The organism is Oxynema mangrovii CENA135, from assembly GCF_016632315.1.
Classification (GTDB): Bacteria; Cyanobacteriota; Cyanobacteriia; order Cyanobacteriales; family Laspinemataceae; genus Oxynema; species Oxynema aestuarii.
In genome coordinates this window covers 250,451-308,121 of the sequence record NZ_JAEOXH010000003.1, presented here as the reverse complement: position 1 = coordinate 308,121, position 57,671 = coordinate 250,451, and the positions used below count along the sequence as shown (strand labels likewise).

Here is a 57,671-nt window from a genome sequence, read left to right as displayed (position 1 = left end):
GGGACTGAAGGCGACGGCCCAAACCGCATTGGTATAACTTTTGAGAGTTTGCAGGGGTTCGAGGCGCCGATCGCCCACCTCGGCGAGTTTGACCACTTGTTTGTCACTGGCGGCGATCGTGCTGCCGTCGCGACTCCACGCCACGGACCAGACTTGTCCCGAAAATTCGGATAAGTAGCGATCGCGCCGTCGGGTGTCGAGATCGAAGCAATCGACGCGATCGCCGTCGCCGACGAGCAGGCGGCGCCCGTTTCCCGGGGCAAAGGCGATCGACCAGACCAACTGCAAATCTCCTTCCCAGGTTTGAGTACACCGTCGGGTTTTGAGGTCCCAAACGCAAATCCGTTGGGCTTCGCAACTCGCCAAGCCACGACCGTCGGGAGTAAAACTCAAGCCGGAAATCTGGCTGGTATGTCCGCGTAGCACGCCAACGCACGTGTCACTCTGGCATTTCCAGAGGCGGATCGTGCGATCGGCGCCGCCACTGGCGAGCAGTTCGCCATCGGGAGAGAACGCCAAACAATCGACCAGATCCTCGTGTCCGCTTAAGGTCGCGCGGCATTCTCCACGGTCGAGATCCCAAAGTTTGACCGTGCGATCGCTGCTACAACTGGCGAGAGTGCGACCGTCCGGGCTGAAGGCGATCGCCCACACCCAATCCCGGTGACCTTGGAAGATCGCGATCGCCCGCGCTTCCGACCCGCGAACCTCCCAGAGGCGGATCGTCGAATCAAAACTACAAGTGGCCAACCGTCCCCCGTCGGGGGCAAACGCCACCCCCCACACCGTGCTGCTGTGACCGGGAGTACACAACAGGGGTTGACCGTCGCGGGTATTCCACAAACGGATCTCGCCATCCACATGTCCCGTGACCAACGTGCGCCCGTCGCCACTGAGGGCGATCCCGTAAACGTTGCCGAAGTTTTCGCTAAAGACAGATTTTGATAAATTGCTGTGGCTGAAATCGACCCCGCGCAAGTTGACCCCTTGGAAATCGGCTTGCCAGATCGTGAGGTGAGATAAATTATATCCCGTTAATTCGATCTTTAAATCGATCGAGAGATTGAGAATATTGCCAGCCAAATAGCCGCCAGAACTCGAAGCGTCTTCGCGCAAACAGGCGAGCAGTTGACGCAGAAGGGTAGATAAGGTGTCTTTCCCGCCAAAATGGGCGAGCAGTTGTTCGGCGATCGGTTTTAAAATTAAGTCGCGCTGGCATTGGCGCAAGGCATCCCGGGCTTCCGCCTGGATGAGGGGATGGGATTTAAACAGGTGGATCGAGTCGAGACAGCCCGATTCGCAGGCGATCGCCACTTCTTCCGTCACCGTTTCGATCAGGCGATCGCTGACATATTCCATCACCGCAGGTTGCAGGGTAAATTCCTGTCCGGCGGCGGTTCGGCGCATTTCGATCAGCGATCGCCACCCGATAAATTCCAACGCTTCGAGGATGCGACTCGATCGCACCGGAGGAACCAAATTGGCGCTCAATTGACCGACCCCCATCGGTTCGCGGGCGATCGCCAACCAGTAGAGAACCTGTTGTTCTAACGGCGAAAGTCGCTCGAATTGACGTTCTAATAAATTGCGAATCCCGTTAAAAACCGTCACCCCGCGATCGAGAAATTCGTCGAGATGTCCCGCAAATAATTCTTGAATCGAATTGGCGACAATTTTGAGAGCTAACGGATTACCTTGATAGGCGCGAATCAGTTCCCGCAACCGGGTTGGCGACCCTTGCAACCCTTTGAGGTGGAGAATTTGTTCCCCTTCGCGATCGCCCAACCCAGTCAAATACCACGATCGCACGGGTAAAAAATCCCCTTCCAACGCCGCAATCCCCTGGGGTTTTTCGCGACTGGTCAAAATCAAACAACTTTGACCGTCACTTTCCGCCAACCGCCCGAAAAACTCCCCATATTCCCGATATTCCTCCCGATAGCGTCCTGCAGGACTCCCGGTTTTTAAAATTGTTTCGAGATTGTCGAGAACCAATAAAGCGCGCTGCTGTCGCAACAGGGCGATCGCCTCAACCATCAGTCCGTCCTTGGTTTTCGGCAATTTGCCGCCGCGATGACCCCCCGGCGCCAGTAACTGCAACAGTTGAGTCAACCACTGCTCGATTGGCGGCGGATTGTGCAGCGATCGCCATAAAATCGCGTCAAAATGGGGTTGTAACCGTCGCGCTAACGTCGTCGCCAACGACGTTTTACCGATTCCTCCCATCCCCAAAATCACCACTAACCGACAGCGATCGTCGAGAATCCAGTCCTGTAGCGTCTTTAACTCCCGTTCGCGCCCGTAAAATTCCGAAATATCCACCGCTTCCCCCCAATCTTGTCGGGGTTCCCGCCGCGCCACCTCTCGCATCCCCGGTTGGGTATAGTCCTCGTGTTCGAGTTCGAGATCGAACACCTCAAACAGCAGTTTTAACGAACTTTCATCGACCCGACCTTTTCCCCGCAAAATCTTGCGTACCGTCGTTGCGTGCAACCCTTGCGACCCGATTAATTGAGTTCGTTCCGCAATTTTGGGCGCCGTATATTTAATCCCCGTTTCTGCTTCGAGTTCTGCAACCCGGTCTTTGAGCTTTTCCGCACCCATCGCCGTCAAAACATAACCGCGATCGCGTTTAGATCGCTTCGATGGTGAGGAGTGGGATGGGGTCGCAGAAGACATTGATGATTTTAAATTTTAGATTTTAGGTTTTTGATTGAGGGCGTCGATCCTTAGAAGTTAGCAGTTAAGCGGTGGTAAGGCATTCATGTCGATCGCCTCCGCATTTTTAATCCTGAGTCCTGACTGTTTAAAAGTCGTCATTTCTTTCTTCGTCCCACATATAAGTTTCTGGAATATCCTCTAAATCCCAACTCATTTCAGAACCACTTGAACCGCGATCGCATCGGCGCGCAAACGGACAAAACTGACAAACTTTTGAATCCTCAGCCACTTTCGGAAATGAGCTTTCCGATGAATAATTTTCCAACCATTCCGTCAACTCCGCCACCCGGCGATCGAGATCTTGACGAGTTTGTTCGTGTTGGCGGCGATCGTATTGAAAAAATAACTTTTGCGGCGTCATTTGGCGATCGCTTTTACGGTTCGACCACGCCACGGACTGCACGAACCAATAAGTCATCGAAATTTGTTCCGGTTGATAATCACTCGTCTCCGCTAAAACAAACGGATACAGCCGCGTTTGCCAATTATGTTGAAGGCGCGATCGATCTTTGGCTAAAGGATAAGTTTTCCAATCAAAAATTTGCGCCCGATCCTCCTGTTCGACCAACAAATCGTAAATCACCACAATTTCGCACCGATCCAAACTCAAAACTCGACTGTGTTCTGCTTCTCGAAACAGCGATCGCCCTTCCAGATTGTTACTCTTTAAAATATCTGGAACCGCATCGATTAACGCCTCGTAGCATTGTTTCATTTTGCGATCGCCCGCAAATAAAACCTCGACGGGCAACCCCAACTCGCGCTGTTGCATCAACAAGTGAAACCGACGCCCCCACTCCATTCGTTCTTTTTGCTTCGGAGGAATTGGCGAAGATAAATTATCGAGATAACTCAGTTTAAATTTACGCGCGCAAGTTTCCAGAACGTTGAGTTTTCCTTGAGACAATCTGATGTTTACTGGAGCAGAATAAATCATGTATGGCGATTTTAGATTTTAGCTTTTAGATTCTAGCTTTTAGATTGAGATAGTAATACTTCGGTCCAGTGTTTCTCAGCAGCGCTTCAAACACTCGCCCTGAAGACTCAAATCTTTTCACTTTTCACTCTTCACTAAAAGAGAGTCATTTCCCTATTCCTTCGTCAACACAAAAACACTCCCTTCATTCCCCCGGGCAATGCGTAAATCTTCATCGAGATAAGTAATATCGATCCAACCGCGACGAGTTTGGGAATTGATTTTAAAATCGAGGGCTAAAAACTTGCGATCGCCCTCAATTTCTTCAATCAAGCGATCGGGGGATTGATAACCGATCGCCCGTTGTAAACCGACAATCGAGCGTAAAAACTTGACCGCCACTCGGCGATCGGAAATGGCTTCAAATTCTGCAATTACAGCGATCGCCCCTTCCAGAAAAGGCAAACTGGCAACTTCGGCAATATTGTAAATTTTGCCGCGATCGATGCGAACACATTGATAAATTTCGCGCAAACTTGTTAACGGGAAGCGATCGATTCCTAAAAGCTCTTGGCTGGTCGTGTAGCGCAGACGCCAATTACCATCGAGTAAAACTTTCGCCGATTCTAAAGGACGCGGGTTCGGATTGCGGTCTTCCAATTGAGAAACCAACGCCAGAATGGCGAGATTGTCTGATTTCGTAGCGAGTAAACCGCGATTTTTAGCGGCGATCGCACTGAGTAAATCGAGTTTTCCGACAGTCATCAGTTTTGCCCTAACCCTGAGTCATACCGTATTGTTAAAAGTTTATCCCATTATTCCATTATCGATTGGCAATGCCGAGCGCCCGCCGAACGCCCAATCCAACTCGGAATCCCGTGCGATCGTCTTCCGGTCAACCCAGATCCCCCCTCGAACAGGTAAAATGACCGCGATCGTCGTTTTCCGTAAGAAAGTAGCGTTTTCCATCCTCAAACGATCTAATGTTCCCCAGCGCATTTGTGACGGTTTCGATTCCCGGTTCCCCGAACGCTTATCATAGAGTTGTCGATCCGACTCGCCGATTAGCCGTTGCCATTGATTGACAGCGAGCCATTTCTAGAGTTCCATTAGTTTTAATCTCAGGAGCGTTAGATGTACAACCCCTCTTTACGCGAAGAACCTCGCAACAAAACGGCGGATGTGATTCCCCTCAAACAAGAAGTTTCGATTTTAGATTGGTTGGAATCGACCGGACGGTTGATTGCTCGCGAAGAGACTGAAAAAGATTTTCTCGAAGAAGAAGAAGAAATCTCGGAGTTGATGTCGGGGGACGATAACTCTTACGACGACATGGACGACGACTCCAGCTCTGACGAAGACGACGTTTAAGCTCGTTCGGGGAAGGTCGATCGCCCCGTCGATCGATCTTCCCCACAATGGTAACTGTAATTGTAATTAACCCTCGGACTGACCGGAGATGCACGGAGCGTCTTTGGATCTAAATGGTGTGGAGTAGGAGTGAAAGCCCGTGGATGCAAAATTATTCTCCGTGAAATCGTTAACCCTCTCGGGAACTCGTTTATTTTGGCTGCTGGCGATCGCACTGACGGCGATCGCCTTTATTTTCGATGTTGACTTAAAAACCACCGTCCTCGGGGGGCGATCGTTATTACTCCCCCTGCTCTTATCTAGCGTCGCCACCGCCGCTTTGGGGTCTTGGGTGATTCCCATGCTCGTTCGCCTCAAAACGGGACAAGTCATCCGCGAAGACGGTCCCCAAGCACATTTAAAAAAAGCAGGCACCCCCACAATGGGCGGGGTCTTTTTTATCCCCGTCGCCGTCCTGATCGGGTCGATGTGGTCTGGTTTTAGCCCCGAAGCCCTGGCGGTCTGCGCCCTCACCGTCACCTATGGCTTTATCGGTTGGCTGGACGACTGGCAAATCTTGCGCCTGAAATCGAACAAAGGCATCTCGCCGAAAATGAAACTCGGGTTACAAGTTCTGTTCGGCGCCCTCTTCTGCCTCTGGTTGGCCTTGACGCAACCGTCAACGTTGAGCGCGATCGCCCTTCCCTTCGGCATCGTGTTACCCTTGGGATTCCTCTTTTGGCCGATCGCCGAATTCGTCCTCGTCGCCGAAAGCAACGCCACCAATTTAACCGACGGCGTAGACGGGTTGATGGGGGGAACCGGGGCGATCGCCTTTCTCGGATTAGCCGCATTAGTCGCCCCGACTCACCCAGATTTAGCCTTATTGTGCGCCTGTTTTAGTGGCAGTTGTCTCGGTTTTGTCGCCCACAACCGCAACCCCGCCCGCGTATTCATGGGCGATACGGGTTCCCTCGCCTTGGGAGGCGCCTTGGCGGCGATCGCCCTGACCACCAACACCCTTTGGGGATTGTTTCTCATCAGTGGTCTTTTCTTTGTCGAATCCCTCTCCGTCATCGCCCAAGTTTTATATTACAAAGCCACCAAAGGTCCCGATGGCATCGGCAAGCGCCTGTTAAAAATGGCGCCTTTGCACCATCATTTAGAGCTTTCCGGTTGGTCCGAGTTAGAAATTGTCGGCAGCTTTTACGGTATCAGTATGGTGGCGATCTTTTTAGCCTTACTCTTGCAGTGACATCCTCCCGACGCTGAATCAAAGATTACAGCGCGGGCTTCCCAACCTCACAATTGGGTGTTCGGGCCCCACGCCACTTATCTAGGTCATCGACCCCCGACAGACCGACTTGACAGGCGGTTTCCGTTCCCCAGAGTCCCTGGGTTACTACGTTTTCTTGTCCACGATGCAAAACCATCTCTGCTGCAGCACGGTCACGATGAGTCCGATACCCACACTCAGAACAATGATGCTCTCTGACTTCCAACCCTTTGCTCACCGTAGCAAAGCAGGATGGACAAGTTTGACTGGTGCCGTTGGGATTGACTTTAGCAAAGTAGACCCCAACGGCACCAGCACACCCATTCCGTCAGAGACAGAAATTGTCCGAAGGCAACATCTACACAATCTTTTCGCAACATCCCTCGCGTCAAGCCTTTGACGTTGAGGTCTTCTGCAAAGATGGTTTGTGCCCGGTTGCAAAGCTGATGAGCCGTCTTCAGATGGAAGTCTTTACGACGGTTCGCAATTCGATGGTGCATTCTAGCCACTTCGATTTGTGCTTTCTCCCAGTTTTGAGAACCCTTCTGTTTTCGAGCCGCTCTGCGTTGCAGCAATTTCAGCTTGCGTTGCATCGACTTGAAAAACTTAGGGCGCTCTTGGAAAGAGCGATCGGAAGCGGTCAAGAATCGCTCCAATCCCAGGTCAATCCCAATTGCCCGACCATGAACCGGAACATCGGGAACCGATATATCCGATTCAATGGTGACGACAACGTACCATTGCGTCCCCCGTACCTTGGACAGTACCCTTACCTGTATCCCCCCAACCCCCCTTTGAAAGGGGGGCGAAGGGGGGATGCAGGTCGATCGGCACTTCCCCAATCTTTGGCAACTTGATTATGAAGCCATTGATGGGATTGTTCTTGAACTGGGGAAACACAAAGGATTTGAATTGACCGAATTTTTTGAAACGCGGGAATCCATATCCCCGTTTCTGAAAGACTTCCCAGGTATCGTGCAGTCTACGAATCGTAGTCTGCAACACCTGAGAATGCACCTTACCCAAGTGCGGGAATTGCTTCTTTGCTTTGGGCAGGTTGTTCTGCTGACGATGGTAAGACGGGAATGGCTCATCGGCGCGAATGATGTATTCCTTTTCCAGCGAGCATCGGTCTACCTGACACTTACGAGAAGCAATCCAGTCTTTGAGTTCGCGTAAAGCGTAGTTATATACGCCTCGGCACGTCTCAAGCCACGACCGCAGTTCAGTCTGCTGTACGACATTTGGATAGATTCGGTAAGTGTAGTTCGTGGTCAGCATAGCCGGAGTTTACCAAAGGCTATAGCTGCCTGTAAATGCTGGTCTCATCCCCATCGTAGGGCTTGGCCCTTCCCGTAGGGTGGGGATGAGACTTTTCAAGGGGAGTCCATGGATCCCGACGCTGATGCTTCGCATACAGCGCGGGACTTATAGCTCCCCGAACCCCTCAAAAGTTAATTGCGAGTTCGACAAGTTTTCGATCGCGGGTTGCCACTGGCGACCCTTTTTTTTATTCTCAATCCCTCCATTCTTGTCCCAGTGATACGCCTCTGGCGTCGCTTTGCTAACGCGAAGTCTCTACCTTTACTCCCTTAACTTTCTCGTTAAAATAGAACTATCTAACTCCTAGAAAAATTTTCAAACTAGCAATGGTCAAACTCAGTTTGTGCGCGATCGTCAAAGATGAAGAAGCCTGTATCGGTCGATGTCTCGATAGCGTTAAAGAGGTCGTGGATCAAATCGTCATCCTCGATACCGGATCGCGCGATCGCACCGTCGAAATTGCCCGAGACTATGGCGCTCAAATCGAACATTACCAATGGAATGACGATTTTGCGGCGGCCCGTAATGCCGCCTTGCAATATGTTACCGGAGACTGGGTCTTAGTCCTCGATGCCGATGAGATTTTACATCCAGAAATTGTCCCGCAATTACAAGAAGCGATCGCCAGCGATCGGCATTTAGCCATCAATCTCGTCCGTCAAGAGATCGGCGCCAAACAATCGCCTTATTCTCTCGTTTCCCGGTTATTTCGACCTTTACCGGAAATCCGATTTAGTCGTCCTTACCATGCTTTAATTGACGATAGCGTTGCAGAGTTCATGGTGCAACAGCCCGATCGCTGGGAAATTGGATATTTAAGTTCGGTGGCGATCGTTCACGACGGGTATCGACCGGAGGCGATCGCCGCCCGCGATAAGTTATCTCGGATTCGTAAAGCAATGGAACGGTATTTATCCGAACATCCGGATGATGCCTACACTTGCAGCAAACTCGGCGCCTTATACGTTCAGAATGGAGAAATAGAAGCGGGCTTAAAGTTATTAAAAAAAGGATTAAAACAAGAAAAACATCTCGATCGCCTCTTACGTTACGAACTGCACTATCATGCGGGAATTGCTTTGAGCAAACAGCAAAGAATCGGCAAAGCAAAATCCCATTACGAAGTGGCGATCGCCCTCAACATTTTACCTGCTTTAAAAATTGGCGCTTATAATAACTTGGGCAATTTGTACATGCAAACGGGAGATTTAACCGGAGCGATCGCCGCTTACGAACGAGTGTGGCAAATCGATCCAAATTTACCGATCGCCCATTTTAATTTAGGCTTGGCTCTCAAAGAAAAAGGGAAAATCAACGAGGCGATCGCCGCTTACTATCACGCGATCGAACTCGACCCCACCTATGCGGAAACTTATCAAAATATCGCTGTAATTTTATTGAAAAACGGCAAAGTTTTCGAGAGTTTAGACCATTTTCGCAAAGCGATCGCCCTCTACGAACAGCGCGATTCCCCCGCCGGAAGCGAACTGCGAACTACCTTAAAAGAAATGGGATTTAAAATTTAAACCCTAATTTAACATCCCCGTTTTTACAACTCGCCATTTATTGCCAAGAGCGCCGAACGGTCCGACCATCTGGCAACTCAATCGCTCTCCAGTTAGGATAGGAACGATTCGCGATCGACGAGTCAAATTCCTATCCTTTTTTACTTTAAGGAAGATAAAAATCGTGGTCAATTCTTCATTTAATTTTAATAATTCTCCGGCGATCGCCCCCCTCAATACCGAGGAAATACCCCTCACCAATGAGGACTTTTTCGACTTGAGCGACGATCCCGAAAATCCCGACAATATCCAACTCAATCTCGACCAGATCGCCGCCTTTGTCGGCGGATTGCGTGCCTTCTCCGGTAACGATACCGTGCGCGGCGCCGACTCCGCAGAAATCATGAACGGCAATGCGGGACTCGATCTCCTCTTCGGCGGCGGCGGTAACGACCTCCTACGCGGCGGACGGGGCGGCGACGAAGTCTTCGGCGAACTCGGGAACGACGTTCTCAACGGCAATCGCGGCGACGATATCGTCGTCGGCGGCGAGGGAAACGATATCGTTCGCGGCGGACAAGATTTTGATTTACTCGTCGGCGAAGCCGGAAATGACGTATTAATCGGCGATTTCGGACAAGATGCTTTAGTGGGCGGCGGCGATCGCGATTTGTTCGTCCTGCGAACCGACACCACCGACCTCAATCCCTTCGGTACCGATATTATTATCGACTTCGACCCGACCCAAGACACGATCGGACTCACCGGAGGCATTTCCGCCGAAAACCTCCGGTTTCAGGCGATTTCCGTCAATCTTTCCAGCGAGATCGCCAGTCTCGACCCCGAATTACTGCAAAAATTGTTAACCGTCGCCGGAGTCAGCCAAGCGCAACTCGATCCCAACGGCGACGGAGTTCTCGAAGGCACCTTAATTCAAAGTCTCGATTCCGGAACCTTCTTAGGTGCCGTCTTAAATACCACCGCCGACGCCTTGACCGGGCATTTTGCCGCCGTGGACGAGAATATCTTACTGCAAGGGTAGCGGCGATCGCCCCTACCTCGCCGCGATCGCCAGGATTGTCGGATCCCAAAGCTGTCTTTTTAAGGCAGGGTTCCAAGCCGAAAACTTTCGTTGGCCTTGATAAACTGAGAGGGAACAAACCCGGTTACCTATTTTTGGGTGGCGATTTCTCAACATTGGATGTCGGAGTATAGCGGTTATGCCAGAAGGAATTCTCGAAGACGATCTCAACTGTCCCTGTCCGGAACGGGCACAGGATGATACCGTCGATTCCGGGTCTTCCGGTGGCGTCCCTCCAGGAGGGTTCGGCGAAGACGATTTTCTCGATTTAACCGACGACGCGACCGACCCCGACGATGAAGGTCTCGCCCCAGGAGAACTCAACGATCGCCCCGGTGGGGTGCGCGCCCTCGCGGGAGACGATACCGTTACCGGGTCGCGATCGGATGAAGTCATCAACGGCAATACCGGGAATGACCTTCTCCTCGGCGGATCCGGTAACGATACCTTGCGCGGCGGTCGCGATAACGACCTCATCGACGGGGAAGACGGCGACGACGACCTCAACGGCAATGTCGGCGACGATCGCGTATTTGGCAGCAATGGAGACGATATCATTCGCGGCGGTCAAGATGACGACCTCCTCGATGGCGGCGAGGGAAACGACACCCTCAGTGGGGATTTCGGACAAGATTTGTTAGTTGGCGGTCCGGGAGACGACCTTTATATCCTCAGGACCGAAACCTCGGGTAGCAGCCTCAGTAGTGTCGATATTCTCGTCGATTACAATCTCGATGGTATCGATGAAATTGGCTTGACAGGCGGCATTCAAGAAAATGACCTCCAATTCGAGCAAATCCAGTTAGACGGCACCGATCCACAGGTGGGCAGCAGTTCGGGCGTTCTCATCCGCGTCGAAGATACGGGGGAATTATTGGGCTTCGTTCCCGGGGCGACCGAAACGGATTTAGATTTTGTCGAAATTCCCGATAGTTTTATCAACCCCCCTGCCCCTGCACCGCCACCACCGCCGCCGGGTTCGCCCCCCGCGCCACCACCGCCGCCACCGCCGCCGGGTTCGCCCCCCGCGCCACCACCACCGCCGCCACCGCCGGGTTCGCCTCCCGCGCCGCCTCCGCCGCCGCCAGAAGAACCGGGATTTGACGATCCGAACTTTTTCGATTTGAGTAACGATCCGGAGAATGGGGATAATGTTACTCTCGGCGAGGGAGAGTTAGACGCGACCCCGGGAGGTTTGCGGGCTCTCAACGGAGACGATACCGTGGTCGGATCGGCGTCGAGCGAAAATATGAATGGCAATGTCGGTTCGGATGTTTTATTCGGCGGCGACGGAAACGATACCTTGCGCGGCGGTAGCGATAACGATCGCCTCTTCGGTCAACGCGACGACGATTTTATCCACGGTCACAAAGGCGACGATCGCCTGGTCGGCGGTTTGGGTAACGATTTCTTGCGCGGCGGTCAAGGCGGCGATTTGCTCGAAGGATCGGAAGGAAATGACACCTTATTGGGCGATCGCGGTCAAGACCTACTCGCAGGCGGTCCGGCGAACGATATCTTTGTTTTACAAACCGAATTCGCCGCAGGTTCTCTCGACGAAGCCGATATCATTCTCGATTTCAACCGCGCCGGGAATGACGCGATCGGTCTGACTCCGGGGGTGGTTCGCACGGAGTTAGTGTTAGAACCGATTACGGTTAACCTCAGTGGGTTTAATGTCGATGACCGCTTTGGGGGAGAAGGCGAAAGCGACATTCTCGCCGGACTGCTCCCCCAAAGTGTCGAGGGCGAATCCCAGGAGGTCAACGCCACCGTGATTAGAATTGGAGCAAGCGGCCCCTATTTAGGATTGGTCGTCGGTTCCGAACCGAGTCTGATCGGCTTTGTCGAGGTCGGGCCAGATGTTTTAATTCGCGGTTAGGATAGGGGGGAGGGCCAAGTATTTTCATCTGTGGTGCGGGCAACACGATCGCCTCTTTTAGGAGAGTAAGATGCCCGCTTTCACAGAAGTTTCCCACTCCCGAATCCCTCGATCTAAACTCTCAACTCTAAACTCTAAAATTGACGATCGCCCGATTGTTACTACTGTGTGTTTGCGTGTTGCTCGTGTCGGGATGTGGTGCAGTTCTCCATTCACCCCATCCCGAAAGTTCTCCTACGCCCGTGACGCAATCGGCGATCGCCAACCAAACTCCGGACGATCGCGCCCCCACCAGCGAACCCGAAACCGGGGATTCTCTTTCAAATTTGGCCTATCTTTCCGGAAAAATGAATAGTAATAAGGTGAAAGAACGCCTCATTTTACTATCGGTCAAATATGGAGTGGACACCGCAGTTATTGAAAAACTGTTAGAAACTTATTTATCAACTCACAACTCTTTTCGAGCGAATAGCAATTTTCAAAAAACTCTACTTGACTTAAGTAACACTCATCAAATCCCTCTAGAAAAAGTGGCGGGTTTAGTGATGGACTATCAAGATTGGCTCTCTTGTGGAAGGTGAACTACCCCAACCTGCGATCGCGAGGTTGGGGCTTCCTACCCATCAAACTGCGAAACGGTAGCGGTCTTGCGACCTCTACGATCTCGACTTACACTTGGGCGATAGGCGATCTCCCCCGTTCCAGAGGATATAATCCGCAGTCCTTCATCTCTGATATTTTTGGCCGCGTTGATGTCGCGATCGTGGTTCGTACCGCACTTTTCACACCGCCAACTCCTAAGATCGAGGGTCAGGCTTCTGACTTGATTTAGGCAGACATTACAAGTTTTAGAGCTAGGGAAAAAACGATCGACTTCTTGATATACTTTCCCTTCCCACTCACACTTGTATTTCAACAGGGTACAAAATTGACCCCAACCGACCTGACTAATTGCTTTAGCTAGATTGTGGTTTTTGACCATGTTCTTGACGGCTAAATTCTCCACACAAACAACTTGGTTTTCGTTGACTATCCTGCGCGATAGCTTATGGTGAAAATCTAACCGACAATCGGAAATCTTTTTGTGAACTCGGGCAACTTGCTTTCGAGTCTTGTTTCGATTATTAGAATCTTTTTCCCGTCTAGTTAATCGTTTTTGCTTCGCTTTTAAGTTACGTTCATGTTTATTAATCCACTTAGGGTTGTTGAATTTAGAACCATCACTGGTAATCGCAAAATGATTGATGCCAAGATCGATCCCAATCGCTTTTCCATCTGCTGACTTTTCAGGAGTTTCCTTCCCATCCTCGGCGACGATAGAAGCATAGTAATGCCCCTGAAAATTTCTAGAAACGGTTACCGTCTTGAGAGTTCCTTCTATTTCCCGATGGATTTTGGCATAAACCATCCCTATTTTGGGAAACTTCAAACCGTTTTCGACTAGAGAAACGTTTTGAGGATAACTAATGGACTGTTTCCCATGTTTTGATTTGAAAGTTGGGAAAGAAGCACGACCTTCAAAGAAATTGATGAACGCCCGAGATAAGTTGAGAGCTACCACCTGTAAGCACTGAGAATAAGGCTCTTTCATCCACTCGTATTCTTTCTTGAGATTCGTTATCTCTTTCTGAATAGCGAACCTAGAAAGACCTTTTCCTGTTGCTTTATAGGTTTGATTGGTTAGGTTCAGAGCATAATTCCAAGCAAAACGACAACACCCGAAACTTTGGGCTAAGTGCTGTCGTTGTTTTGCTGTAGGATAGATTCTGACTTTTGTTGCCCTCAACATTACCAGTAAAACTTTTATCGATAAATTTATTATGGCACAAAAAGATCGAACTTCATTCTAAGTTCGCTTTCATCCCCCATCTACTTCGTTGAGATGGGGGAATTCTCGCTCACGTCGGTTAAAAATGGAAGCACTGAAAGCGGGTAAGATGTCCGAGGAACGGCCCTCCTGTTGCCCTGACCAGAGATAGAGGGGAAATCTTGAGCTTTTGCCTGTTGCTTTTTGCCTGTTTCCTTCCAATTCAAATCGGTGGCAATTCCAGGGCGATCGCCCCGAGTAAGCCTTTGCGAAAATCGTTTAACAATTGGCGGGCAGCTCTTTCTACATCCCCTTGATAGCGACTTTCGGCGATCGCGTGGATATATTGCTCGCCGCTACTCGCAAACGGATCGGGGTCGTAACGAGATTTTAAAGTTTGAGCGGCTCCCATCCCGGGAAAACTATCGTCCATAAAACAAATTAACTCGACCAACTCGGCAGCCACGAGCAGATTCTCGTAAGCCGCATCGCCGATATCGTCGCAAATGGCTAATTTGACTGCCCCTTGGGGGTCGTCTAACTTCGTCGGAATCACTCCCGGCGCGTCGAGTAATTCTAATTCTTTAGAAATCTTTACCCAGCGTAGTTGACGGGTGACCCCGGGACGGCGCGCGCTTTCGACAACGCGCCGACCCAACAGGCGGTTAATCAAAGCCGATTTGCCGACATTGGGAAAGCCGATGACGACGGCGCGCACGGGACGGGGACGCATCCCGCGATCGCGCCGTCGCCGATTGACGCGATCGCTGACACTTTTTGCCGCTTGAGCCACGGCGCGCACGCCGTCACCCTGTTGGGCGTTGGTAAAATAGGGAGTTTCGCCGCGTTCTTCAAACCAGGTGCGCCACTCGTTTTCCACCACCTTCGGAATTGTATCCACCCGGTTAATCACCAAGACGCGCTCCTTGCTGCCGACCCATTCCTGGACTTGGGGATGGTGGGTGGTCAGAGGAATGCGAGCATCCCGGACTTCTAGCACGACATCGACGAGCTTGAGTTGTTCTTTGAGTTGCCGTTCGGCTTTGGCAATGTGACCGGGATACCACTGAATGGTCATAGATTCCGCAATTCGAGTAATTGAGATGCTGAAGTTCGAGGGTCGTACCGAGGATCGTCCCCAGGGACGGGCGATCGCGAAGCGTCTCCCCAGGAGAATCGCGCCACGGCGTTTAAGGTACGATTAACACCGGACAGGGAGATAAGTTAATCACGCGATTGGTCACGCTTTCAGATACTTCTTCCTCGATCAAACCGATCCCCCGACATCCCATAATAATCAAATCGGCATTGATTTCGTCGGCAACGTCACAAATCGCAAATGCAGGTTTTCCTTCGCGCTCGATCGTCTCGGCTTCGATCCCGGCTTGGGCAAACATGGATTGGGCGCTTTTGAGCAGTTCGGCGATCGCCTCGGGAGACATTCTCGGTTCGGGAGGGGCGTCCTCCCCTTCAATAGGCTTTTCCACCACCGAGAGCAGCACTAAACGCGAATTAAACTGCTTGACGATTTTGACGACGGTATCCGCCGCTTCGCGAGACTCGGGGCTTTGGTCGATCGGAAATAGAACGGTCTCAAACATAAGAACCCTCTGGAGGACACACTCTTCGATAAAATGTTTACGGCAAACAGTTAAATGGATTCAGTTCCATCCGCTCTCGAAGCGCGATTGCTCGCGTCTCGTGTCAAGACATCAGTTCCCACTGAGGAGCTAACGGTATAGTACCGATTTTGTAGAAAACAGACCAAAATAACGCAATAGAGAGGTAGATTTGTGGCCAAGAAAACTGTAGCAAATTTGTCGGCTTCCGACGTATCGGGCAAACGAGTTTTGATGCGCGCCGATTTTAACGTTCCTCTCGACGATGCAGGCAAGATTACGGACGATACCCGCATCCGCGCTGCGTTGCCGACGATTCAAGACCTCACCGGAAAAGGCGCCAAGGTAATTCTGTGCAGTCACTTCGGACGTCCTAAAGGTCAAGTCAATGAAAAAATGCGCTTGACTCCGGTAGCGGAGCGCCTCTCGGAATTGCTCGGTCAAGATGTGATTAAATGCGACGATTGCATCGGTTCCGGTGTGGCGTCGAAGCTCGAAGGCTTGGCAGACGGTCAAGTGGCCCTGTTGGAAAATGTGCGCTTCCACGCCGGAGAGGAGAAAAACGATCCGGAATTCGCCAAGCAGTTGGCTTCGGTGGCGGAGGTTTACGTTAACGATGCTTTCGGAACGGCCCACCGCGCTCATGCTTCGACGGAAGGGGTGACCAAATATCTCAGCCCCAATGTGGCGGGCTTTTTGATCGAGAAGGAATTGCAATATTTGCAAGGGGCGATCGAAAATCCGCAAAAGCCCTTGGCGGCGATTATCGGCGGGTCTAAAGTGTCGAGTAAAATCGGCGTGATCGAAACGTTGCTGGAGAAATGCGACAAACTCTTCCTCGGCGGCGGGATGATCTTCACCTTCCTCAAGGCGCGCGGGATTGGCGTCGGTAATTCTTTGGTGGAAGAGGATAAGTTGGAGTTGGCGCGATCGCTCGAAGCCAAAGCGAAAGAACGCGGCGTCGATTTACTGTTGCCGACGGACGTGGTGATTGCCGACAAGTTCGCGGCGGATGCCAATACCCAAACGGTGACCGTGGAAAACATCCCCAACGGCTGGATGGGGTTAGATATCGGTCCGGACTCCGTGAAGGCGTTCCAAGAAGCCCTGGCGGACTGCAAGACGGTGATCTGGAACGGTCCGATGGGTGTGTTTGAAATGGAAAAATTCGCTCAAGGTACGGAGGCGATCGCCCATACTTTAGCCGAACTGACCCCGAAAGGCACGACTACGATTATCGGTGGTGGCGACTCCGTGGCGGCTGTCGAAAAAGTCGGCTTGGGCGAAAAAATGAGCCACATTTCGACGGGGGGCGGCGCCAGCCTCGAACTGCTCGAAGGTAAGGTGCTTCCCGGTATTGCGGCGTTAGATGATGCTTAATTAAGCTTTTGTAGGGGCGGTTCGCGAACTGCCCCTACAAAAAATGCCAAAAAAATGCCAAAAAAAAGTGCGATCGCCCTTCCCGTCGGGAATGATCCGTCCGGGCGATCGCCACTTTCCATCGAGAAGCAATTGCTACAAACTAACTGCGAAAACCTCTACGGCGGTTGCGAAGTCTACGCCGTTCTCTTTGTCGCGCAATTTCCTTGCGCTTGCGCTTTTCGGCTGGGGTTTCAAAATGGCGGTTCTTTTTCATGTCCGCAAAAATTCCAGCCCCGGAAACTTTACGCTTGAATCGGCGTAAAGCAGACTCTAAATGTTCGTTATCACCCAGAATCACTTGGGTCATTTAACATCCTCCCAGTTTGATGTGAAACTCATCGGACGAGCTTTCAGGTTCGAGCAAAAAAGACGAGGACAGGGTCAATTCCCTGTCCTGCCTCAGACCTGAGAATCTAGTTGAGTTTGCCCCTCAGAACTTAGTAGCGACGGGAGAAATTGCGGCTTTTCCCGCCCCAGTTACCGCCGCCGCCACCACCGGAGGAGCGCTTGTCGGTGCGGGGTTTGGCCTTGTTCACCTTGAGGGTGCGCTCCATCCACTCAGCTTCATCCAAACTTTCGATCGCTGCGTCTTCTTCTTCTTCGGTTTCCATTTCGACGAAGGCAAAACCGCGTACTCGTCCGGTTTCGCGATCGACGGGCATGTGAACTCGCTTGACCGAGCCGTATTCTGCAAAAACACTGTTGAGATCGTCTTCCGTGACTTGGAAGGAAAGGTTACCGACGTAAACCGTCATGAACTTACCTCAGAAATTAAATAGGGTGTGGAGATTTGAAATTCGGAGGTAAGTCTACAAATCTGACACTAAACAGAAACAAGTCTTCTAATGCGAGCAAGAACTCAGCCACCGATATCTAATCTAAGAACTCGATCCTACCACAGCAATCTTGGCTCTGGCAAGATAAGGGGTTGAAATTTTAGATTTTAGATTTTAAATCTAAGATTTATTTTTATCTCGATGTCCCTCGAATTGCCAAGAGGAAGGAGGAGCGATTTGTTGTAACATTCATCATTTATAGCGAGTTTTTCTTAAAATGGCTCCTTTTCGATCGCCAGTCCCTCGTCGGCGATCGCCTCCCCAGATCGATCTCACTTGGTAAAACACCGATCTCACTCGGGCGATCGGCTTTAAAATTTCAATGTCTGTCCCCTGCTGAGTTGAAAAGCGAATTCTTTCATCAATTAAGACTGAAGCTTTTGGAGACCTAGCGTATTACGTAAAACAACAGGGTAGGCATAGGTAAAACAGCTAAAAATAAATTTCTCTCCTTGCAAAGTTTTGGTATATTTTTACCGTCGATACAATAGTTTTTAAGCCATTATTAGTAAAGATTTATGAAGGATTCTTGTATTGAGACGATCCCTGTTCTGTCCTTCCAGGACAACCCTTATCTTGACTTTATTCTAGAACTTTTACCGGGTTGGCGATCGCGACGGATTTTCCGAATAGAAGCTCAAAAATAGGGTCAACGCCGCCTAGATCTCTTCCGATCGGGGATCCGGAGATCGCTATCTCCGACAATGACATCAAGAGGGAAAAGTCGATAAAATACTATTTTTATATAGTATTCACGATGACCCCTCTAGAATAGCCATTTTTGATTCAACTCGGTCCTCCCCTAATTTTTGGTGGATAGGCTAGAATATTTTTACTGAAAAATCGACAAGCTGCGAATCTCCTGCGGCTCGATCTGGATTCTCTTTGTAAATATATTGCTTCTCTTGCCATGCGATCGCCTTGGTTTTCTCTAGCCGCTTGTTCGATCGCCCTGACCGCCACCCCGGGGCAAGCGCAACTGGTTCCCGACAATACCCTCGGCGCCGAAAACTCCCAAGTCGTCCCCACGGACGCCACCAGCGATCGCGTCGAGGGCGGCGCCGTGCGCGGAGCGAATCTTTTTCACAGTTTCTCACAATTTAATATCGACGACGGGCGATCGCTATACTTTGCTAACCCGACGGGCATCGAAACCATTTTCACTCGGGTCACCGGGGGCGAAACGTCGTCGATCCTCGGTACCTTGGGGGTTTTGGGCGACGCCAACTTATTTTTACTCAACCCCGACGGTCTCGTTTTCGGTCCGAACGCGCGCCTCGACTTGCGCGGGGCATTTGTAGCCACAACTGCCGCCGAAATCTTATTCGACAACGGCGAGGGATTCGGCGCGATCGCCCCGCAAAACGCGCCGTTACTGACCGTCAACGTTCCCACGGGCTTGCAATTTGGCAGCGATCGCGCGGCGATCGTCAATCGATCGCGCGTCACCGACGCAACCGGGGCGACGGTCGGCTTGCAAGTCGAACCCGGGCAAACATTGGGCTTATTCGGTGGCGATTTAACCCTCGACGGAGGCTATTTAACCGCCCGCCAGGGAGCGATCGCCCTCGGTAGTGTCGGCCCTGACAGCCAAATCGCCCTCGACGGCCTGACCCCGAGCTATACCAACGTCAACACTTTTAGTGATATCTCCCTCTCCGATCGCGCCTCGGTAAGTAGCAGTGGAGCGGGAGGCGGACGGATTGACGTGAGAAGCAGGCAACTCACTTTAAGCGGCGGCGCTCAAATCCAAGCGAATACCTTGGGGTCGCAACAGGGAGGAACCCTGACCGTCACCGCATCGGAACGAGTGGAATTGCGCGATCGCCTCGCCGACGGCACCCCCAGCGCCTTGCAAACCCGCGTCGAACCGGGGGCAACCGGAAGCGGCGGTAATTTGAGCGTCGATACTCGGGTGTTACGCATCGAAGGGGGCGCCCGGGTGGCGACCTCCTCCCTCTCGGAAACTCCAGTATCCGGCGGCAATCTCGCGATCCGGGCATCGGAGGCGGTGGAACTGCTCGGAATCGGCCAGTTTCCCAACGGCACCCCGGCACCCTCGCAAATCTCCGCCGTGACTGCCGGACCGGGTGATGCAGGCACGATCGCGATCGCCACGGGTCGGCTCACCGCCACCGACGGGGCGCAAGTGACCTCGGAAACCTTCAGTGCCGGGGATGCGGGAACGGTGAGAGTAACCGCCGAAGAAGTGAGATTGAGCGGGCGATCGCCCGACGGACTCGAACCCAGTGGGGTGCTAGCTCGGGTAAACCTCGGCGCCACGGGCAATGCAGGCAATTTAGAACTGTTCGTCGATCGCCTGCGCGTCGAAGGAGGGGCGCGGGTGGCGGCGTCTTCTCTCGGGGCGGGGAACGGCGGCAATATCGAGATTCGCGCTGCCGAAGCGGTCGAGGCGATCGGGTTTCTCACGTCTCTCGACGGCAGCCCCAACACGACTAACCCCTCACAAATTTCTGCGCTCACGACAGGAAGCGGTAACGCCGGAAACGTGGCGATCGCGACCCCCCAACTGCTAACCACTCGCGGCGCCCAAGTCGTCGCCTCCACCTTTGGCCGGGGAAACGCCGGAAGACTCACCGTGACGGGGTTTGAAGCCAACTCACCCGCCGAATCCGTCGTCGCGATCGGGCGATCGGCAGACAATCTACAACCCAGTGGCTTGCTGGCGCGGGTGGAGGTTGCCGAAGCCACCGGAAACGCCGAAGATATCACCGTGGTCGCCCGTCGGATCGCCGTTCTCGACGGGGCGCGACTGGCGGCAGCTTCCCGAGGGATCGGCAATGCGGGTAACGTGCGCTTGCAGGTCTCACGATCGCTCGAAGTCGCCGATGGCGGCGAAATCAGCGTGCGCGGCTTGGACAACGGCAGTCCGGGCAATTTGGAGATTGCAAGCATTCCCGGCGAGGGGCAAGCCGACGTGAGTCTGACCCGGCGGGGTTCCTTGGCGGCGGCCTCGGAAAACGGGCAGGGGGGCAGCATCGCGATTCGCGCCCGGGATATCTTCGTGCAGGAAGACAGCCAGATCCTGGCCACGGGCAGTGCAAGTGGCAATCCGACGTTAGAAGGGAATATCGATTTAGAAAGTGAGATTTTGTTGTTGCGCGATCGCAGCTTCCTGGGAACCGACGCCGCCAATCCCCAAGGAGGCAGCAACGTCCGGATCGGGGCGCGAACGACGTTTGTTTCTCCCGACAGCACGATCGTCGCGGCGGGGGATCTTACATTAGATATTGAGTTGGAAGTCGATCCGGCGCAGGTCTCCGAGGTCGAAGTTGTCGATCCGGAAGCGCTCATCGCCCAAAACCCTTGTAGACAAGGGGGAGAGAGCGAATTTGTGGTGACCGGGCGCGGCGGAGTACCCGCCAATCCCGGCGATCCCCTCCTCGGGGATTTATCTCATGTCGATCCGATCGAACTGTCGCCCCCGAGTGCTCGACCCGAGGCGATCGCCCCTCCGGAAACGATCGATCGCGATCCGGCGATCGTGGCGGCGCAAGGATGGCGCTTGGACGAACGAGGGCGCGTGGTTCTCACTGCAGGCAAGACCGGGGCCGAGTTAAACTGGGTCAACCCCCTGCCGGGATGCAACAATTAACGATAAATCCATGAGGTTCGATAGAGGGCGATCGATCGTGAAACGACGGATTTTTATCGCGGGGCTGCTGCTTTTTTCGCTCCTCTTGCCAGTGGCCACCCACCGGGCGATCTCCAAAACGCCCGTGGTAACTGAGATCCAGGCGCAAGCTGACGGCTTCCAACTCGGCGAAGACGCCCGACAATTTTATCGATCGCGGCAATACGATCGCGCCGTCCGTCGCTGGGGAGAAGCGATCGATGCTTTTGCCCGTCGGGGCGATCGCCTCAACCAAGCGCGATCGCTCAATAATTTATCCCTCAGTTACCAGCACCTCGGAGACTGGCAAAAAGCCCGTGAGGCGATCGCCGACAGCCTCGGGTTACTCGCCGGAACGACCCGGGAAGAAATAGACGCGATCGCCCATGCCTACCGGGTTCGAGGTCGTTTGCAATTGGCCCTCGGCAGGGCGGAAAATGCCTTAGAAAGTTGGCAGCAGGCGACCGAACTTTACAATCGCTTGGGCGATCGCGAAGCCGTCCGACGAACCGCGATCGATCGCGCTCAAGCCTTTAAACGGTTGGGCTTTTATCCCCGTTCTTGCGAGACAATTTTGAGTCTCCTCGACCTCGATGCGACCCGTTGCGAGGCGATCGGACGGCAAAAACCGGATGAATTGATATCCAAACTCGATCGCCTTGCCCCTACGGACTCGGATTTATTCGCATTAAAAGAATTGGGCGATCTTTTGGCGATCGTCGGTTATCCCAGACATGCCAAAGTTGTTCTTAATTATACCCTAGAAAAGTCTCAAACTCAACCCTATCTAGACCTGCAACCGAGTTTGCTATTAAGTTTGGGCAATACCCACCGGATTCTCGAACAAGTCGAACGGGCGATCGATCGTTATCAAACCGCAGAAATCAAAACTTCCGATCCCGTTTTAAAACTGCGTGCCCGTCTGAATCAATTGAGTTTGCAAGTCGCTGGCGATCGCCTCCAAAATTCCGCTATTTTATCCCCGATGAGTTTATCCAAAATTCGGGAAGACCTCGACCGACTGCCTCCGAGTTCGACGGCGATCGAATTACGGCTCAACTTGATTCACAGTTTGGCCTGTTTGCAAACTCAACATAACCCAGTGCCATTGGATTTAGCCTCTCCAATTTTCCGAGGATGCCACAGTGAAAATCAAAATAACTTTAAACTGACTCATTTGCCTTCGTGGGATGAGATTAAAAGGCAAGTGGAGATCGCCGATCGACAAGCTAAAAATATTGGAGATCCTAGATTACAGGCGCAAACTACGGGCTATGCCGGGGCGATCGCCCAACAGCAACAACAGTTAGAATTAGCAGAAACATTAACTAAAAATGCTTTACAAATTGCCGAAAGTTTGAACAGTCCCGAACTCGGTTATCGCTGGCAATGGCAGTTAGGAAGACTCGAAGCCATTAAAGGCGATCGCGATCGGGCGATCGCCGCTTATCGTTTGGCCTTTGAAAACTTACAAATCTTGCGCGGCGACTTAGTGGCGATTAATCCCGACATTCAATTTAATTTCCGCGATAGTGTCGAACCCGTCTATCGAGAATACGTAGATTTATTATTAAAACCCGAACGAGTTTCTCAAGCCAACTTAAAACAAGCGAGAAAGGCGATCGAAGCATTGCAGTTGGCCGAACTCAATGACTTTTTTCGCGAAGCCTGTTTGGATGCCAAACCCGAACAAATCGATCGGGTTGTAGACCAGGCACAAATCCCTTCGGCGGTGGTCTACGCGATCGTCTTGGCCGATCGCCTTGAAGTCATTGTCAAACTGCCTCAAAAACAAGAATTACAGCGCTATCGTACCTGGATTTCGCAATCGCAAATCCGCGAAACCTTAAATGAACTAAGCGATCGCTTGAGCGATCGCACGCGCCTCGCGATCGAGATTCAGGAACTCTCCCAGCAGTTTTACAATTGGTTAATTCGACCGGGAGAAAGTCTTTTAGAAGCGAATCCTATCAATACATTAGTATTCGTTTTAGACAGTCAACTTCGCAATCTACCGATGTCCGTCCTCCACGACGGCGATCGCTATCTGATCGAAAAATACGCGATCGCCCTCACCCCGGGATTGCAGTTATTAAATCCTCGTCCTCTGACCGAACTTGAACTGACCCCTTTAACCGCAGGACTCAGCGAAGAGAGAACCTTACAAGAGCGAAATTTAAAATTTTCTCCCCTTCCCAACGTGCCGATCGAACTGACTGAAATTGAATCAATTTTACCGAAAACAGAAACTTTATTAAATCGAGAGTTTGTAGCTTCAGAATTACAGGAAAAACTCAAACAAGCGAATTATAATATCGTTCATTTAGCCACTCACGGTCAGTTTAGTTCTAATTTAGAAGATACTTTTATTTTAACTTGGGATGCACTCCTGGATATCGATCGCTTGAATAACTTATTGGAACGCGATCGCGATCGTGCGGTCGGCGCGATCGAATTACTCGTCCTCAGTGCTTGCGAAACCGCCTCTGGAGACGATCGCGCCACCCTCGGGTTAGCCGGGGTCGCTGTCAAAGCAGGCGCACGCAGTACCTTAGCCACCTTGTGGTCCGTCAACGACGAATCCACTGCCCAGTTTATGGAGCAGTTTTATCGACAATTAACTCAAATACAAGCCAATCAAAATATCGGGAAAGCGGAAGTTTTGCGTCAAGCACAATTGTCTTTATTAGCTAACCGAGACCCCGATAAAAAATGGGAACGTCCTTACTATTGGGCGCCGTTTATTTTAGTCGGAAATTGGTTATAAACGATGCTATTTCAATTATAGAATTATTTGGGATGTTTTTACCCTATTCTCGTTGCTCCATTTCACAGCAAGCCACGAGGGGGCGATCGCCGATATGCTTTAAATCCACTCCTGGCGCATTTAAAAGCAACTTCCATTCCTCTCGAATGACAGAATTATCCGGAGAAATACGCAGGCGATTACCAACTTCAGTTAAAATTTCGTGCCAAATTTTATTGTCGAGATAGCCGCGATTATTTTGTGCGGATGGGGGTAAAGTTACTCTCTCAATCAGTCCGCCAACCGCAACTTGATTACCTCCGGTACATTTAACTTTAAAATACCAACGATAAAGTTTTTGTGGTTCGAGTTGATATTCGCGATCGCTCGGAGCATTCAGTCGCACAACGCCAGGGGTATTTTCGAGGTGGTAACGAATCCGATAAATCGGTCGTTCGGCAATTTCATCTTGTAAGATTAATTCACCATATTCTAGATTTTTGGGATCGTCGGGAATGTAAACCCAAAATGTGGGTGCTTCGGATACGGTTAAACTCATTGTTTGTGGAATCAAAGCGGTTAATTGGTGATTAGAGGCGATCGCCCCTCCACAATTACCGCGACTTCCTCCGTCAGTTTGTTCGTTCGGTCTTCCGGTTCCGGAGAAATCAACAATTTGCTCGTCAGCTCGGACAAAGATTGTCGCAGAAACAATCGAGGATAAGATGGTAAATGCGATCGCTAGATGGCTATATTTTTTGAAGTGTTGAATCATTTTTACGACGGGCAATCCTCAAATTTTTGACATCTATCAGTGGGGTGGTATTTTTCCATTTTAACGGTAAGTAATATTGCAAATTTATCCCTTATTACCGACATAAACATAAGTTACTATAACTCCGCCAGAAGTCAACAATAGTCCCAAACTTGCCGGGACGATTGGAACCCACAAGCCTAGCTCGAACAGGAAAAAAGATAAGGCAGATAAAATGGCGATCGCCCCGGCTGTACTGAGAAAGCCGATCGCAATAATTCGGAAAGAGTTCCAGCGCTCTTTTGTTGAAAGGGGGTAAATTTCAACAACTAACAGAATCAAGATTCCACCGAGGAAACACCAAGTCAAAATCCAAAGCATTTCTATTTCATCCGGCCACGTGTTTATTAACGGTCTTTTGTCGATAACAGCACTCACAATCTGGCTGATACCGTGAGCGTGAACGATCGCCCCGGGCATTTTTTGCGGCCACTGGCCCTTACTGTAAGGGGTTAAATGCCAGTCTTGATAAGTTTGGGCGATCGTGCCAATTAAAACAATTTTATCCGTAACCAACTCGGGCAAGCGATCGTCAACTGTCCCTTCTAAAACTTCTTGTAAACTCACTTGGGGGGCGATCGCTTCTGCGGCGCGATAGTTTAATAATACTTGATAGCCTTGAGCTTCACTCCTCGGTAACTGATAGCCTCCAGTTTCAGCAGTTAACTTAGGAAATATGACCGAACCAATTTCTAATTCATTGTTGGAATTAAAACCGATATTAGTCATATTTTCCGATCGCAAATAGGCCAAGGCTACGGTCAAACTCAAGGATCGACTGGTCGGACAAGTACGATCGGGACTCATCCCTAAAAATTGGCGGCGAATCACGCCATTCGCATCTTGAGGAAAGTTGCTAAATCCCAAGCGTCCGGTACTTTCAATTTCCGGCGGCGGCGCGATACCAATCGGGCGATCGCGGGTGCCGCCGACCAGACAAGTCCCGATAAAATTAGGACGATTAAAGTGTTGTTTTAATTCGGGAATATTCGGATCTGTGGGAAAGTCGCGATAGAGGTCTAAAGCGATAACTCTCGGTCGGTAAGTTTGTAATTTTTCTAATAATTTGTACAAAGCCAGATCGCTGAGAGATTTGGCTTCTCGTCGCCAACCCATGCGGTCTTGAAATTGTAGATCTTCTTCCGTGATGGCGACGATCGCAAGGCGATCGTCCGGAGCTTCGATCTCCCGATTTCGCATGAAGAGGTCGAAACTGGCGAGTTCGAGGGATTGCAAAGCCCCGAAATGGCGACTGGCGATCGCGCTCAAACCGATGGCGAGACTGGTGAGAGCTACTCGGCGCAGTTGTTTGGCGATCGCGGGGCGATCGCGGGGCGATCGATCGCGCAATGTTTCCCAAGTCGGTAGGGTGGCGCCGAGATTTTGATAGAGAGCGGGTAACCAAGTGCAACCGGGTAACTCGCGAAAAGCTTCTAAGCGTTCTTGCGATCGCCGAACGGCTCTCACTAACGAGGTTCCCGTCGCATATTCGGCGAGAAATTCTTTTAAAAAAGATTGAGCGACTCGATCGGGAACTTCTTCTTGCATGACGATCGCCACGGGAAGATGCAAATCGGCGAGTTTGCGGGTAAATCCCAATCCGTCACAAGAATTAAAAATAGCAATTTTCAAACCTCGGGCGATCGCCTCTTTTAAGGCATTTTTAAACTCATCAATTTCTAAATTTTCGGATTCGTTGAGATAAATGCGACCGTCATCTTCTTCGCTGTGGCTATGTCCGGCAAAAAAGAATACATCCCAGCCTTGAGGATCGCGCAATCGTTCGATAACGGTTTGCGATCGCGGTGCGTTTAAAAACTCGACGCTTGCTTCTTTTAATCCTGAAATAAGCTGGCGATCGACCTCTAAATCCAACTCGGAATCGTCGCCGAAGATCGCCAAAATTCTAACTTTATTTTCTTTTTTATTCGCCGCTAAAACTTGACTGGGGCGATCGAACTCCGGAAACGTGTAACTGATGCCAACATCTGGATAATCTTCGAGTAAATCCCAAACGTGCCACGGGAGTTTCCAAAGTTTGGGATCTCTAGCATCGATGGTTAAGTCAATCGGATCGCTGCGATTGGCAAATTCACGTAACAATCGTTCGCGAATCTTTTGCCACTGGCCGAGTGCAGAATCTTGCAGCCAGTTTTTCATCTCCCTTTCTAAAGTTTTCGTTAGCTGCTTGCACGCTTCGATCTCGTTGCCGATCGCCCGATTTGTGGGCGTACTTTCATCAATTTCCCAACCATCCTCGGCAGTTTGAAATTGCCGCGATCGCCGATAAGAACTATTGAGACTTCTAAAGTGGGTTCGCCAACTGACATAAAATCCGTCTAAATTGGGTTGTGGCGGCAAACGCCCTTCAATTTCCGCCAAAAGGGAACCCCCTTGGCGCAAAATTTGTAGCGAAACATCGAAACCACCATTGAAGTCACCCGATCGAATTTTGAGAATCGCAATACGGCTCATAAGTGAAAGAGCGAATAAAAAGTAGGCGCTGATTTGACGATGAATTATCCGAGATCGGCCTCTAAAATAACTCCTAAAATAACTCCTAAAATGAATGACTCTTTTAAACGAAAAACGTTTCCGTCACATTCACTTCTCCTAAAGCGATACGAATCTGGAACCGACTGCCGGGAGGGGGGCTAAAACGGCGTTGAATGGCGTTGTCGATGCCGCGACCCGCGCTGTCGCTGCGGGCTTGGGATTCGAGGCGGACTTCGCCCGATTCAGAAAGAATTTGTAACTTGAGACCGGGCGGAAGTTTTGTGAGGTTTTTTGTTAGCTGCACTTGTGCGGATACGGCGATCCTGCCGTCGGGTTTGGGAACGATCGCCACGATCGAGGCGATCGCCACTCCTGCTAATTCCAAGCCCAAATCGACTAAGCGGGCTTTGCGAACCCCCGATCGCGGGTTTCCGGGGTCGATTTTGCCCAAACTGAGGGCTGCTTGCCACCGGGTTTCCTCTTCCCGTGCGCTATCCAGGAGTTCGGTGAGGGCGGCGATCGCCTCCGGGGAACCCGTCCCGATTTCGCCCAAAACTCCCGCAGCCTGACAGCGCGTTTCTTCAGGGCGATCGCTCCCTAACAGCCGAATCACGGAGGCGATCGCCTCGGGGGCGCTGGTTGCTTCTCCCCGTCCCCCCCGCACGAAACTCACTTGCGGCGATGCGAATAAGGATTCTATACTTTCCCAACCGCTCTCAAAATGACCTTGCAACCACTGATTCAAGTTAATAAAAGATTCAGTGACGGCAGCGATCGCCCCTCGGGAAGTCACTTTATATAGTTCTTGTAACTGCGAATAGTACAAAGTTATGCTATTGAGATCGCTCAATAACGCCACCCCTCGTTCCCAGGTTAACTGCTGCCACAATGGGCGATCGGGGTTTGCGAGTAAGGGCTGCAATTCGGTTTCGGCAAACGGGGCGATCGCCCCGATCTCGATCGCGGGAACGGCGATCGCCTCCGGACTTAAAAAGCGAGTATAAAATAATAGGCGATCGGGATTCACTTCAAAACAAGATAACGGTAAATGATACGTCCAATCTGACTGACTTTGCAACCCTTGCGATTCTCGGTATTTCAACAGGCGATCGCCCCGTAAAATTCCCCGGACGATCGCGATTTCACTCTCTTCTAAAACTTCAATCGCTACGTAAAAATGAGCGGAAAATTCAGCAATATCCACGGCAATTTTAGGAATTTTTACCGTTTCATCGAGATAACTTTCAGCGACAATCGCGCAAATTTTAAACCCGTTCAATTCGCAATTACAAACTGCATCGAGGGTTTGAGCGTAAGCCGCTTCAAATACCGAAGCTTTTTCTAAATTGAGACTGATTTTTGCTCGATCTCCAACCCATCGATCGAGCGCCAAAATTCCTAAAATATTCAGATAAACTTGCCATTGCCTCGCTTCGCTAACAACAGACTGGCTGACCTGCACGGCGCGATCGAAATCCTCCGCTTCCAAAGCAATCTCCTCTGGCTCAAACAGCCGTAAATCTTGTGAATTTAGAGAAAAGTTCATGGTGCAAAACTCCTAAAGTAAGCAAGGGAACAAGAGGTGAACATGTAGTTTTTTGCAGGAAATCTCAAAAGATATTGATAGATGCGCACCCATACTGCCGATCGAAACTAGAATGCCTAAACCCTATTAAGGCGATCGCCAATCATCGGCACTCTTGTAAAAAAAACTGCAAGCGTTTTGCATATAAGCTCTCGAACGAGCGATTATTTCCAGCTTTCATTTCCGTAAAAGCTTCTTCAAAAACTTGACGGTCGATAAATTCTTCTAATCCGGCTTGAATATTTTCTAATACTTCTGGGGAGAGGCGATCGCCGCCGAGTCCAAATTGTTCTCGAAATTCGAGAATCGCTTCTAACAAGCCTTCGAGGGTTCTAAAACGAACCCGAGAGAGTAATTCTTTCGGATTTAACACCCGGCTAACTTGAGATTGATTGGTCATTCCCAAGCGATCGACAATCTCCCGTTGCGAAAGTCCTTCGCAATAGAGTAATTGCCATCCGAGAATCGCTTTATCGGCAAAAATGCGATAATTTCGACTTTTTTGGAGTGCCGCAATCCGATCGCCGATCGCCGAAGCGATCGCACCATCTAAAACGACCGGGAGGCGATCGTGCAAACGGGCTAAAAATTCCTGTTCTCGATCGCGTTGTAAATCCGGTGTCGAATTGGGATCGGCAAACTCGCGCATTCCATAGTCTCCGGTTTCCGGATCGATCGCCTCCAACGGTTCCGCAACCGGGGCGCCGCGACGACTCCAGATCTCGTACTGGCGCAGTTGTTTGGCGATTTGCTTCAAACGGCGGACGATCCCGCGATCGGCTAACGCGATCGCCCTACCGGACTCGCGCAAAAGATCGCTCATTTCCTGTAACTGTTCCTCACTCGGATCGGGACAACGCCCGCCGGATTTGGGCTGTAGGCGGCGATCGCGCCGATAAACGGCGTGAAACACGTCCACCAATAGGCGATCGTCCCCAGGAAGTAACGCCAACTGCGCCTCCCTCGCCTTATTCAATAAGGCCCAATCGCTGAGATATTGGAAGCCGCGATCGGCTAAAAACCCTTTCAGCGCTTTATTTTGCTTCGTCTGCAAGTACGCCCAATTGTCCAAACTCAACCGCGAGGCCGATTGAAAATCAAACGTGCGAAGAATATCTACGGTGAACAAAGAATAACTCGCCGGATAGATCTGTCCGTCGCGATCGATCCGTTGTTGTTGCTTCCCGTCGCGATCGACGATCGCCATCGCCTCGCCGTCGTCATCGAGGACAAACGGCAGTAATTCGCGATAGTCGAAAGCGCCGCCGCCGCCGAACAAACCCGCCAATTGCCGACACGCGCGCACGACCGGGTAGGAAACATAACAGCGCAAACACAGTCCCGCCTTGGCTTCCAGCCATCGATCGCCCCGGGCGCGATCGCCGCGAAACAACGCCATCAACGCCTCGTAAATCGCCGTATTTTGGGACGCAGACAAGCTGTGACGGGCGATCGCTGCGGGAAATTCGCCTTGCAAAAAGCTTTCCGCCACGGGCAGCGATCGCCCCCCATTGAGGGCGTCCAGGCGCAGTAATTTCCAATATCTGAACGCTGGAATCATCCGTCTCGTCCTCTCGAATTCATAGCTCACATTTTCTCATTTTCTTTTCACTCGCGATCGCGCCTCATTCGGAAAACCTCCCGCCTCCGTCCCTATCTTCCTCCATATAGATCTCGCGAAATCGGCGTGATGCAACGGTTTACTCCCTCATTTTTCCCCAACTGCATCAGTCCCGTTCGCCTCCATCTATACCGAAACAGCGCCAGGACAAGGACTTTCACCAACTGCATCAGTCCCAACCGCGCTTCTCTACCTCAGAGTAACGAGCTTTTACAATTTCCTCTCCCATTATTTGGACCATATTTATTCAATTTGGAGCATTATTATGACTGGTTTTCGCGTAACCCAAGAATTCTTAACCAACTCGCGACTCGAACTGACCAAATCCATCGAATCGACCGACGTAGAATTCAATCAACCCTTAGAAATTACCGCCTATCCGCTCAATGACACCCTCGATCTCGAATTGCGTCTGACCGGGAACGCCACCGGACTGCCGATTCCCGGCGACGGAACCACCCGCGACGCCAGTGGTGCAGGCGAACTCGAAACCCTTACCTTCGCCAACCCCCAATGGGGAACCACCCCTTACACTGTCGGCGTTCTCAACACCGAAGGAACCCGAGGGAAGTTTCTCTTAGAAGCCAATTCCGAAAACCCGGATAATAACAGCGCCGCCAGCGCCCCCCAAATCGGCAATTTAGTCGGAAGTCAAACGTATAACGGCTTTGTCGGTCGCAGCGATCGCACTGACTGGTACAACTTCCGCCTCCCCAGTGATAGCCAAGTGAGTGTAAAATTAACTGGATTGGAAGATAACGCCGATCTAGAATTATACGAAAGCAATGGCTCGACATTGATCCTGCGATCGCGCAATGGCGGGACCGGCGACGAGAACATCGACACCACTCTCGACGCGGGGAATTACCTCGTCAAAGTGTCCAGCAACGACCTCACCGCCAACCTTCCCGATAACGAAGGGGCTTCCACAAAATACAGCCTCAACCTGACCCAAGAATCCCTCGACGACGGCGGCGGCGGCGGTGGCGTCGATCCGATTACCGGAGTCCCCGTCTATCGCTTCTTCAACACCTTTACCGGAACTCACTTTTATACTGCCGACAATAACGAGGCCGAGTTCGTCCGCGACAACCTGACCGCCTACAATTACGAAGGTCCCTCATTTGCAGGCGCCAACAACGGAACCCCGGACGGCGACCCGGTATACCGCTTCTACAATACGTTTACTGGAACTCACTTCTACACCATTTCCGACACCGAAGCCGACTTCGTCCGCCAAAATTTACCCGCCTATCGAGACGAAGGCATCGCCTATCAAGCTTTCGATACTCAAGAAGCCGATGCTATCCCGCTTTATCGCTTCTACAACACGGTCACGGGAAGCCACTTCTACACTCCCGACGCCACCGAACGAGATGTGGTCGATCGCATGTTACCCGCCTACAATTACGAAGGAGTCGGCTACTACGTTTACGACCTCGAAGATGTCGGCGATGTTAGTTTGGCGTAAGGAAAGGAATCGGAGGAGAACAGTTCGAGCTCAAAAGCTACATTTTCTTCTTTCTCCTGAGTTTAATTAAATGGATAGTTTATCGGGAATGTACCTAGTTGCATTCCCGATTTTTCTTTCAACCTCTATCCCCCACTCATTGGTATCGAGGTTGACAAAAAAAAGTTTTTATGGTCAATTAATACTAATTTGATAGAAAAGATTTTCAGCTTGGCGGAAAGTTGTTGAATTTAAAAAATTCAGCAATAAAAAGCAATCGGCACTCAGGGAAAGTCAATCGCTATTCACTTCGATATTCACTCAAAGTCTGTTGGGGTTTCGCCGAGGGATTTTAAGCGGATGTTCGGGGAATCTCGGGTAAGAATTCAGAAAATCGGGAGATCTCAAACGAGCTACATATAACCCCCGAGCGCTCGGATGCTTCTATCGCTTTGAATTAGACCGATTTAGGTATATCTATCATTTTTCGCTTTAGATCTAGGGCGTGTCATCAATTATGTAGGTTGACAAAAGTGACCAAATGTGGAGGAAAGCGCCTGCGGACATTTAAGCCAGCCAAATCACGGATGCAGCCAGGTAAATGCCACCCAGGAAGTTCACCGAGCGCTTGTCATAACGAGTGGCAATCCCTCGATACTGTTTGAGCTTGGCAAAGAAGTTTTCCACCAGATGTCGGGTTTGATACAAGAATCGATCGTAATCGTGGGCTTGTTTTCGATTCTTTTTCGAGGGAATGACGACTTCAATCCCTCGCTCGTGCAACGGTTGTCTGACTCGTTCGTCGGCATCGTAAGCTTTATCCGCTAGCAGTGCCTGGACTTCCACTGATGGTAGCAACCGCTCGGCACCGACTAGATCGCTGGCCTGACCGGGAGTTAAAAAAAAGATATGGGATTCCCCAAAGCATCCACCACCGCATGAATTTTCGTACTCAACCCGCCTCGGCTACGACCGATATTTTCCTCTTCGGCTGAACTCCCTGATGCTCCAGCACTGTGCTGATGCGCTCGCACAATGGTGGAATCGATGGCAGCATATTCGTTATCGGCTTCCTCGCAGAGGACTTGGAAAACGCGCTCCCACACCCCAGTTTTTGACCAGCGAGTGAAGCGTGTGTGGACGACTCGAAAATCCCCAAAGCGTTCGGGAAGATCTCGCCAAGGAATCCCTGCTCGAAAGCGATACAACACGGCTTCGACGAATAAACGGTTATCTTTAGCTGTGACCCCAACTGTACCCGGACGACCCGGAAGCAGGTGTTCAATGCGTTGCCATTGGTCGTCTCGTAAAGCGTAACGCCGTTTCATCCCGGTTTTGAGCTATCTTGAGTGAACGGGTAGCAGGCTACACACATTTCACTATTTTTGTCAATTTTCTTAATTGATGACAGACCCTAGCGATCCCTTCACAGATTTTAACGCGCCAAAAGAACCCGAGAGTGAATTCCGCTATGATTTTGGGAATCTTTGTATTATCAAAGGAGTTCGTAAATCTGAGATAACTATGAGTGCCATCACTGCTTCATTTCCCGGTTACGCCTTACGCGAACAGCTCTATCGCAGCGCTAGAATTGAAGTTTATCGAGGAATCCGCGAGTCGGATAACCAACCCGTTATCGTCAAACTGACCCACGGCGAATATCCTACCTTTAACGAATTAGTTCAATTTCGCAATCAATACGCTCTCGCCAAAAGGCTCGATTTTCCGGGAGTCATCCAAACCTACCGCTTGGAACATTACCGGAATGGTTATGCGTTAGTGATGGAAGATATCGGTGCAATATCACTGAAAGAATATGTCGGCGATCGCGCGATCGATCTGGACGAATTTTTTCCAATCGCGATCGCCTTAGCCAAAACGTTAGACGGACTTTATCAAGCGAGAGTCATCCATAAAGATATCAAACCTGCCAATATTATCATCGAACCGCAAACAAAAACCGTCAAACTCATTGACTTTAGTATTGCCTCTTTATTACCCCGAGAAACCCAAGTCATTCACAATCCGAACGTCCTCGAAGGAACCCTCGCTTATCTCGCTCCCGAACAAACCGGACGCATGAATCGAGGAATCGATTATCGCACGGATTTTTATTCGTTAGGGGTAACCTTTTTTGAGTTATTGAGCGCTCGATTACCCTTCCCTACAGACGACGCGATCGAGTTAGTTCACTGTCAGATTGCCAAAACACCACCCTTTCTCAGCGATCTCAATTCCGACATTCCCTTAATGTTATCGGCGATCGTCAATAAATTAATGGCTAAAAATGCCGAAGATCGCTACCAAAGTGCGATCGGCTTGCTGTTCGACTTGCAGGAATGCTGGCAACAATGGCAAGCCAAAAGAGACATCGATCCCTTTCAATTGGGAAGACGCGATCGATGCGATCGCTTCACAATTCCCGAGAAACTCTACGGACGAGAAATTCCCATCCAACAGCTCTTAAATATCTTCGACCAAGTGGCTGAGGGGGCGACAAAATTCGTCAAAATCGAAGGATTTTCCGGAATTGGTAAAACTGCCGTCGTCAACGAAGTTCATAAACCGATCGTCCGACAACGGGGTTATTTTATTAAAGGTAAATTCGATCAATTTCAACGAAACATTCCCTTTTCTGCCTTCGTCCAAGCCTTTCGCGAACTGACCGCCCAACTCCTCAACGAAACGCCAGAAAATTTACAACGGTGGAAATTAAAAATCTTAGCAGCTTTAGGGAATAACGGTCAGGCGATCGTCGAAGCGATCCCAGAACTAGCTTTGCTCATTGGCGAACAACCCGCGATCTCCGAACTGTCGGGAACTGCCGCCCAAAATCGCTTTAATCGATTATTTCACAAATTTATTGAAGTTTTCGCAACAGCAGATCATCCTTTAGTTATTTTTCTCGACGATTTGCAATGGGCTGATTCGGCATCGCTCAATTTAATGAAGTTATTAATGAGCGAAACAAAAAGCGGATATTTGCTCTTAATTGGCGCTTATCGCGATAACGAAGTTTATCCCACTCACCCGTTAATGCTCGTCTTTCAAGAGCTAGAAAAAGCGCGAGTACAAATTGACTCGATTCACTTAGACCCGCTCAGTCCGACAGATATCAATTACTTAGTGGCAGATACGCTTAAATGTTCTGTCGAAATTGCCCAACCGCTCTCCGAATTGGTTTATCGTAAAACCGAAGGTAATCCCTTTTTTACAACGCAATTTCTCAAAGCGTTACACGAATCGGGGGCGATCGCCTTTAACTGCACCGCCAATTCCTGGGAATGCGATTTGACCAAAACGCGATCGCTCGCCCTCACCGAGGATGTGGTCGATTTCATGGCCGCACAATTACAAAAACTGCCAGAATCGACCCAAGATGTACTCAAAAAAGCAGCTTGCATCGGTAATACTTTCGACCTCGAAACCCTCGCTTTAATCTGCGAATTGTCGCGAACTGAAACTGCCGATCGCCTATGGCTGGCCTTGCAAGAAGGGGCGATCGTTCCCGCTAGCGAACTGTACAAATTTTTTCAACAGACATCGGAAAACGGCAGTTCAAGTCAGGAACTCGAAAGTCAAATTCACCACATTACTTATAAGTTTCTGCACGATCGCATTCAACAAGCCGCTTATCGCTTAATTCCAGAGTCTGAAAAACCTTTAACTCACCTGAGAATTGGTCAAATTCTCTTAGAAAAAATTTCCCCCGAACAGCGAGAGTTGAAAATTTTCGAGTTAGTCAACCAGTTAAATACTGGAGCCGAATTTATTCGAGATTACCAGAAAAAAGTCGAACTCGCCGAATTGAACTTAATGGCAGGTCAAACGGCGAAAGCGGCTACAGCCTATGCCGCAGCTCTCCAATATTTTCAACAGGGAATAGCTGTATTAGACATTGAAGGATGGGATCGCCACTATCCTTTAATGCAGTCCCTCTACCAAGCTGCTACGGAAGCCGCTTATGGAAGTACGAATTTCGAGGCAGTAGAAGCCTTGGGGAACGAGGCGATCGCCCGAGCCAAAGATCCCGTAGATGTTATCAAAATCTACGAAACCAAAATTCAAACAAAAGCCGCTCAAAACAAGCAAATAGATGCTTTACAAATGGCTTTACTGGTTTTAGATAAACTCGGTATTCCTTTTCCCGAACAACCGAGTCCTACAGACATTCAAGCAGCACTCGAAGAAACTAGATCTACCCTGGGCGATCGTCTTCCAAAAACTTTAGTCAACGCACCACTTATGCTCGGAGAACGACAACGAGCGGCGATGCGAATCCTCTCTAGTTTAATCGGTACCGCCTATCAAGCTGCCCCTCAATTTTTGCCTTTGTTTGCTTGCCAAATGGTGAAATTATCGATCGAACAGGGAAACGCCCCCGAATCCGTCTACGGTTATGCAACTTATGGCTTAATGCTCTGTGGAATTTTTGGCGATATCGAAATAGGCTATCAGTTTGGAGAACTGGCTAGTGAGTTATTAAACCGTCTCGATACTGCCCAACTGAAAGGACGAACTTTGATGGTCGTCAATACCAATATCAAACATTGGAAAGACCCCGCTCGCGAAACTTTGCAACCTTTACTCCAGGCGTATTCCGCCGCATTGGAAATGGGCGATTTAGAATATGGGGCGACATCTCTGTACGTTTACAACATGGTTTTAGCTACAATTGGCTCGGACTTATCCGAAGTCGAACGAGAGATGTTGTTTTACGAGCTAGAACTCAAGCGCCTCAAACAAACTTCTTTATTGTATTACCATCAAATCGACCTACAAGCTGTCTTGAATTTGCGTGGAAAAGCCGAACGAGTTTGTGAATTGGTGGGGGCAGTTTATAACGAGATAGAAAGTTTACCCCTGCACGAGTCGGCCAACGATCGCGCGGCTTTAGTACGAGTTTATTTCAAAAAAATGATGCTTTGTTATTTATTTGACGAAGCCGAACGTGCCGAAGTGTATGCCACTAAAACGGAAACTTATTTAGATGGCATTACTGGAACAATTTTAGTTCCTACATTCTATTTCTACGATTCTTTAGTTCGTTTAGCTTTATGCGAAACGGGCGATCGCCCCCGACGGGAAGCCCTTTTACAAAAAGTTGCAGAAAATCGGCAAAAGTTAGAGAAGTGGGCAAATTTTGCACCGATGAATTACGCCCATAAATGGGAATTAGTCGAGGCCGAATATTGTCGAGTTTTGGGACAAAAAATTGCAGCAGTAGAGGCTTACGATCGCGCAATTTCTGCCGCCAAACAAAATGAATATCTCAGTGAAGAAGCTCTCGCCAACGAGTTAGCCGCTCGCTTTTATTTAGGCTGGCAAAAAGAAAAAATTGCCAAAGTTTATTTAATTGAAGCCTACTATGCTTACAGCCGTTGGGGGGCTAAAGCCAAAGTCGATCGCCTGGAAGATAAATACGAAGAATTACTCAGGCCGATTTTAAATCAACTCAAAAGTAATCTCGGTTTTTATCCCGGATTAACTAATGCAGATAGCACCTCTGTTTCCCTACACCACTTACTTAACAACAGCATTTCGAGCAGTACGAGTTTATCTCAAGCCTTAGATTTTTCCTCGATTCTCAAAGCATCACAAACCCTTTCCGGAGAAATCGAACTGGAGAGTTTGCTTGCTAAATTAATGCAAGTCGTCTTAGAAAATGCAGGAGCATCTAAATCCGCCCTTCTGTTAGAATCGAACGGAAAATTACAACTGAGTGCAATTGCTTCCACGGTTAATATGGGAGTAGTCGAGGTCTGCCAAAACGTTTCATTTCCAGACGATCTCGCGATTCCGTTTACCTTAATTAATTATGTTTTTCGTACTGGCGAAACCCTCGTTTTTGACTCGGCCAACCAGCAAATTCAATTTGCCACCGATCCCTATTTAATCAAACATCAACCTGAGAGCATTTTATCTGTTTGTTTGAGCGATCGCGCTAAATGCATCGGGGTACTGTATTTAGAAAATGAGTGCTGTCGGGGTGCCTTTACCCGCGATCGCATCGAAGTTTTGAAAGTGTTATGTACTCAAGCGGCGATTTCTATCGAAAATGCTCGCCTTTACCATCACTTACAGCAATCGGAAGCCAGAGAACGCGAGAAAGCGCAAGCGTTGGAACAATCTTTGCAACAATTGCAAGAAGCTCAACTCCAGCTCGTCCAAAGTGAAAAAATGGCAACGTTAGGTAATTTAGTGGCGGGGGTCGGACACGAAATTAACAACCCGACGAGCTTTATTGCAGGCAATCTCACCCACGCCCGAGAATACCTTCAAGATCTCAGCCAGCACTTGCAACTTTATCGGCAACATTTCCCCAATCCGGGGGATGAAATTAGTGAGGATGCCGATAACATCGACATCGATTATTTGCTCGAAGATTTTCCGCAATTACTCGTTTCGATGAAAGTTGGCGTCGATCGCATTCGCACGATTAGTAGTAGTTTGCGAACCTTTTCTCGCGCCGATACGAGCGATCGCGTTGACTTTAATATCCATGAAGGAATTGACAGTGCGTTATTAATTCTCAAATATCGCCTCAAAGGTAATAGCGATCGTCCGGCGATCGATATCGTTCGCGACTATGGCGACTTACCCGAACTCAAATGTTTTCCCGGTCAGCTCAATCAAGTCTTTATGAATATTCTGGCCAATGCGATCGATGTTTTAGATGAAGCGGTTCGCGTTCGCGGTCCGGAGAAGTTGGAATTATATCCACCTCAAATCATTATTCGTACTGAAGTATTGGGCGATCGTGAGGCGATCGCCGTCCACATTAAAGACAACGGTTTAGGTATGAGCAATGAGGTCAAAGCCCACATTTTCGACCACTTATTTACCACCAAAGAAGTCGGTAAAGGCACCGGATTAGGACTCTCCATTTCCCGGCAAATCATCGAAGAAAAACACGGAGGTCAATTAACCTGTTTCTCGACCCTCGGCGAAGGTACCGAGTTTGTCATCGAACTGCCGCAATGAACTAGCGCAATGAACTAGCAAGTCAATCCCAATAAAAAAGCGCCCTCGAAAGAGGACGCTTTTTTTGAATCTAGCTAAAAAGAATTAGCCGTTGATTTGAGGAGCGGTCAAAGCAACCGGAGTAGCATCGGTGCTCGCCAAATCTAAGGGGAAGTTGTGAGCGTTGCGCTCGTGCATGACTTCCATACCCAAGTTGGCACGGTTGATGACATCAGCCCAGGTACCAATCGCGCGACCTTGAGAGTCAACAATCGACTGGTTGAAGTTGAAGCCATTGAGGTTGAACGCCATCGTGGAAATACCCAAAGCGGTAAACCAGATGCCAACCACGGGCCAAGCCGCTAAGAAGAAGTGCAGAGAGCGGCTGTTGTTGAACGAGGCATATTGGAAGATCAAACGACCGAAGTAGCCGTGAGCCGCAACGATGTTGTAGGTTTCTTCCTCTTGACCGAATTTGTAACCGTAGTTTTGAGACTCGGTTTCGGTGGTTTCACGAACCAAGGAGCTGGTCACCAAGGAACCGTGCATGGCACTGAACAGCGCACCGCCGAAGACCCCGGCAACACCGAGTTGGTGGAAGGGGTGCATCAAAATGTTGTGTTCGGCTTGGAACACCAACATGAAGTTGAAGGTGCCACTGATGCCCAAGGGCATTCCGTCGGAGAAGCTGCCTTGACCCAAAGGATAGATCAAGAACACGGCGGTAGCGGCGGCGACGGGAGCGCTGTAAGCGACGCAGATCCAAGGACGCATCCCCAGACGGTAGCTCAGTTCCCATTCGCGACCCATGTAGCAGAACACGCCGATCAGGAAGTGGAAGATCACTAACTGATAGGGGCCGCCGTTGTAGAGCCATTCATCCAAGCTCGCCGCTTCCCAAATCGGGTAGAAGTGCAACCCGATCGCGTTGGAAGAAGGAACCACAGCACCGGAGATGATGTTGTTCCCGTAGAGCAAGGACCCGGCAACGGGTTCGCGGATGCCGTCGATGTCAACGGGAGGAGCCGCGATGAAGGCGATGATGAAGCAGGTCGTGGCGGTCAAGAGGGTGGGGATCATCAACACGCCGAACCAGCCGATGTAAAGGCGGTTTTCGGTGCTGGCAACCCACTCGCAGAACCGATCCCACAGGGAGGCGCTTTCGCGCTGCTGTAAGGTAGTCGTCATATTGCGTATGATTGCTATTAATTTTTCAAGGTAGTTGGTAGAGGAATCTCTACCTTGTTTTACAGATTACAGGGTTTATAGAGTTTTGTAAAGCATTATTAATCTTTTTTCAATTTCTAAAACTAATGAATAATATAAGTTCAGCTTATAATGACCGCCGTCTTCTGACCTACTCTCCGGCTTATACGGTGGTGCCGACTTACGAGTGTTTCAACCGTTGCAGTTACTGTAATTTTCGCCGCAACCCCGGAGAGAGTCCGTGGTTGAGCTTGGAGGAGGCGAGAGTTCGATTGGAGGCGATCGCCGATCGCGGAGTCATCGAAGTTCTGATTCTCAGTGGGGAAGTTCACCCGGGCAGTTCCCGGCGATCGCGGTGGATCCGCCACCTCCACGATTTAGGTCAATTGGCGTTAGATCTGGGCTTTTTACCCCACACCAACGCCGGACCGCTCAGTTATGAAGAAATGGCACAACTTAAACAAGTCAATGTTTCGATGGGATTGATGCTCGAACAAGTGACGCCGCAATTGCTCGAAACCGTACATCGCCACGCACCGAGTAAGGTTCCGACCCTGCGGCTACAACAACTCGAATGGGCGGGTGAGTTGAGGATTCCCTTGACCACGGGGTTATTATTAGGAATTGGCGAAAGTCCGGGCGATCGCCGCCAAACCTTAGAGGCGATCGCCCGAGTGCAACAACAATGGGGTCACATTCAAGAAGTTATTTTGCAACCGCACCGTCCCGGAAGTCGGCAACAGGAAGCACTTCCCGGCTTTGACGATCGCGCCTTACCCGACGTCGTAGCGATGGCGCGCGCCATTCTCCCAGAAAACATCCGCTTGCAAATCCCCCCCAATTTAGTCGCCCAACCCGACATTCTACTCGCCTGCATCGAAGCAGGTGCCCGGGATTTAGGCGGAATCGGCCCTCACGATGAAGTCAATCCCGACTATCCCCATCCGGCGATCGCCCAACTCTCGGAAATTGTAGAACCTCTCGGATGGCACCTCGATCGCCGCCTACCCGTCTATCCGGCATACTATCGTTGGCTGACGCCGAGCTTAAAACGGGCCGTCGATCGCTGGAACGGCGACATCGGTTCGGCCCTCCCCGTCAACTAACTCGCATCACCTTCGTTTCCCAAGTGCCATCGGGATATAAATTGAACAACCGCAAACCCGGTTGAGCCGAATCTACCGCAAATTCAGCACTTCCGGGCTTGAACTGCACGCAGGTCGAAGGAGTGGTAAAACAGCGCAAGTATTTTTGTTGGTGGCAGAAATTTTGATGGACGTGACCGCACAAGACCAGTTTGACCTGGGGGTGGCCCTTGACGATCGCAAAAAAATCGTCGGGATTTTGCAAAGCAATACTGTCGATCCATTCAGAATTGACCGCAAACGGGGGATGGTGGAGACCGATCAGGGTGGGGCGATCGCGCGATCGTTCCAACTGCCACTCCAGCCAATCCAACGACGACGGCGATAACTGTCCGCTTACCCACCCCGTCACGGTCGAATCGAGCAGAATCAACGACCAATTGCCCGCTTCCACCACCTTATCCGTGAAAAATGGAGGAGTCTTTAAAATTTGCTCCATTAACGACGGATCGTCGTGATTTCCAGGAATCCAATAGCTGGGAATGTCCCAAGGACTGAGTAAATCGACGAGCAATTCGTAAGATTCCGGTGTTTCGTCTTGGGATAAATCTCCCGTGAGTAACAACAAATCTTGAGGATGTCGCAACTGTCGCAAGCAACTGAGAACTTTTTGTAACGATGCAGCCGTATCGATTCCCATAAGCCGCTTGTTGCGATCGCCAAATAGATGTAAATCCGTGATTTGAGCCACGTGCAGGGGAAGAGTTTGAATCACGATTGCTACGCCAGAGCTGAATTTTTACCTGCGATCCAGTTTCCCCCGACACGACGCGATCGCCAAACCCCACGAAAAAATTTTTCCCAACTCTTGTGTCAGTTCGCTAGAATTTGATATAGTGAATACCTGGAAACGCGGCGGCATAGCCAAGTGGTAAGGCAGAGGACTGCAAATCCTTTATCCCCCAGTTCGAATCTGGGTGCCGCCTTCTTCAACTCCCGATCTCTCGAATCCCCTCCTCATCGAGATTTCAGCTTCCCTCACTTCCCTACTTCTACCCCCAGTTTGGCTGCTCCATTGTCATGAATACTCCTCCACCTGCTACGCGAGGTGGCGGTGTCTTGATTAGAAGGGTTTATCCCTCCCGACAGGCGGTATTCTCGCCGTGTTCTGGGAACTTTTGCCCAGAGACACCCCCAAGTCGTTTCCGCTATGGGGCTTGGAGTGAAACTTTGACCCGGAGTCCGACGTGTATCAACCGACTCCACAGGATTTACAGGGTGCTTCTCCCTCAGTTGAGAGGTCGTGTCTCCGGGGTGTTCGGAAATCTCAGTTCCGCCCTTTACCGTACCGCTCAAGATGTATAGCATCCTAACATAGAAACCGCCGCTCCTTAACCCCCACCTGTTCCTAGGTGGGGGAATGCGTCGCTATTTTGGTTCAAAGAGAGTCAAACAAAAATTCTCATTCAACATGGTGGGAAGTAGTTGGGGGTTTCAGCACTTTTTCCCTTCAAAGAGGGTCAAACGCAACGAAGGGTCTGATTTCCTCCGCGGCGGCAAAGAGTTTCAGCACCTTTTCCCTTCAAAGAGGGTCAAACATCATTGTTGGCGGCGGGGCAGTTGATGTCCCCAACCGTTTCAGCACCTTTTCCCTTCAAAGAGGGTCAAACAAGGTTTCCCAGGTGTCCCTTGGGCAGGAAAATGTCTTTCGTTTCAGCACCTTTTCCCTTCAAAGAGGGTCAAACCTGGTGTTTTAAACATCTATGCGGCACAGTCTGAAGTGTTTCAGCACCTTTTCCCTTCAAAGAGGGTCAAACGATCAACGGAATCTACTGACTGAGACCCAGTTACTGTTTCAGCACCTTTTCCCTTCAAAGAGGGTCAAACGCTTCCCCGTCCTAGTCTGGACAGGGGATAATTTTGTTGGTTTCAGCACCTTTTCCCTTCAAAGAGGGTCAAACGCCAGCTTCTGTAGGGATTGGGTTTTTCTTACCTGGATCGTTTCAGCACCTTTTCCCTTCAAAGAGGGTCAAACCCTGGAAGGCGGCAATTTAAATATTGTTGCCCAAGATAGTTTCAGCACCTTTTCCCTTCAAAGAGGGTCAAACCCTGGAAGGCGGCAATTTAAATATTGTTGCCCAAGATAGTTTCAGCACCTTTTCCCTTCAAAGAGGGTCAAACAACTGTAATAAGTCCAAAAAAGAGTGGGTGTGGGTATGGTTTCAGCACCTTTTCCCTTCAAAGAGGGTCAAACGAGATTTTCATCTTCTAATACGATTGATGGCTTGCTTGTTTCAGCACCTTTTCCCTTCAAAGAGGGTCAAACCAGAAGCCAACCTGTCCCGAGGGCGAAAGCCCTCAACTGTTTCAGCACCTTTTCCCTTCAAAGAGGGTCAAACGGTGATTATTACAAAAAACCGGGGGTACAAGAGTGGGAAAGTTTCAGCACCTTTTCCCTTCAAAGAGGGTCAAACTCCAATCGGAGCTATCCTCGTCGTAAGGGAAACAAAGACCACGTTTCAGCACCTTTTCCCTTCAAAGAGGGTCAAACAAAATGCATCAGGTTTTGTTATGAACCAACGCAGTGATACGTTTCAGCACCTTTTCCCTTCAAAGAGGGTCAAACCGTTTTTCCACGTTCGAAGGTCCATCAGGTCCTTCCCGTTTCAGCACCTTTTCCCTTCAAAGAGGGTCAAACCAAGTGTTCGGTGGCGGTCGGAAATACTTCCCGACTCGTTTCAGCACCTTTTCCCTTCAAAGAGGGTCAAACAGGTGATGTCGTAATAGATGTCTACCACGTGCAAGTCGCGTTTCAGCACCTTTTCCCTTCAAAGAGGGTCAAACGAGAGGGGTTGCTACCCCTGACCGGCAACTATATTGTTTCAGCACCTTTTCCCTTCAAAGAGGGTCAAACGAGAGGGGTTATCGGGTCCAGAGGCCCAAAATAAGTTAGAAGTTTCAGCACCTTTTCCCTTCAAAGAGGGTCAAACGACTGTCTGGAAATGACTACCTCCGCGGTGGTAAAAAGTTTCAGCACCTTTTCCCTTCAAAGAGGGTCAAACTAGGTGATGGTAACGACTTCGGTCGCGGTGGCAAAAATGAGGTTTCAGCACCTTTTCCCTTCAAAGAGGGTCAAACGGCACTACTCGGCGTATCGTTGGTGGAGATATGGCTCGTTTCAGCACCTTTTCCCTTCAAAGAGGGTCAAACAGTTGGGCTGACGGTAACCCCGTCCACGCTCAATGCGTTTCAGCACCTTTTCCCTTCAAAGAGGGTCAAACACGATTGCTGGTCTGTTTATCATTGTTATACCTTACATTCGTTTCAGCACCTTTTCCCTTCAAAGAGGGTCAAACCTTCCACTGGTGAGTTCATAATCACTGATGTTGCCAGGTTTCAGCACCTTTTCCCTTCAAAGAGGGTCAAACCTTTGGTGCTGTCGTAACCAGCGATCTTTGCCCAGGTTTCAGCACCTTTTCCCTTCAAAGAGGGTCAAACCAATCTGGGCAGTTAAATGTCTATGCTGCTAGCGGAAAGTTTCAGCACCTTTTCCCTTCAAAGAGGGTCAAACAGTACCCCTGTCTTAGACGGGAATGGGAACTCTCTGTTTCAGCACCTTTTCCCTTCAAAGAGGGTCAAACATCACTTTTGGGCCAGGGGAATTCTTACTTTTTGTTGTTTCAGCACCTTTTCCCTTCAAAGAGGGTCAAACTCTTTAGAGCTCATCCCAGGAACATTTGTACAAACGTTTCAGCACCTTTTCCCTTCAAAGAGGGTCAAACGAGTCACCGACCTAGATGGTCGGTGGAAGCCCCGGTTTCAGCACCTTTTCCCTTCAAAGAGGGTCAAACTTGCCCTTGTCTCCATATCCTATATCGGATATGCCGAAGTGTTTCAGCACCTTTTCCCTTCAAAGAGGGTCAAACTCTCAGCAACTGGAAGAGAAAGCAAAATTTCCCCGGTTTCAGCACCTTTTCCCTTCAAAGAGGGTCAAACTTCGGCTATGGTGACAAAGGCAACGACATGCTCATCGGTTTCAGCACCTTTTCCCTTCAAAGAGGGTCAAACACGTTTTCCCAACTACTGGTGGGATGGCAACCCACGGTTTCAGCACCTTTTCCCTTCAAAGAGGGTCAAACCAAAGGGAGTGATCTTGTCATCGGTGGAAACGGCAAGTTTCAGCACCTTTTCCCTTCAAAGAGGGTCAAACTGGTGCTAGTACTCAACCAGGTACCGCCACCTTTGGAGTTTCAGCACCTTTTCCCTTCAAAGAGGGTCAAACACTGGAAGTTTTGACCCAACGACAAATACGGTCAGGTTTCAGCACCTTTTCCCTTCAAAGAGGGTCAAACTCGCTGCGATATCCCTCGCCGCGAATGGATTACGAATCTTGTTTCAGCACCTTTTCCCTTCAAAGAGGGTCAAACAATCGTGTTTCCTGCCAACTCAATGGACCGTATTGTTGGTCTTGTTTCAGCACCTTTTCCCTTCAAAGAGGGTCAAACGTGTGGAGTGGGAACTCCGAGACACTGATGGTGATGGAAGTTTCAGCACCTTTTCCCTTCAAAGAGGGTCAAACTCTATGCAGCAAGTGGCTATGCTATTCTAACAGTTTCAGCACCTTTTCCCTTCAAAGAGGGTCAAACTTACAGTTTTGTTATAGAGGTGGGGGGGGATATTTACGTTTCAGCACCTTTTCCCTTCAAAGAGGGTCAAACGCTTGTCTTTAGTGTTTCTGTAGTTTTTGCCGGCCAGAGTTTCAGCACCTTTTCCCTTCAAAGAGGGTCAAACATGAGGTGAAAATCCTCTCTGACTCTGGTCCAGGTCACGTTTCAGCACCTTTTCCCTTCAAAGAGGGTCAAACCCGATGAAGGAAAGGGGCCAGAAGAGGCCCAAACGTTTCAGCACCTTTTCCCTTCAAAGAGGGTCAAACCCTTGAGGTTTTAAACTCAAGCAGTAAGCTGATTTTACACCCATGGATCTGAGGGGGTCAAGTTTTTGTAGCAACAACTGGCTCCTTATCGGGTGAAGTCACGAAAAATCGTCAGCGCAATGCTCCTGGTAGAGGACAATCTGAGGGGGTCAACCAAAGAATCAGCGTTTCCACGATCGCCTAACCCCCTCAGATGCTTATCGATTAGATTTTAGAGATAAACCTAACTAATCATTGAACCGGGTTATCAATTAGGTGGGAGTTGATTGGCCTCGCGGCCTGCAAATATTTTAACATTCGTTTCCCCTTACTTTTGGTAATTTGATAATGGGATTTACCGCGTCGATCGCGAAAAGAGGTACAAATAAACCCCTCATCAATCAAGCCTGCTAAGTGATGATTGATGCGCTGGAGTGAACCTCCTCTAGCACAACTATAAGCACACAGTTGCGCTGTAGTGATTCCCGGTTGTCGTGCGATCTCCAAAAACAGTGCTTTGCGGGTTCCAGTCAGCAGTCGGTTCTGCACTACAGCACTCGGGCGTCTGATAAGGTACAGTGCCGATCCCCCTATCCCCCCAACCCCCCTTTGAAAGGGGGGTTGGGGGGATTTCGGGGGGAACGAGGAAAGTCCCCCTTTTTAAGGGGGATTTAGGGGGATCTCAATGTCTTGCATAGCAGAGGAAAATGCACTCAAAAGAAAAGATGGACATGAAAGTTCGGAGGAGGAAAAGTTAGAATTGGGGTAAATTGAGGCTACACCTTCCACAACATCGGACGATAAACTTCGACTTCTCCAGTTAAACAGGCAAGATACTCCCGGACTTGTAACTCAATACAGCGCTTCAAACTGACTTTGTACTGAGTGTGGGGATGGGTAATTTCCGATAATAATTTATCCTCCCAATGTTTGAGATATTTCTTCAAAGCATGAGGCTGTAAATAGACGCCATTGCGTTCGTCTGGCAAAGTAAAATCATCGGGAGTTAAAATTTTGGAATTGACTAAGTAAGCCACCAAAGAATCGACAATTTGGGCGCGAAATTCTTCCATTAAATCCGAGACTAAAGCCGGATGATTATCGCGAGGGACGTGCAGATTTCCAAAATGGGGATGCAATCCGGCTAAGTTGACAAAAGAATGGACGTTTTGACTCAATAAGGTATAGCCCAAACTCATCATGCTGTTAATCGGATCGGTTGGGGGGCGTTTAGTGCGTTTAGAAAAAGTAAAGGGGTCGGCAAATAAAGAACCCAAGCCTTGAAAATAAGCAGAGGCAGCTTTTCCTTCATAGCCGCGCAAAGCATCCATCGATTCGGCAAGGGATAATTTATCGCGACAACTGGCGAGCATTTCTAAAGCAATAAAAGCAGCATCGCTTGGGCGGCGACGGTTCAATTTCAACAATAATGCCCGAGAGTTGTGCAGTTTTGCGGCAACGATCGCCTCGGCTTGAACTCGGGTAAATTCGGGGTCGAGGGCGCACTGAACCTGCCGAGTTAAATAGTCTACTTTCGCATGACTTTCCGAATATAGCCGCCCGAAATATCGTCCTTTTTGCGATAAAAACATGACGGGAATCCGTCGTCGCAGGGCTAAAGCAACGGCACCGTGGGACATATTGCAACAGCCAAATAGAACAATATAACTGACTCGACTGGCCGGAACTTTAACGCGCAGTTGGCGATCGTAAAACACCTCAAATTGTTGATTCTTGACTCGTAAATAAGCTCCTTGGTCGGTGATATATAAACTCGTCATCCGTTCGCTCCATAAATGTTCGCTGTGGGCCATGGGCAATCCCATCGGTGAAGAATCGGAGGCCCGAGGTGGACGAGAAACCCGTGGGGTTCGGCGTGGTTTTAGCCGTCGGTAGGGAACGCCGGAAGGGGAGAGCAGCCATTCCCCGGTTTCCGGGCGTTTTGGCGGCGGTGGCGGGTAAAATTGGTGGCCGAGAAAGCGATATCCGAGAAAGGTAAATTCGTCGTCGGGACAGTAAATGTGAGTTTTTTCGGGGTTTAAAGTGAGGTAGACTTGAGCCAGCCACTCGCCCACCTGTTCTAAGACCTGTTGGGCTTGTCGTCGGCTTGAAGTGGCGATCGCAAAGTCATCGCCGTAGCGAACTAAATTGAGTCCGGCAGCTAAACTGCGACGGTCGAAGTCGGTGAGGTATAAATTGGCTAAGGCACCGGATAAGATCGCCCCTTGTAAGACACCTTGACCGAAGTTTTGATACTGACCGCGAATGACAATTCCGGCGGAAATTTGTTGTTCGAGTAGTTGCACTAAGATCGGTTCGAGGTCTAATTGTTCGAGTTGGGTCAACAATAGGCTTCGACAGAGGCGATCGAAGAATTGAGCGATATCGGCTTTGAGAACCCAGCAGGGTTGAAATTGGGTGTAGGTAGAGAAGTGGCGGGCGGCGCCGTGGATGCTGCGTCCGGGTCGGTAAGCGTAGCTACAATCGAGAAAGGTCTCTTCTAGGGGCCAGTAGAGTTCTTCGAGTAACACGCGCTGGACGATGCGATCGCGCACGGTAGGAATGCCGATCGAACGTTTGCCGCCATTAGCTTTAGGTAAATAAAACCCTTTGGCGGGAAGGGCGCGATAGGTTTCGGCATTGAGATGGTGTTGGATTTGAGACAAGTATTCGTCTAAATCTCGGGCAAATCGATCTACGGTCATGCCATCGATTCCCGCTTGACGGGATCTCCGGCGCACTTGCTGCCAAGCGGCTTTCAACTGTTCTCGTGTAAAGTTCACGGTGAAATCAGAAAAAGACTGACGTTTCCAGCATCAAGGGTGCTTGTCGGCGTTCTTATCTGCGTTTGGCAGATCGACGTATGAGTTTGAAAGATGACTTGTGAAAAAACTGAGGAGACTCTGATAGTAAAATCGAATAAACCGACGCTGATAGAAATTGTCATGTCCGCGCGTTCGTTGATTGCTTCTCATGAAGGCATCGTCAAGGCAGAACGGGCTTTAAAACGGCTCAATTTAACCCGAACGGCGATCGCCAAAGAACACCAAATCGCCTCGTGGTCTACGGTCAGTAAGTTTTTCAATTACAAACCCGTCGATCGCAGTTTTTTCCAGGAAATTTGCCATCTGCTCGATCTCGACTGGCAAGATATTGCCGCTTCACCGGACGATTCGCAACTAGATGACTCGAATGCTGACATAGCCGACGCGGAAACGGCTGCACAGTGCGATCGCGCCCTGCTAGATGCGGTCATTCGCAACGGCGATCGTACTCGCAAAGCCCTCGAACCTTATATTTTACCGACCATTCGGCGCGAAGCTTTTCTAGAAAAATGCTTGCAGCAAATCGAACTGGGACTCTCGGGAAAACCCCGGGTCGTGCCGATTTTGGGGGCGGCGGGCTATGGAAAAAGCACGATTCTCGGCACCTTGTACGACGAACTCACAGGCGATCGGGAGGCGGCTTGGGTTGCTTTAGTCCGTTGTGACGATTTGCTCGAATCTGCCCTTTCCTTCCCCGAAGAAGTCGGCGAAAAAGCGAGCGATCGCCGGGTGACGATCGCCGATCTTGCCGCACAATTAACCGTGGAACACGGACGGGGAGTTTTATTACTCGATACTTTAGATATTGTTCTCACGAAAACTCTCGTTCCGATCTTGCGCGCCCTATTTGCCGAATTGCTCGAATGGGAAACGACGGTAGTTTTCACCTGTCGCCATAACGATTATGCGGATTTTTTCGAGCCTTATCACGAAAGTTTTGCCGGGTTTCGAGAACAGGTCTACGACGGTTGTAAGTTGACGCCCTTTGCACTGGAAGAAGTGACCCTAGCGGCGCGGCTGTTTGCCCGTCTCAAAACCGAATTTCCCACCGAAGAGAGTCAAATCACTTTTGCCGATCGCCTCTTAGCACTCTGTGCCGATCGCGTCTCCCTCACCGAAATTGTTTGCAATCCGTTGTTATTGGCGCTGTTGTGCGAATTATTTGCCGAAGCCCAAGTCGTTCCGGAAGATCTGACCGTCAGCCAACTGTACGAAATTTATTGGAATTGGAAAATTGCCAAAGTTCGACACCAACAACAATCGCGACGGATTGGTAAAGCGAAAGAAAAACTATGTTTATTTTTAGCCGAACGTTTGTATTGTCATTCCGGCGAAAGACTCCGAGATTTTCTCTATGAAACTAGCTTAGATTTGACCGACGAAACCGATTTCATCGCCTATACTGCCTTACGCAGTGATGGGATTTTAAAAGAGTTGGGTAACGATCGCATCGGCTTTTTTCATCAAACCTTTTTAGAATACGCCATCGCCCGATGGTGGAATGGTACCGAATCGGGAGAAACTGCTCAATTCGTCATTCGTCAGCAGTTACAATCGCCTTCTGGTCAAGTCCGCCACTACATTTGGCCAATTTTTCGACAGTTCTTTACCTTGCTTCCTTTAAACCAATTCGAGCAGATCTCCAACGAACTCGATCGCACTCAATTACTGCCATTTCGGGCGATCGCCTTGGCGGCAGTTTCGCGGGTCGAACCGGAAGCGACTCGTGTTTTATTTCCCCTGCTCGAACTCGCTCAACTTCGTCAGGGTGCCTTTATCGAAACCTTATTAATTGCCCTCAATTCTGCCCCCAAACGTCACGATTCGACGGTGTGGGATCTGCTGGTTAAATTGCTGTCAACTGTCGGTCAAGATGCCCTCAATAAAACCTTGGAAATTGCCGCCGTGGCGATCGCCCGCCATCCGGAAGCAGGCGCTCGTTTTCCAGAGGCATTGACGGCGTTAATGAGCCATCCCGAAATTGAAGGCGATCGCGAGCAAGGGTATCGATTTTTAGGAAAGTTTCTCAATGAATATTACCGCGAAATTCGGTTACGCGATCGGGCGATCGAACGACCTGTTTTAACCGCTCTCAAGGAATATTATGCTTCCTTGGGCAGTAAAGTTAGAAGTTTGGCGATCGACTTGTATTTATCTGAAGGCGTTCCCTCGGCAGTCAAGGCCGATTTTTTATTGACGATTCTCCAAATTCCTCCGGCGAATAATTCTTTTTTTGAAAGAGAAAAGGCGATCGCCCTGACTGTCGAACTATTGCCCGACTTACTCGCTACGAAATCAACGGTTTTGGGAGAGTCTTGGTTGACGGCGTTTGAGGCTCCTTTACCGACCGAATCCCTGGGAATTATTGCCGCAGCCGTGGGTCAACACGCGATCGACAATTGTCAGTGGATGGCTGAAATGGTGAGGTATTTATTAATCGATCCCCCGTCGCGATTATCTAAATCTTTTAATAGTAATTGCACGATCGCCCTCAAAGAAATGGTGCAAGCGGGTGGGGGCGATCGTCTGGTTAAATATTTCTTGAGTCTAAAAGTCGAACAGATTCTAGACAATAGGATTTCTACCCTATCTACGATCTTGAAAACCCTCGCGCAAGTGGAAGGAGATCGCCTCACGATTGACGAAGTGTTGGCGGTTCAATTAGCTGAGTGGTTGCGCCCTCGGCTGATTTCCCATCCGGTGGAATCGATCCGGATTCTCGATGGATTGGCGGTGCAATTTCCTGGGGTAAAACCGATTTTGACACGGGGGTTACGGGAAATTTTTGCTCGGACGAAAACGAGGCAAGTGAATCAGATTTTGAAAAAACTGCATTGTCTCCCCGCCGAACTGGCTCCCGATTTAGAAGCTCGTCAGAACTCTAAGGAGGCGCGAATTGCGTTGTTGAAGCTATTGCGCGATCGCGCCCAAACGGGCGATCGAGAAAGTCTGGAACGAACGATCTCTTTTTGCGGCGATCGCTCTCAAGATTTGGCCAAGGCGGCTAGTTGGACGGTTCTCGATTTGGGCTGGGAAAATATAGGGATAGCTATCGAGAGTTTACTGCCTATTTTGCGAGATTCTCCGATTGTGGTAGTGCGGCAAAATTGTTTAAAAGTGATTTTAGAAGGCGTGAATGATTTTGGCATTACGCCTACAGAAATTGCCGAGGTTTTAGAGGTGATGGCCGAGGAAAAGTCACCGGAAGTGTTACAGGGAATGTATCAGCTTTGTACGGCAGCGATTTGGCATCATCCGTCAGGGGAACGCCGGGTCGAACAGGCGATCGCCACGGCCATTTTTAAGTTAACTCGTTCTGTCTTGTTACAAGCCCCACAAATGACTGTGGATATGATGGCAAATTCGGCTTGGATTGCATTCAATCAAATGGCTTTTTTAGAAGAGCGCAGTTTGATTCCCGATTTGCTTGAATGTACTCATTTGTTATGGCGGGCGATCGATGTTCGTGGTAAAATAGACAAGACCATGGTGACGGGATTACTCAATCAGTTGGGAAAGTACGATCCGCAGTTTCTCGAAGGTTTGGTACTCGAAGCGATCGCTGAAGAAGGGAACTCGTTACCCCTAGCCAATTGGCAGGCGTTGGTCGTAGCGATCGCCCACAATCAAGGGAAGTTTTCGCCATTACTCGATCGCGTCATTGACGATCCCCAGATTCCCCTAGAAGTTAAACATCGTATTTACCAAATCCGCGATCTCTAAATTAGTTATACTTATTTATTGATGGCGATCGATAAGCATCTGAGGGGGTTAGGCGATCGTGGAAACGTAGATACTTGGGTTGACCCCCTCAGATCGTCCTCTACCAGAAGCATTGCGCTGACGATTTTTCGTGATTTGAGCCGATAAGGAGCCAGTTGTTGCTACAAAAACTTGACCCCCTCAGATCCATGGGTGTAAAATCAGCTTACTGCTTGAGTTTAAAACCTCAAGGGTTTGACCCTCTTTGAAGGGAAAAGGTGCTGAAACACTTAATTTCCGCCCCGCTCAAATTTTTGGGGGTGGAAGCCGGTTTGACCCTCTTTGAAGGGAAAAGGTGCTGAAACAAGTAGTCCATGGAACTTTTTGTTGGAAGGCTATGTTTGACCCTCTTTGAAGGGAAAAGGTGCTGAAACTGTCGACTGGGTCTTTTCCAGACCCGCCGCATTCCGGGCAAAAGTTTGACCCTCTTTGAAGGGAAAAGGTGCTGAAACCCATGGCTACTCCGGTTGTTCGTATAGCCTGCAGAGTTTGACCCTCTTTGAAGGGAAAAGGTGCTGAAACTCCTATTTTTTCCACCAACCAATTAGCGGTTGGGAAAATCGTTTGACCCTCTTTGAAGGGAAAAGGTGCTGAAACTCGCCCTCAGGGCAAGGCTGCTCCTCAGAAGCCTGGTTTGACCCTCTTTGAAGGGAAAAGGTGCTGAAACCCTTCCACCCCGTTTTGGGGTAGCCATAAAAAGTAAAAAGTTTGACCCTCTTTGAAGGGAAAAGGTGCTGAAACACTTTACCAAATATGTTTTTTCTGCAGAAAAATCAAAAGTTTGACCCTCTTTGAAGGGAAAAGGTGCTGAAACATGCGGTTTGGGCCTCTCGGCCCTTCTTGCCCTCTCGGTTTGACCCTCTTTGAAGGGAAAAGGTGCTGAAACTGGGGAATTGTGGGGGTAACTTCTCTCGACAGAGAACTTGTTTGACCCTCTTTGAAGGGAAAAGGTGCTGAAACTTGAAGCTCGTGGTATCGGAACCCTTGGAATGTCAAAAAGTTTGACCCTCTTTGAAGGGAAAAGGTGCTGAAACTCGTTTCCATGCCGTTTCGCCTCCTTGTCGTTGTCATGTTTGACCCTCTTTGAAGGGAAAAGGTGCTGAAACTTCCTCACAATGAGGGGGCCAGCCCGGTTGGACTGGATGTTTGACCCTCTTTGAAGGGAAAAGGTGCTGAAACTTTGCCTGCAATTTGCAGGCATTTCTAATAAGATATTGTTTGACCCTCTTTGAAGGGAAAAGGTGCTGAAACATAATGTAAGATATAGGAAAGATAGACAAGTCATCAATCGTTTGACCCTCTTTGAAGGGAAAAGGTGCTGAAACGAGAGCTTTCGCCCTCAGGGCAACCTGGCTGCTCCTCGTTTGACCCTCTTTGAAGGGAAAAGGTGCTGAAACTTCTAAAGTTCCCATTAATTCGACTCCGATAACACGTTTGACCCTCTTTGAAGGGAAAAGGTGCTGAAACGGAAGGATACCCATAGGAAGTGGCTGCAGAGTTCCGTGTTTGACCCTCTTTGAAGGGAAAAGGTGCTGAAACAGTACAGGTTTCGATCTCGGGCGACAATGGCGATGTAATCATGTTTGACCCTCTTTGAAGGGAAAAGGTGCTGAAACGAGGCACGGACCCCGTAGGCAAGATTCGTCAGCCATGTTTGACCCTCTTTGAAGGGAAAAGGTGCTGAAACTGCTATTTGGGCCTCTCAGCCCTATAGCCCTGCCTCGTTTGACCCTCTTTGAAGGGAAAAGGTGCTGAAACTTGCTGGGGCGGAGCCAGTTGACAGCTCTAAGATGATAGTTTGACCCTCTTTGAAGGGAAAAGGTGCTGAAACCCTGGTCGATAGTCCGTGATTACATCACGACTGTCGTTTGACCCTCTTTGAAGGGAAAAGGTGCTGAAACTCGAAAATTCGAACTCCTGCTTCCAAAACTGACGTGTTTGACCCTCTTTGAAGGGAAAAAGTGCTGAAAGAACAGTGGGAAGAAGAACTCATATTCATCTTCCTTCAAAGCATATACGAACGCAGATCCTCGGTTGCAATGCTGGAACTGTTGCATTTAACCGAGTCTATGACGGCCATTTATTTGACTCAACCCGGTTCCCTACTCGACGCCAAACGTGGAGTCTTTGAACTGTGGCACGACGATCGCCGCCAACGGCGTATCCCCGCCAAACTGACCAGCCAGATCCTGGTGTTTGAAGACAGTCAACTGTCTAAAACAGCGATCGCCCTAGCCATTTCCTTTCGCTTACCCGTCTTATTTCTCGATCGCCACCATCGCCACCTGGGACGCCTTCACCTCAACACTAATAGTGGTTCCCAACAGCGATCGCTACGTGAAACGTCCCATCCCGACGATCGCCGCGATCTCGCCGAACGCCTTGTCAGTGCGATCTTGAACAGTCGCCAAAACTTGTTAAATACCCTCGATGGCGGGATTTGTCCCACCGTCGAATTGACCCGAGGGACGATCGCCCGCATCCTCGACGAGTTGCCCACTGCATCCGGCGATCGCCTGCGCGAGCATCTGACGGGGGTAGACCGCCTCTACTATCCTGCTTTGCGCCAATGGTTGCGACTGAGCGCCGGAACGGTTCTCGCGCCGATCGATCCCTGGTTCTATTTGGCTCACGGCTTACTCGAACAGGTGACCTACGGTTTTGTCCTCGATGCGGGATTGAACCCCTACGAGTCGATCGTTCACCGCGACACTGGGGATAATTTGCCTTTAGTGCGCGATTTGATGCTGGAGTGGACCGTTACCCTCGTCGATCTACTCGTTCTGCGCTTTTGCATGGGCGAGTTTCTATTTTCTGGCAATGGTAACGGCAGTCACTCCCCATTGAGTCGGCTGCGCGATCGCTTCGTCCAACAGTGGGAGACCCAACTCGCTAGCGAGGCGATCGCCGGAACCAGTTATCGTCAATGTTTGTTCGCTCAAGTCCGCCGTTACCGTCAAGCCTTGTGCGGCGATCGGCTTTACTCGCCCGTATTGCTGCGATCGGAAACCCTCGTCTCCGGGCAACCGTTGCGGGCGATCCGATCGCGGCGATCGGCCTGCACTCAGCTAACTTAAACCCAAATTTCCGATTGGGAGGACACGGCCTCGCCGTGTCTTCTAGGCTCTTTGAGGAGAACAATGTTGTATTTAGTTTGTTACGATATCACGAAAGATAGTCGGCGCGTTCGGGTCGCCAAGCTGTTAGAAACTTATGGAATGCGGGTACAACAGTCTGTTTTCGAGCTGGTCTTGAACGAACAGCAGTACGCCACCTTGGAAAAGCGCCTGGTCAAACTCCTCGATCGCCGGGAAGACCAGTTACGGTTTTATCCGTTACCGCCACAAGTTCGCGATCGGGTAACGATTTTAGGAGTGCGATCTCCCTTTGCGATCGACGATCCCACCATTATCGTTTGATCTCCACTCCGAATCGAGAATTCAAGTTTGAATTACGTGATTCCCCTACAGATCCAGTCCAACGCCCACCCTAAAAGAACGCGCTCTCCACCACTCGCCTCGGCTGTTAGAAAACTGAACAAAACTTAGTATATTTTATTGCGCGATCTTCTGAAGTTGTGGTTAAGCTATAAACAATGGAAACGACAAGTTTTTTCAGCTCTCTAACTTCCCACGTGCTAGCTTGTACAAAAGACAGGCACCAGACAGGCACGAGTCCGACCACTGCCGCGATCGTTTAGAGCAATCTATCGATTCTTTTCACCATCGTAGACTTATGAACTTACCCTTACCCACTAGCCTACCTCGCTGGTATACGGTTAAAGAAAACGAGGAGAAAGGATGGACTCCCGAAACGAAGGATATTGTCGATAAGCCAGAACATCACGAAATTACCCAAGCGTGGAATGGTAGTTTTTGCCCACCGGAGGCGAGTCAATTTACCTTACGCTTAGAGAAACTACAAGTCATTAGTCCCGTGCAAGTCGGTGGGGGCAGTTTCCGAGAAGGCCATATTTTACCCGCACAAGTTGGGGGAATTCCTTGCATACCCGGATCTAGCATTCGTGGAGCATTACTCAAGTGGATGAGACGAATTTGGTCGGATTTACCCCCCGACGAACAAGCTTTTTGGAATAAATTGATTGAAGGCGATCGCAGTGGGTGGCAACCGCGTCAAATTCGCTTTGAAAGCCTGTTTTTGAAAAAGCACTTAAAACCCTTTCCCCTCTACGCACAACAATCTTGGCAGGTTTTCGATACACGCAGTAATCAGCTCGGAGTACAATGGCAAGTATCTCCAGATTTGCCCCCGACCAGTCCGCCTACGTTTTCGATCCAAGTTTTACTCTCCCAAGAAGCCACTGAGTCCGAAAAAAGTTGGCTGAAAACCCGATTGGAGGAGATGTTAAAAGAGCAGGGTCTGGGAAGGGGAACGGCTTCCGGCTTTGGTCGGATGGCGCGATCGCTGCCTTTAACTGCAACTTGGGAAATTGCCCTCACTGGCACTAAACCTGCGATACAACAGCAAGATAATAAAGAGAATATAGTCGGTAAATATCGCTGGAGTCCCCAAGTGCTGCGGGCCACTTTGCGGGGTTATTTTACCCGCGTGGCGCTGTCATTGCTCTCTCGAAACGATGCTGAAACCCTCACCAGTAAAATCTTTGGCGGGTTGAACTCTCCGGCGCGATTGACTTTGACGAGTTATTTGACCCAGAGTCAGCGATCGCCCAAGGCTGGAGAAAATTATGCGAATATTACGGCTAAAGACGCGCACAGCACTTGGATAATTCGAGCCGATTGTACCCCAGAATTTCACGATTTGATAGACCCGTTGTTAAATATTGCCAGTCGCATTGGCGGGTTAGGACCGG

34 protein-coding genes, 1 tRNA gene, 2 pseudogenes and 2 CRISPR repeat arrays (1 of these 39 cut by a window edge) are annotated in these 57,671 nt (G+C 49.9%); of the genes and pseudogenes, 18 read left to right on the top strand and 19 right to left on the bottom strand.

Annotated features, from left to right (window positions below; genetic code table 11):
* From JJD41_RS20995 to JJD41_RS20985, 3 genes are all read right to left on the bottom strand, one after another.
* A protein-coding gene (locus tag JJD41_RS20995) for a WD40 domain-containing protein (RefSeq protein ID WP_200669463.1) crosses the window boundary here: on the bottom strand, nucleotides 1–2,679 show its 5' portion. 972 nt of this gene lie to the left of the window's left edge; only the first 2,679 of its 3,651 coding nucleotides appear in the window; it begins with the start codon at nucleotides 2,677–2,679; the stop codon falls past the left edge of the window.
* Between the two features lie 127 nt (nucleotides 2,680–2,806).
* Nucleotides 2,807–3,658, bottom strand: coding sequence for a PD-(D/E)XK nuclease family protein (locus JJD41_RS20990; protein WP_200669462.1), 852 nt, complete (start codon nucleotides 3,656–3,658; stop codon nucleotides 2,807–2,809).
* Nucleotides 3,659–3,811: 153 nt separating this feature from the next.
* A complete protein-coding gene (locus JJD41_RS20985; RefSeq protein ID WP_200669461.1) occupies nucleotides 3,812–4,402 on the bottom strand; it encodes a PAP/fibrillin family protein in 591 nt (196 codons plus the stop codon).
* A gap of 369 nt (nucleotides 4,403–4,771) precedes the next feature.
* Between JJD41_RS20985 and JJD41_RS20980 the strand changes: the two genes are divergently transcribed.
* Together JJD41_RS20980 and mraY are read left to right on the top strand one after the other, a co-directional pair.
* Nucleotides 4,772–5,008, top strand: a complete 237-nt coding sequence (locus tag JJD41_RS20980) for a DUF3134 domain-containing protein (protein WP_200669460.1) — start codon at nucleotides 4,772–4,774, stop codon at nucleotides 5,006–5,008.
* A gap of 139 nt (nucleotides 5,009–5,147) precedes the next feature.
* Nucleotides 5,148–6,242, top strand: a complete 1,095-nt coding sequence (gene mraY / locus JJD41_RS20975; protein WP_200669459.1) for a phospho-N-acetylmuramoyl-pentapeptide-transferase — start codon at nucleotides 5,148–5,150, stop codon at nucleotides 6,240–6,242.
* Between the two features lie 25 nt (nucleotides 6,243–6,267).
* Here mraY and JJD41_RS25060 read toward each other — a convergent pair.
* Together JJD41_RS25060 and JJD41_RS25055 are read right to left on the bottom strand one after the other, a co-directional pair.
* A pseudogene (locus tag JJD41_RS25060) lies at nucleotides 6,268–6,510 on the bottom strand (RNA-guided endonuclease TnpB family protein); the annotation flags it as partial.
* 40 nt (nucleotides 6,511–6,550) lie between these two features.
* Complete coding sequence (locus tag JJD41_RS25055) at nucleotides 6,551–7,105, bottom strand: RNA-guided endonuclease InsQ/TnpB family protein (RefSeq protein WP_234489038.1); 555 nt, start codon at nucleotides 7,103–7,105, stop codon at nucleotides 6,551–6,553.
* Between JJD41_RS25055 and JJD41_RS25050 the strand changes: the two genes are divergently transcribed.
* The gene (locus tag JJD41_RS25050) at nucleotides 7,080–7,442 is read left to right on the top strand and encodes a hypothetical protein (protein WP_234489146.1); all 363 of its coding nucleotides are present in this window, start codon (nucleotides 7,080–7,082) and stop codon (nucleotides 7,440–7,442) included. The genes JJD41_RS25055 and JJD41_RS25050 overlap by 26 nt on opposite strands.
* Before the next feature lie 24 nt (nucleotides 7,443–7,466).
* Here JJD41_RS25050 and JJD41_RS25045 read toward each other — a convergent pair.
* Nucleotides 7,467–7,544, bottom strand: a pseudogene (locus JJD41_RS25045) (helix-turn-helix domain-containing protein); the annotation flags it as partial.
* Between the two features lie 368 nt (nucleotides 7,545–7,912).
* Here JJD41_RS25045 and JJD41_RS20965 point away from each other — a divergent pair.
* The 4 genes from JJD41_RS20965 (at nucleotide 7,913) to JJD41_RS20950 (ending at nucleotide 12,635) form a co-directional block, all read left to right on the top strand.
* On the top strand, nucleotides 7,913–9,112 hold the full coding sequence (locus JJD41_RS20965) for a glycosyltransferase (protein WP_200669458.1): 1,200 nt from the start codon (nucleotides 7,913–7,915) through the stop codon (nucleotides 9,110–9,112).
* 163 nt (nucleotides 9,113–9,275) lie between these two features.
* Nucleotides 9,276–10,133, top strand: coding sequence for a calcium-binding protein (locus tag JJD41_RS20960; RefSeq protein ID WP_200669457.1), 858 nt, complete (start codon nucleotides 9,276–9,278; stop codon nucleotides 10,131–10,133).
* A gap of 178 nt (nucleotides 10,134–10,311) precedes the next feature.
* A complete protein-coding gene (locus JJD41_RS20955; RefSeq protein WP_200669456.1) occupies nucleotides 10,312–12,054 on the top strand; it encodes a calcium-binding protein in 1,743 nt (580 codons plus the stop codon).
* A gap of 155 nt (nucleotides 12,055–12,209) precedes the next feature.
* A complete protein-coding gene (locus JJD41_RS20950; RefSeq protein WP_200669455.1) occupies nucleotides 12,210–12,635 on the top strand; it encodes a hypothetical protein in 426 nt (141 codons plus the stop codon).
* Nucleotides 12,636–12,670: 35 nt separating this feature from the next.
* Here JJD41_RS20950 and JJD41_RS20945 read toward each other — a convergent pair whose 3' ends face one another.
* From JJD41_RS20945 to JJD41_RS20935, 3 genes are all read right to left on the bottom strand, one after another.
* Complete coding sequence (locus JJD41_RS20945) at nucleotides 12,671–13,843, bottom strand: RNA-guided endonuclease InsQ/TnpB family protein (RefSeq protein WP_200669454.1); 1,173 nt, start codon at nucleotides 13,841–13,843, stop codon at nucleotides 12,671–12,673.
* Between the two features lie 241 nt (nucleotides 13,844–14,084).
* A complete protein-coding gene (ylqF, locus tag JJD41_RS20940) occupies nucleotides 14,085–14,939 on the bottom strand; it encodes a ribosome biogenesis GTPase YlqF (protein WP_200669453.1) in 855 nt (284 codons plus the stop codon).
* Nucleotides 14,940–15,051: 112 nt separating this feature from the next.
* Nucleotides 15,052–15,462, bottom strand: coding sequence for a universal stress protein (locus tag JJD41_RS20935; protein WP_200669452.1), 411 nt, complete (start codon nucleotides 15,460–15,462; stop codon nucleotides 15,052–15,054).
* Between the two features lie 192 nt (nucleotides 15,463–15,654).
* Between JJD41_RS20935 and JJD41_RS20930 the strand changes: the two genes are divergently transcribed.
* On the top strand, nucleotides 15,655–16,860 hold the full coding sequence (locus tag JJD41_RS20930) for a phosphoglycerate kinase (protein WP_200669451.1): 1,206 nt from the start codon (nucleotides 15,655–15,657) through the stop codon (nucleotides 16,858–16,860).
* A 142-nt stretch (nucleotides 16,861–17,002) separates the two neighbouring features.
* On the opposite strand, the gene rpsU is transcribed toward JJD41_RS20930, so the two are convergent.
* Together rpsU and JJD41_RS20920 are read right to left on the bottom strand one after the other, a co-directional pair.
* Nucleotides 17,003–17,209, bottom strand: coding sequence for a 30S ribosomal protein S21 (gene rpsU, locus JJD41_RS20925; protein WP_168567614.1), 207 nt, complete (start codon nucleotides 17,207–17,209; stop codon nucleotides 17,003–17,005).
* A gap of 130 nt (nucleotides 17,210–17,339) precedes the next feature.
* A complete protein-coding gene (locus JJD41_RS20920) occupies nucleotides 17,340–17,657 on the bottom strand; it encodes an RNA recognition motif domain-containing protein (RefSeq protein WP_168567615.1) in 318 nt (105 codons plus the stop codon).
* Between the two features lie 991 nt (nucleotides 17,658–18,648).
* Between JJD41_RS20920 and JJD41_RS20915 the strand changes: the two genes are divergently transcribed.
* Together JJD41_RS20915 and JJD41_RS25815 are read left to right on the top strand one after the other, a co-directional pair.
* Nucleotides 18,649–21,354 (top strand): two-partner secretion domain-containing protein, encoded by a 2,706-nt coding sequence (locus JJD41_RS20915; protein ID WP_200669450.1) that lies wholly within the window; start codon nucleotides 18,649–18,651, stop codon nucleotides 21,352–21,354.
* Nucleotides 21,355–21,391: 37 nt separating this feature from the next.
* Complete coding sequence (locus JJD41_RS25815) at nucleotides 21,392–24,139, top strand: CHAT domain-containing protein (RefSeq protein WP_370583913.1); 2,748 nt, start codon at nucleotides 21,392–21,394, stop codon at nucleotides 24,137–24,139.
* Nucleotides 24,140–24,182: 43 nt separating this feature from the next.
* Here the strand turns inward: JJD41_RS25815 and JJD41_RS20905 are convergent, their stop codons facing one another.
* The 4 genes from JJD41_RS20905 to JJD41_RS20890 form a co-directional block, all read right to left on the bottom strand.
* Nucleotides 24,183–24,893, bottom strand: coding sequence for a DUF928 domain-containing protein (locus JJD41_RS20905; protein ID WP_200669448.1), 711 nt, complete (start codon nucleotides 24,891–24,893; stop codon nucleotides 24,183–24,185).
* A gap of 84 nt (nucleotides 24,894–24,977) precedes the next feature.
* Nucleotides 24,978–27,407, bottom strand: a complete 2,430-nt coding sequence (locus JJD41_RS20900; protein ID WP_200669447.1) for a CHASE2 domain-containing protein — start codon at nucleotides 27,405–27,407, stop codon at nucleotides 24,978–24,980.
* A gap of 103 nt (nucleotides 27,408–27,510) precedes the next feature.
* Nucleotides 27,511–28,974, bottom strand: coding sequence for a DUF1822 family protein (locus tag JJD41_RS20895; RefSeq protein WP_200669446.1), 1,464 nt, complete (start codon nucleotides 28,972–28,974; stop codon nucleotides 27,511–27,513).
* 142 nt (nucleotides 28,975–29,116) lie between these two features.
* The gene (locus JJD41_RS20890) at nucleotides 29,117–30,574 is read right to left on the bottom strand and encodes a hypothetical protein (RefSeq protein WP_200669445.1); all 1,458 of its coding nucleotides are present in this window, start codon (nucleotides 30,572–30,574) and stop codon (nucleotides 29,117–29,119) included.
* A gap of 325 nt (nucleotides 30,575–30,899) precedes the next feature.
* Between JJD41_RS20890 and JJD41_RS20885 the strand changes: the two genes are divergently transcribed.
* Nucleotides 30,900–32,105, top strand: a complete 1,206-nt coding sequence (locus JJD41_RS20885; protein WP_200669444.1) for a pre-peptidase C-terminal domain-containing protein — start codon at nucleotides 30,900–30,902, stop codon at nucleotides 32,103–32,105.
* A 546-nt stretch (nucleotides 32,106–32,651) separates the two neighbouring features.
* Here JJD41_RS20885 and JJD41_RS20880 read toward each other — a convergent pair.
* Nucleotides 32,652–33,412, bottom strand: a protein-coding gene (locus JJD41_RS20880) for an IS5 family transposase (protein ID WP_200664346.1) whose coding sequence is annotated in 2 segments (ribosomal slippage) — nucleotides 32,652–32,986 and nucleotides 32,986–33,412 — 762 coding nt in all. Because the reading frame shifts where the segments join, the coding sequence is not laid out codon by codon here.
* 196 nt (nucleotides 33,413–33,608) lie between these two features.
* Between JJD41_RS20880 and JJD41_RS20875 the strand changes: the two genes are divergently transcribed.
* Nucleotides 33,609–39,068, top strand: a complete 5,460-nt coding sequence (locus tag JJD41_RS20875; protein ID WP_200669443.1) for a trifunctional serine/threonine-protein kinase/ATP-binding protein/sensor histidine kinase — start codon at nucleotides 33,609–33,611, stop codon at nucleotides 39,066–39,068.
* Nucleotides 39,069–39,152: 84 nt separating this feature from the next.
* Here JJD41_RS20875 and psbA read toward each other — a convergent pair whose 3' ends face one another.
* Nucleotides 39,153–40,235 carry a photosystem II q(b) protein gene (gene psbA / locus JJD41_RS20870; protein WP_168568072.1) on the bottom strand — a complete coding sequence of 361 codons (1,083 nt, stop codon included), beginning with the start codon at nucleotides 40,233–40,235 and terminating at the stop codon, nucleotides 39,153–39,155.
* A 125-nt stretch (nucleotides 40,236–40,360) separates the two neighbouring features.
* Between psbA and cofG the strand changes: the two genes are divergently transcribed.
* On the top strand, nucleotides 40,361–41,359 hold the full coding sequence (gene cofG / locus JJD41_RS20865; RefSeq protein ID WP_200669442.1) for a 7,8-didemethyl-8-hydroxy-5-deazariboflavin synthase subunit CofG: 999 nt from the start codon (nucleotides 40,361–40,363) through the stop codon (nucleotides 41,357–41,359).
* On the opposite strand, the gene cpdA is transcribed toward cofG, so the two are convergent.
* Nucleotides 41,352–42,113 (bottom strand): 3',5'-cyclic-AMP phosphodiesterase, encoded by a 762-nt coding sequence (gene cpdA, locus JJD41_RS20860; RefSeq protein ID WP_200669441.1) that lies wholly within the window; start codon nucleotides 42,111–42,113, stop codon nucleotides 41,352–41,354. The genes cofG and cpdA overlap by 8 nt on opposite strands.
* Nucleotides 42,114–42,252: 139 nt before the next feature.
* Between cpdA and JJD41_RS20855 the strand changes: the two genes are divergently transcribed.
* A tRNA-Cys gene (locus tag JJD41_RS20855) sits at nucleotides 42,253–42,324 on the top strand.
* Nucleotides 42,325–42,829: 505 nt separating this feature from the next.
* Nucleotides 42,830–46,271: a CRISPR direct-repeat array (repeat unit 35 nt; unit sequence GTTTCAGCACCTTTTCCCTTCAAAGAGGGTCAAAC).
* A gap of 755 nt (nucleotides 46,272–47,026) precedes the next feature.
* Here the strand turns inward: JJD41_RS20855 and cas1 (JJD41_RS20850) are convergent.
* Nucleotides 47,027–49,033 carry a CRISPR-associated endonuclease Cas1 gene (gene cas1, locus JJD41_RS20850; protein WP_370583912.1) on the bottom strand — a complete coding sequence of 669 codons (2,007 nt, stop codon included), beginning with the start codon at nucleotides 49,031–49,033 and terminating at the stop codon, nucleotides 47,027–47,029.
* 162 nt (nucleotides 49,034–49,195) lie between these two features.
* Here cas1 (JJD41_RS20850) and JJD41_RS20845 point away from each other — a divergent pair, with 162 nt between their 5' ends.
* From JJD41_RS20845 to JJD41_RS20830, 4 genes are all read left to right on the top strand, one after another.
* The gene (locus tag JJD41_RS20845; protein WP_200669440.1) at nucleotides 49,196–52,798 is read left to right on the top strand and encodes an NACHT domain-containing protein; all 3,603 of its coding nucleotides are present in this window, start codon (nucleotides 49,196–49,198) and stop codon (nucleotides 52,796–52,798) included.
* A gap of 232 nt (nucleotides 52,799–53,030) precedes the next feature.
* Nucleotides 53,031–54,808: direct repeats of the CRISPR family, unit length 35 nt; unit sequence GTTTGACCCTCTTTGAAGGGAAAAGGTGCTGAAAC.
* A 68-nt stretch (nucleotides 54,809–54,876) separates the two neighbouring features.
* Nucleotides 54,877–55,914 carry a CRISPR-associated endonuclease Cas1 gene (gene cas1, locus JJD41_RS20840; RefSeq protein WP_234489037.1) on the top strand — a complete coding sequence of 346 codons (1,038 nt, stop codon included), beginning with the start codon at nucleotides 54,877–54,879 and terminating at the stop codon, nucleotides 55,912–55,914.
* Between the two features lie 63 nt (nucleotides 55,915–55,977).
* Nucleotides 55,978–56,256, top strand: coding sequence for a CRISPR-associated endonuclease Cas2 (gene cas2, locus JJD41_RS20835; RefSeq protein WP_168570257.1), 279 nt, complete (start codon nucleotides 55,978–55,980; stop codon nucleotides 56,254–56,256).
* Between the two features lie 316 nt (nucleotides 56,257–56,572).
* The coding region (locus JJD41_RS20830) for an RAMP superfamily CRISPR-associated protein (protein WP_234489036.1) at nucleotides 56,573–57,671 on the top strand (1,099 nt) is incomplete at its 3' end.

Coding starts and splice junctions, on each gene's coding strand:
- JJD41_RS20885 (WP_200669444.1), top strand. CDS start 30,900: ATGACTGGTTTTCGCGTAACCCAAGAATTCTTAACCAACTCGCGACTC.
- JJD41_RS20990 (WP_200669462.1), bottom strand. CDS start 3,658: ATGATTTATTCTGCTCCAGTAAACATCAGATTGTCTCAAGGAAAACTC.
- JJD41_RS20905 (WP_200669448.1), bottom strand. CDS start 24,893: ATGATTCAACACTTCAAAAAATATAGCCATCTAGCGATCGCATTTACC.
- cas1 (WP_234489037.1), top strand. CDS start 54,877: ATGCTGGAACTGTTGCATTTAACCGAGTCTATGACGGCCATTTATTTG.
- JJD41_RS20945 (WP_200669454.1), bottom strand. CDS start 13,843: ATGTTGAGGGCAACAAAAGTCAGAATCTATCCTACAGCAAAACAACGA.
- JJD41_RS20965 (WP_200669458.1), top strand. CDS start 7,913: ATGGTCAAACTCAGTTTGTGCGCGATCGTCAAAGATGAAGAAGCCTGT.
- JJD41_RS20900 (WP_200669447.1), bottom strand. CDS start 27,407: ATGAGCCGTATTGCGATTCTCAAAATTCGATCGGGTGACTTCAATGGT.
- cas2 (WP_168570257.1), top strand. CDS start 55,978: ATGTTGTATTTAGTTTGTTACGATATCACGAAAGATAGTCGGCGCGTT.
- cofG (WP_200669442.1), top strand. CDS start 40,361: ATGAATAATATAAGTTCAGCTTATAATGACCGCCGTCTTCTGACCTAC.
- psbA (WP_168568072.1), bottom strand. CDS start 40,235: ATGACGACTACCTTACAGCAGCGCGAAAGCGCCTCCCTGTGGGATCGG.
- JJD41_RS20915 (WP_200669450.1), top strand. CDS start 18,649: ATGCGATCGCCTTGGTTTTCTCTAGCCGCTTGTTCGATCGCCCTGACC.
- ylqF (WP_200669453.1), bottom strand. CDS start 14,939: ATGACCATTCAGTGGTATCCCGGTCACATTGCCAAAGCCGAACGGCAA.
- JJD41_RS20935 (WP_200669452.1), bottom strand. CDS start 15,462: ATGTTTGAGACCGTTCTATTTCCGATCGACCAAAGCCCCGAGTCTCGC.
- JJD41_RS20845 (WP_200669440.1), top strand. CDS start 49,196: ATGTCCGCGCGTTCGTTGATTGCTTCTCATGAAGGCATCGTCAAGGCA.
- JJD41_RS20985 (WP_200669461.1), bottom strand. CDS start 4,402: ATGACTGTCGGAAAACTCGATTTACTCAGTGCGATCGCCGCTAAAAAT.
- JJD41_RS20980 (WP_200669460.1), top strand. CDS start 4,772: ATGTACAACCCCTCTTTACGCGAAGAACCTCGCAACAAAACGGCGGAT.
- JJD41_RS20920 (WP_168567615.1), bottom strand. CDS start 17,657: ATGACGGTTTACGTCGGTAACCTTTCCTTCCAAGTCACGGAAGACGAT.
- JJD41_RS25050 (WP_234489146.1), top strand. CDS start 7,080: ATGCAGGTCGATCGGCACTTCCCCAATCTTTGGCAACTTGATTATGAA.
- rpsU (WP_168567614.1), bottom strand. CDS start 17,209: ATGACCCAAGTGATTCTGGGTGATAACGAACATTTAGAGTCTGCTTTA.
- JJD41_RS20890 (WP_200669445.1), bottom strand. CDS start 30,574: ATGATTCCAGCGTTCAGATATTGGAAATTACTGCGCCTGGACGCCCTC.
- JJD41_RS20895 (WP_200669446.1), bottom strand. CDS start 28,974: ATGAACTTTTCTCTAAATTCACAAGATTTACGGCTGTTTGAGCCAGAG.
- JJD41_RS20875 (WP_200669443.1), top strand. CDS start 33,609: ATGAGTGCCATCACTGCTTCATTTCCCGGTTACGCCTTACGCGAACAG.
- JJD41_RS20955 (WP_200669456.1), top strand. CDS start 10,312: ATGCCAGAAGGAATTCTCGAAGACGATCTCAACTGTCCCTGTCCGGAA.